This is a genomic window from Brevibacillus sp. FSL K6-2834, from assembly GCF_038592925.1.
GTDB lineage: Bacteria > Bacillota > Bacilli > Brevibacillales > Brevibacillaceae > Brevibacillus > Brevibacillus borstelensis.
Map to the genome: position 1 here is coordinate 1,738,283 of NZ_CP151945.1, position 57,671 is coordinate 1,795,953.

A 57,671-nucleotide genomic window follows, 5' to 3' on the forward strand; every position below is an offset into this window, starting at 1 on the left:
GTTATCCTGCTTTCTGTGGTGATGACAGGCGCCGCATTGACACTCAGCATCGCAACGATTCTCAATCGGGATGTCATCCAGAAATATACGGACCGCTTTCGCTCAGACAAAAAAAATCTGGCCCTCTCACGATTGTTGATCATCGTTGTAATTTTGATGGCTTACGCATTTGTCTGTCTGGATGAGCATGCACTCATTCTTCATTGGGCCTTCCTGGCGATGACGCTCAGAGGGGTCACGGTATTTTTCCCCGTGCTTTTCTTCCTGTTTCAGTTGACGCCGGTACATGAGCGCTATGGAGCAGTCGCGATTTGGGGCGCGCCGATTTTCGCACTGGTCTGGAGCTGGCTGCTGCTGCCTGTGACCGGTATCGATCCGCTCTATGTGAGTGGAGCGTGGAGCCTTGCCCTGTTGCTTGCCGGCTATTTATTGGCGCGAAAAACGACAACCCCGTCCATTCGGCCTCTGGGCTGAAGTGACGGGGCTGTTTTATTCGCTATCCAATCATGATTTTTCCTTTTGGATAGCGGTAGTATTCCTTTTGCTTTCGCTGGGCTAGTGCAAAGGCGATGGTAAGGGGGCCTAGCCTGCCTGCAAACATGGTCAGGATGATCAGGATCTTGCCGATCGGGGTCAGCAGCGGGGTAAGTCCCATCGAAAGCCCCGTTGTGGCAAATGCGGAGGTCACCTCGAACAGGATCATCAAAAATTCGGCACCCGCTTCGGTAATGGTGAGGATCATCGTTACGACGATGACGACAAGCATCCCGATGACGGTTACAGTCAGCGATTTATAGATGACATGGGGCAGCAATCTCTGGCGGAAAAAAATCACATCTTCCTTCCCTTTGATCTGGGCGATGACGGCTCCGATCAGGGTAGCGAAGGTCGTCGTCTTGATACCGCCTCCCGTAGACCCTGGAGAGGCCCCGATAAACATCAACAGGATGATGAGAAACAGGGAAGACTGCCGCATATCTCCGATGCTCAACGTGTTTGAGCCTGCCGTACGTGCCGTGACGGACTGATACAGGGAGCCGAGCACCTTCCCCAATGGCGAAAGCGGCTGAAGCGTCTTCGGATTGTTGTATTCCAGTATAAAAATCAGTCCGGTACCGATCAGGATCAGACAGGCAGTCGTGTACAAAACAACTTTTGTATGGAGCGACAATCGCTTTGTCTGACGGTATTCAAACACTTCGCTGACGACGATGAAGCCGATCCCGCCCAGAATGATCATGGCGCAGACGACCAACGTCACAACAGGGTCCGATACATAGCGTGTCAGGCTGGAGAAGTCGCCCATCAAGTCGAAGCCGGCGTTGTTAAAATTGGAGATGGCATGAAAAAAGCCGTAGTAAAAGGCTCTGCCGACCGGCATGTCAAAAGAAAAGCGCAGGGCCAGCAGCAATCCGCCGATAACCTCGGTGATAGCTGTAAAAATAATGATCAGCTTTGCCAGGCGCACAATCCCTTCAATCGAAACCTGGTTTAAGGATTCCTGCAGGAGAAGGCGCTCGCGCAAAGAAATTCGCTTGCGCATGATCAGAGCAAAAAAAGTGGCGATGGTCATGAAGCCGAGCCCGCCGACCTGGATCAAGCTCAAGATCACGAGCTGCCCGAACAAAGTAAATGTCGTGCCTGTATCCACGACGACCAATCCTGTTACGCATGTGGCGGACGTAGAGGTAAACAAGGCATCCAGCCAGGAAAGTCCCGCCCCGTCGATCGTCGCGACAGGCAGCGTGAGCAGAAAGGCACCAAGCAGAATGATAAGGGCAAAACCAAGGACAAGGGTTTTCGGGGGATCAAGGTGGAGCTTCTCTACAATTTTCCGTATCATTCGCGATCATCCTCGGTTCTCTCCGTTTGATTGGGCAAAAGGCTTTCGCTTAGTATGTCAGGAACCAATGTAAGTATAATAGACGAAGTGCAAGCGGTGAAGATGGATTTTTAACGAAGGAGCATGGCTCCCAGGCGCTGCAGCCAATACGTCAGCTCGCGCTTGTCCAGCGGAGCTAACGGAAAGCGAACGGCTGGCCGCCGGATGAGTCCCTCTGGTTCGTCGGGAAGGCGAAAGGACTTTCCTGCCGCAAGTTCAAGTCCCTCCTCGCGCAGGTGAGCAATTACCCGTTCTTCCTGTGCGGCAGCGTGCGGACTGGGCGTCCCCCACTCGATCCACGTATTGAGTCCGCCTTTTATCGGCAGCAGGCGGGCATGTGCCGGCAGTGCTTGCGGCTGTTCCTGAAGCAGGCATTGCCATCTGGCAAAAAAGAGAGAGCGTCTTTCCGCCAGATAAACTTCGGCAAACCACGGATCGTTCAGGAGGGAAACGGCCGCCTCCAAAATGAGCAAGGATGGCTCTGCACCTGTAAGGGAAACGAGCTGCCGCAAACGCTCACGCTCCTCCTCCGTAAGCTGGCTTGGAAGCACGAGCGCCCCTAGTTGAAGGTCGCGCCCAAGCGTTTTGGAAAAGGAATGAAGCGTATAGACGGGGACTGAGCGTCCTGTTTCCACTGCAAGCTGGTAAAGCGTGCGACTTGGTCTGCGAAACCACAAATCTCCGTGATGGTCGTTTTCCAAAAGCGTCACGCGATTTCTTTCCGCCCAGTCTAGCAAATACTCTTTTCGCTTGCGGGAATAGCTGATCCCGGTAGGAAAATGGTGATGCGGATTGATCAAAAGCCACCCGGGAGGAGCTGCTTTCGTGGCGGCCTCCAAAGCTTCTATATCGATGCCTTCCCTGTCCAGGGGGATCGCTTTTGCGGTGATGCCGCAGTGTTTCAGCATAGCGGAAAATACAGGGTAATGGTATTCTTCCACAAAGACGATATCTGTTTTCTGCATAAGCTGCTGAACAACGAAGGTAAATGCACTTGTACTGCGGTTAAACAATAGCAGACGCTCAGGTGCGGCAGGTATTCCCCGGCTGTTCAAATGTACGCAATAGGCGTCTGCAGCCTGTATTCTTCGGAGTTTCTTTTGCCCTGCCTGTTCAGTCAGCACGTTTACGCTATCCGCAAAGGAAGAGCGCAGTCGGCGCAGCAAGTCGTCGCCTGGCGGGGGTGTAGAATCAGCCAATGAGAAGAGCGGAATATCAGCGAGAGGGAGCCGGTCGCTGCGTCGCATTTCCCTGGCTTTTGCGGTGAGGAAATACCCCTTTCCGTGCAGGGCTTCTACCCATTCATGTTGGACCAGCAAATCGTACGCTTTTTTCACCGTTTCCAAAGAACAGCCGGTGATCGCCTTCATCTCGCGAAGCGAAATAAGCTGGTCTCCCTGGAGAAAGGCGCCGCGCAAGATGGCTGTTTGCAACTGTTCGAACAGTTGAACGTTAAGCGGTGTCTTGGAATGCTTGTGAAAGTGAAAGGAAAAGAAAGGGCGATTTGGCATGTGAGTACCCACCTCGATGAAAGCAATGTCAACCTTCTATCGCCTCATTATAAAACAATCCCGATCGAGCAGGGAGTGAAACATGTAATCGAACGGTATTGCACGTGACTGGATAGGCCTGCCATGAAAATGGTATCATGGCTTCAGATAAAAGACAGGGGCGGGACGGTTTTTCCTATGCCGTTTCCAGAGAGGATGAAATCATATGAGCACGAAGGAGCATAAGGCAAATGCCCCGAAGCAAGTGGGCTGCATGGTGATTACCGTTTCAGATACAAGGACCGAAGAGACGGACAAGAGCGGCCAACTGATGATGGAGCTGTTGCGGGAGGCTGGTCATCTTACTTTGCAATATCGCATCGTAAAGGACGAGCCTGCACAGGTGATCGCAGCCATCGAAGAGGGAGTGGCCGATCCGGCGGTTCAAGCGATTTTGCTAAATGGCGGGACAGGCATCTCTCCTCGGGACAATACATTTGAAGCCGTTTCGGGTCTTTTGGATAAGGAGATTCCAGGATTCGGCGAGTTGTTCCGCATGTTGAGCTACACGGAGGATATCGGCTCGGCTGCCATTCTCAGCAGAGCGGTCGCTGGCGTCAAACAGGGGAAGGCCATTTTTTCTACGCCAGGTTCTACAGGAGCAGTCCGCTTGGCGATGAATCGTTTGATCGTGCCGGAGCTTGGACATGTCATCCGGGAGCTGACCAAAAAAGGGTAGGACCAGTATCTGCATTTGCTGCCGGGCATGGCTTGTGATACTGTTACAGAAGGCAAAAAGTGCCTGTCCCCTGTGCGAAAGACAGGGGGAGATTTGTCCAAGAGGAGTACACGTACAGATGAAAATTTTATTGTCTACACTTAACGCCAAGTTCATACACTCTTCACTGGCCTTGCGTTATTTGCGCAGCTATACAAAGCCGACATTTCCCGATATTGAATTGGCCGAATACACGATAAACGATGTAACCCTGAATGTCGTCGGTGACATCTACAAGCGGCAGCCGGATATTGCCGCTTTTTCCTGTTACATCTGGAATATACGCGAGACGATCGACGTGATCGCCAACTTGAAGAAAATCCGTCCCGACCTGCCCGTCATCGTCGGAGGTCCGGAAGTGAGCTATGATGCCGACCACTGGCTCAAGCAGCATCCGGAATTCGACGTGATCGTGCTGGGAGAAGGCGAGCAGACGTTTCTTGAATTGATGCAAGCCTATGATGAATCGTTTCGTACAGGAGAGCCTCCTCGCTTAAAGGACGTCGCGGGCATCGCCTATCGCGACGGAGAGCACGTCAGGTTTAGCGCTCCGCGTGCACAAATTGAGAACTTGGATTCCATCCCTTCCCCATTTGAAGAGGATCTGGACGAGCTGAACAATCGGGTCGTTTATTTCGAAGCGTCGCGCGGCTGTCCGTTCAAGTGCCAGTACTGCCTGTCCTCCATTGAAGACGGGGTCCGCTATTTTGGCCTTGAGCGAGTGAAGGCTGATTTATTGAGGCTTATTTCCCACGGGGTCAAAACGATTAAATTCGTCGACCGGACGTTTAACATCAACAAGAAGTACGCATTGGAGATCTTTCAGTTCCTGATTGACAATCACAATGGAACCGTGTTTCAGTTCGAGATCACGGCCGACATTCTGCGTGCCGACGTTCTCGACTTCCTGATTGAAAATGCGCCTCCGGGAATTTTCCGGTTTGAAATCGGCGTCCAGTCGACCAATGACGAGACAAACCGCCTCGTACAGCGGATTCAACGCTTTGATCGCCTGGCCAATACCGTTACCAAAATCAAGAATTCCAAAAAAATTGACCAGCATCTTGATTTGATTGCAGGACTCCCCGAAGAGGACTACGATTCGTTTCGCAAGACGTTCAACGATGTGTTCGCGCTTCGGCCGGAAGAGCTTCAGCTCGGTTTTCTGAAGATGCTGCGCGGTACTGGCGTCAGAGCGCGGGCAGCCAATCACGGCTATATTTACATGGACCAGGCACCGTACGAAATTCTCGGGAACAATGTACTCTCTTTTGGCGATATGCAGCGGATCAAGCGGGCAGAGGATATTCTGGAGAAGTACTGGAATGCGCATCGTATGGACAACACGCTGGAATGGCTTGTGACCCGCACCTTTGCCACACCTTTTGATTTCTTTCAGGAGTTTGGAGATTTTTGGGAAGAAAAAGGGTGGAGCCGGATCGGTCATCAGTTGGAGGATTTGTTTCTCCGTTTGCGCCTGTTTCTGGAGAATCGCGGGACAGAGCAGATGCAGCACATTCTCAGCCTGATGAAATACGATTACCTGCGGAATCAAAAGCATCGCCCGCGAAAGCTCTGGTGGGATGACGTACTGGAAAAATCGGACCTGCAAGCGCTCTATCAGGTCGTCGCGGAAAAACGCGAGCAGCTGCGCGAAGATTTCGCCCGACATACCGCAACGGAGAAGGAGTATTTCAAGCACACCCTGCCTGCTCTTGTTTCCTTCGACATTGGGAAATGGGAGGAATCTGGTGAGCTTGTAGAAGGTTCGCATGTATTGGTTGTGTATTATCCCTATCAGGAAGGTCAGGATAATTCCTATACGGTGGTCAAGCAAGACGAGCTTTTGTCCATTCGGTAGATCATTTCTTGTTCAATAAATGATTTGTATTGATAAAAGCCTTGTTTAGATTGCAAAATAGTACAAGTAACTTTTGGGGCTGTGCATCCGTATAGGTAAAAGGGATATGAAATTGGAAATAGCGCCGACGGCCTAAACGAAACAGAGCCAAGCGGCGAGGATAGGGGATTTTTTGCGCCATGGAAATCAACCTGTTGATGTCGATAATCGAGCAATACGGCTATATTGCCATCTTCTTTTTGCTCTGGCTGGGGATCGTCGGATTGCCCATTCCAGACGAATTGGTGGTGGCCACGGGGGGATTTCTGGCTTCAATTAAACTGCTGGACCCGGTCTACGCCTTTTTGGCAGGCTATATCGGAGTAGCTTCGGGATTGACGATCGGATTTCTGCTCGGAAAATTCTTTGGCAAACCGATCCTGAAGTGGTTGTCCAAAACGGAAAAGATGAGGCATACGGTCCAGCGATCTACTGCTTTGCTGGAGAAGTACGGCACGCTGGCTCTTTGCTTCAGCTATTTGTTTCCTGTGGTTCGGCACGTGGTTCCGTATATCGTCGCAATGAGCGGAATGACCTTCCGACGCTATGCGATTTTGTCGTACCCGATCGGCTTATTATGGACGGCTGCGTTTTATGCGATTGGATACATTTTTGGACGCAATGTAGAAGGGATCATCACATTAATCCGCTCCTACGGTTTATATGGCCTTCTGGTGCTGGCGGTTCTGTTTGCTGCAGGTCTTCTCATTCGCCGGTTCATTGTTGCCAATCGCGCTTTTCGGGCAAAAGGAGAATAAAGATGAACAACCAGCATCATTTGGAAACGTATAAAAGGGTTCGCAATGCTCTGCTGGCGTGTACCTGGCTCATGATCGGGTACGGCTGGTGGAGCCAGCAGCTGCTCTGGCTGCTTGCGGGCATCATTCTTGTCAATGTGTACGCCTTCATGGTGACGGCAAACGACAAGCGCTGCGCCAAGCAGGGAAGGCTTCGCATACCCGAATCCGGGCTCCTGCTCGTCGCTGCATTGGGAGGGGCAGCAGGGACCTGGGCGGGTATGCTCTTTTTCCGCCACAAGACCAAGCACCTCTCTTTTACGATCCCTGTTCCGGTTTTTTTCATCATTCAGATGTATCTGCTTTTTCTAGCGATTCGCTATATCCTGAAATGGTCCGCCTTGTCGTAAAGGCGGTTTTTTTTGTTGTTCAACGGACGTTTTACCTGTTCCATCAGAATGAAAAGGAGAGTGTTCTATCCATTTTTGGGCACACTAACCACATCTGACGGTACAGGGGGGAGAGCGTTGAGCCAGTTTTGGAAAGCGTGGGAAAAGCGAAAAGCAAGTTTGCGGAATGCTGCCCTTACCCAACATGCCAACAAAAGCATGGAAAGCGTCCCTGATACGATCCTCTCCTCCAGTCTGGAAGAAAACCTCGCCCTGCTGGAGAAACAGCTCGGCAAAAGCGATGACTTGGTGGTACGGAGGTTTACTGTGAAAAACGGCACAGAGGCCGCTCTGCTATTCATAGATGGCATGGTGGACCGAGGTGTGGTCAGTGAGTATATCATACGGTTTATGGCTTCCACGAGTGTCACCTACGAAAAACCGGCTGTCAATGAGCTGGAATCTACAGACCGACTGCGGCAGGCGATTCGCAACATCCTATTTGGAAATGCCGTGCTTGTTCTGGATGGACAGAACAAGGTGTTTTTAAACAACACCAGGGGATGGGATCGACGTGGGGTGGAAGAGCCCAAAACGGAGTCTGTCGTACGTGGGCCGCGCGACGGCTTTGCAGAGACGCTTTGCGTTAATTCAGCGCTAATCCGGTCGCGGCTAAAAGACCCCAACCTGCGGCTCAAGCATTTTGTAGTAGGCCAACGGACACAGACGGATATTTACGTTACTTATATCGAGGGGATCGCTCATCAGCCCATCGTTCAGGAAATTTGCCGAAGGGTTGAAAACATCAACATCGACGCCATATTAGAGAGCGGTTATATCGAGCAGTTGATCCAGGACACCCGCTGGTCTCCTTTCCCGCAGATACAGAACACGGAAAGGCCGGACAAGGTGGTCGCCAACCTGCTGGAAGGAAAGGTGGCGATTCTGGTTGATGGCACTCCGTTTGCCCTAATCGCACCGGCTGTCTTCTCGCAGTTCTATCAGAGCCCGGAAGATTACTATGAACGCTTTTATATCGCAACCTTTATCAGGATGATTCGGGGAGTCAGCATGATTATCGCGCTGCTTATGCCGTCTCTTTACATCGCGTTCAGCTCGTTTCATCCGGAAATGATCCCTTCCCGGCTTGTTATAGCCATGGCTGCCGGACGCTCAACTGTGCCTTTTCCGTCTGTGATGGAGGCATTAATTATGGAGACGGCGATTGAGATTTTGCGGGAAGCAAGCGTACGTCTGCCTGGCCCCATTGGACCTACCATCGGAATCGTTGGAGCGCTTGTCGTCGGTGAAGCCGCCGTTTCGGCCGGCCTCGTCAGTCCGATCATGGTCATCATCGTCGCGCTGACCACGATCGGTTCCTTTGCAACCCCCAGCTATAGTGCCGCTATCGCCATTCGGATGCTGCGATTCCCGTTGATGCTATTGGCGGGGATGTTTGGCTTGTACGGGATTATGCTGTTTATCATCATTATCCTGATCCATCTTTCGTCCCTGAAGTCGTTTGGCGTGCCTTACTTGACACCGATCAGCCCGATTAATTTGGTCGCGATGAGGGACATGGTCATTCGCATGCCATTCAGGTGGCTGACAAGGCGCCCCACCATGTTCCATCCTCAGGACGAGATCCGCAAGGGGGGAGAGAAGTCATGAGCCAGCTTGGGAAAGATCCGCAGCACAATACGTTTTCCCTGTGGCAGATGACTTCGCTCATTACCAGCACGCTGATTGGCGTAGGTGTTCTGACATTGCCGAGAACAACCACTGAAAAGATGTTTGAAGCGGGCTGGATGGCTCCGATTTTGGGGTCGGTTCTGACGTTTTTTGCGATTTGGTTGATCGCGGTTTTAAGCAGACGTTTCCCTGGACTGACATTTATCCAGTACAGTCGGATTGTGTGGGGGGGACATGAGCAATCCCGTTTGGGGTTTTGGCTCAGCCTGCCATGGATTATGATGTTTCTCATTGCTCTCTTCGTGACCACGGCCATAACATCCCGTATTTTTGGTGAGGTGGTCGTTACAGCTGTATTGATGGATACGCCACTGGAGGTCATTATTGTCTCGATGTTCGTGTTGGCTGTGATTCTCTGCTTGCACGAGATCGATACCCTTGCCCGGGTCAATGAAATCCTGTTTCCGCTCATTTTGTTCCCGATTCTGTTTATTGCGCTTGCGTCCTTTCAAAAAGCGGAATGGAACAACATACTCCCACTGATCAGGGTGCCTTGGGAGACCATTATCACGGGGGCGTTTGAGACCAATTTTTCATTTCAAGGTTACGAGATCATGCTGATCTTTTTCGCTTTTGCACACGAAAATACGGGAAAAGTCAAAGCAGGGTTCTACGGTATCGGGATCTCTGTTTTTGTATACACATTGATCGTCCTCGCGGGGATCGTCGTTTTTGGCCATGAGGAATTGCAAAGGGTAACCTGGCCGACCTTGGAGCTCGTCAAGTCGACGCAAGTGCCCGGATTGATATTGGAACGGCTGGAATCGGCTTTTCTCGCTGTCTGGGTAGCGGCTGTTTTTACAACCGTAGCTAATGGATACTATGCAGTAATCTACGGCTTGCGCCAGCTTCTGAAGAAGGGAATGCTTTTCCAGCGGATTGCATCTATTGTTTTGATCTTTCCCCTTTTTTTCGTTGCGATTGGACCGCAGAACATCGTGGAGCTCTTTAAGATGACCTCTTTAATCGGATATACAACCGTCTGGATCAGCGTCGTCTCACCTTTGATCCACTGGCTGATCATGCTCTATCGCGACCGGGGAAGAAAAAGGGAAAAGGGAAGTGATGCGCATGGGTAAAGCCTGGGCTTCCCTATGCTGTTTATTACTCTTTATGACGCTTTTGACAGGCTGCTGGGATCGGCGCGAACTGGAGGAGAGAACATCCGTTATCGCGCTTGGCATCGACTTGGTCGAGGGCAGGCAGAACTTATATAAATTGACTGTACAAATTCCGATTCCGATCAAAATTGCCGGCAGCAGCGGGCAGGGAGGGGGAGGAAACAAGGACGCGGTAAAAATTATGAGTGTTACCGGGAAAACCGTAATTGATGCCGTCAACAATCTTCAGCAGCGTCTGAATCAGCGGATTTTCCTCGGGCATACGCGTGTGCTCGCTATCAGTGAAGACGTGGCCAGAAGAGGAATGGATGACATCATTGACAGCTTTCGGCGGGACCCTCAAATACGACGTCTGATGTGGCCTGTCGTCGTTCAAGGGAGAGCAGCCGATTTGCTGGAGATGAAACCCGGCTTGATCCAGATTCCCGTCGTGTTTTTAATGGATCTCATCGAAAATGGAACGAAAATGGGCACGATCCCTGACCAAACGATGGGCGAATACTTGATTCAGACGTCCAATGAGACCTTGCAGCCGATGCTAAACTATGTGCAGGCCTATAAGGATGACGTCAAATGGAAAGGGGTAGCTGTTTTTCGGGATCAAAAAATGGTCGGCTCGCTCAATGATATCCATACGTGGGCACTTTTGCAGCTGAGAGATGAGAAAAGGGGAGGAGATGTCATCGTACCGCTCCCGGGTAAGGGAGGAGGGTACATCTCCTTTCGTCCTCACTTCGTCAGAACGAAATTGGAAATGAAAGGATCGCATGCGACGGGACAGGATAACCATAGCGGACATGGCGTTGCGTACTTATGCGAGATACAGGGGGACATTATCGAAATGACCAAAAACGTTGAAGGGTCGCCGGAAGAGGTGATCGTGATGCTGCAGAAACTCATCAAAAAAGAAATGGAAAAACGGGCCAGGAAAATGCTTGATATCCTGCAGAAGCAGTACAACAGCGACATCCTCAAACTCGGTCTCGCCATGCGCGGCCATCATTATGCGGATTACTGGAGAAAGCATGACTGGTTCAAAGACTTCAAGCAATTCCCGATTGAGGTGAAATACACGATAAAGCTGCGGCGACTTGGCATGGAAATGCACTAAGTGAAAAGGGAGAGACCACGAAGTCCCTCCCTCTCTTCTCGATTAAATCGGACGGTCAGCCTGTTTCGGCAGATGCTCGGCAATCGTTTGCACCATTTCCTGACGGCTCGAGGCATCGCTGTTTTGCCACAGCACTTCGAACAACACGCCCAATCCCGGAAGCGTTTTTTCCTGACCGGTGGAAATGGCGTCACTGATGGTATCTTCGACGGCATTTGCGTCAGAGCCCTGCATTTTGTACATAATCGCCTGACGAAGGTTCAGAGAAGCGATGTTCATGACGGACGGACACCCCCTTTTTCGATATGGGTTGCCCCCCTAGTATTCGTCTTTCCAGGTAAGCTCATACCTGCTTTTGTAGCAGGGTAAATCCTTGTGTTATAATGCTTGGTATTCAACTATCCGAGGATGTCTTCTGCCAATGATGGGATGGGCTTTTTAACCCAACAGCAGGCAGGAATGAAGAAGGAGTGGAAGGAATGTCCAAGCAGTTCGCTATCATTGGCATGGGCAGGTTTGGATCCAGTGTAGCCCGCACCTTGTATGAAATGGAATACGAAGTGATGGGGATCGACGAGGATGAAGAGCGAATCAATGAAAATATTCAGTACGTGACCCATGCGGTTGCAGCCGATTCTACAGACGAGAGAGCGCTTCGCGAGATTGGCATCCGCAATTTTGATGTCGTCGTCGTCTCGATCGGAGCCGATATTCAGGCCAGCATCTTGACCGTGCTGATTCTAAAGGAAATGGGCGTCAAAAAGATCGTCGCCAAAGCGCAAAATGAAAGGCACGGACAGGTGCTCTACAAGGTAGGCGCGGATCGGGTCGTCTTCCCGGAGCGTGATATGGGGGTGCGAGTCGCACACAATCTGATCTCGGCCAATGTTCTTGATTTCATCGAGCTGGCTGAGGATTACAGCGTGGCGGAGGTCGTAGTGTCCTCGAAAATGGTGGGGAAAACCTTGCGCCAGCTGGACATCCGGGCACGCTATGAGGTAAACGTCATCGCAATTAAAAGCGGTGACAAGTTCAATATCGCCCCGAGTCCGGACGAGGTGATCCAGTTTGGCGACGTCCTCGTCGTGATCGGAAACAACAAGCATCTAAAAACATTTGAGGAGCAAGACTAAATGCGTCATGAAGTGATTTCGTCCGTACAAAATCCACTGGTCAAGCGATTGCACCAGCTCTTGAACCGGAAAGGGCGCGAGGAGCAGAACCGTTTTCTGGTGGAAGGCGCCCATCTCGTAGAAGAGGCGCTAAACAGCGGAGCACAGGTGGTTACCGTTCTCTACGATGAGAGTCGAGGGATTGATCCGGCTTGCCTGCGGGCGTTAGACGAGCGGGGGACAGACGTACAGGTGATCGCTGTGTCTTCTGCGGTTCTTGGCAAGTTGACAGAGACAAAATCTCCGCAGGGAATTGTCGCTGAGGTGAAAATAGATTCGGAAAACTGGGCAGAATGGATAGAAAGAGCATCGGAGCGGGATTACCTGCTGCTTGTTCTCGATGAAATCCAGGACCCGGGAAATCTCGGGACGATTCTGCGCACAGCCGAAGCCGCAGGGGTGGATGGCGTCGTTCTGGGCGAGGGTAGCGTCGATCTGTACAACGGAAAAGTCGTTCGTGCTACGATGGGAGCCCTGTTCCGCCTGCCCGTTTTTCTGCGTTCCCTGCCCGAGGCAATTCAGACTTTACAACAGCAGGGGGCCAACGTACTCGTCTCCTCGCTAAAAGAAAACAGCCTCGCCTATGACGAGGCTGATTATCGCGGAAAAGCGGTAATCGTGATCGGGAATGAAGGGCGGGGAGTTTCCGAGCAGGTGGCTCGTCTTGCTGACGGCTATGTACACATTCCTTTGTACGGACGGGCTGAATCGCTCAATGCGGCTGTTGCAGCCGGCATACTGGTGTACGAGGCCCAACGGAAGAGAATCGGTCAGGCCGTCAACTGATCTTCGCCGCTTGCTTTTGCTTTTTTGCTTTGTAATCTTCCCGAGCCTGTGCCCATTGGTCTTGGGCCATGCTGAGTATGCCCGTTTCAATCGTGCGATTTCTGTATTCCAGCGTACGCGAGAAATACTGGATCGCTTCGTCATACTGCTCAACGCGTCGCTTTAATTCGCCGATCAGGTACAGGACGCGAACTTCCGACATCTCTTTTTCGCCTTGTGTATAATCAGAATGGATGAAAGATTGCTCGTATTCATTTGCGGCGATGTGGAGGAAACGTTTTTCTTCCGCCTGGTTTTCCTGGAAACGGCAGAGCCAGGCCAGACGCAAATAAAGGCCAGCTTTGACGGAATGCACCTGATCGGTCAGCTCGGCTGCGTAAATCGCCAGTTTGTAAGCGGCCAATGCTGCTTCCAGACTGCGGATCCCCCCAAATTCCTTGGGCGTCCATTTTGCGGAAATCAGCTCGCCCACCAATTTTTTTTGCGAGGGAGTCAGGTGCTGCTTGAATTGGTCGCTAAAGGCAAGACCGCAGGACGGGCAGACATTGACCCTATAGAGGATCGGGTTCAGCGATTGCTCCTTGAAGTATGTACAAAAATCACTGTCGCGCTTCAACATGGAAAGAGAGCCGCTGCGGACTCGTTTTGATGTAAAGGTGGATTGGCAATGCAGGCAAGCTATTTTCTTGTCATAGAGAGCGGACACCTGGTCGATCATGTCTGAAGTCCCCTTCCCAAAGAGGGTATTTCGTAGGAGCCGGGCCGAATCATCATGCAACATTTGTATAATTGAAAGTTAGCTTAGGTTGCGCTATAATTTTCCTACAACTGCATTATAACGCAAAGCGATGACAGAGACTAGTACGCAGGACCTATAGTTTTTCAGGGAGGAGATGCCGTTGACTGAAAGCATCCCACACTATAGCTGCCGAATTCACTCTCGAGCTGGCCCCTGAACAGTATTTTAGGAACAAAGTAGGGGGTAACCGGGGCAACCCGTTATCATGAACGAGTGAAGCAAAGCCGTATGGAGGGCTGGAGGACCAGGATCGTGTCTCCGCAGCCGTATGGCTCTGTTTAACAAGGGTGGTACCGCGAGTAATGACTCGTCCCTTTTTGGGGCGGGTCTTTCTTTTTTTACCAAAATCAGTAAAGGAGCGATATGACGTGCAAACGCGGTTACAGGAAATGAAACAGTCTGCCCTGGCCCAGATCAGCCAGGTCGCGGATGGGGCGCAGCTACAAGAGCTGCGTGTAAAGTATCTTGGCAAAAAGGGGGAGCTGACAGAGCTCCTGAGAGGAATGGGAAGCCTGAGCCCGGAAGAGCGTCCTGTCGTAGGCCAATTGGTCAATGAGGTTCGCAGTGCATTGGAGGAAGCCTTTGCCGGCAAACAGGCAGCGCTGGAAGAGGCGCAGCTCGCAGCCAAGCTCGCCTCCCAGTCGGTGGACGTTACTCTGCCGGGACGCCCGATCCCGGCAGGTACAATGCATCCGCTCTCCCGCATCATCGAGGAGATCGAGGACATTTTCATCGGCCTTGGCTTTGACATTGCCGAGGGGCCGGAAGTAGAGCTGGATCACTTCAACTTCGAGATGCTCAATCTGCCCAAGGACCACCCGGCTCGCGACATGCAGGACTCGTTTTACGTGACGGAAGAGATTTTGATGCGGACTCATACATCGCCTGTACAGGCTCGCACGATGCTGAAAAAAGAGGGGAAAACACCCGTCAAGATTATTTGCCCGGGTAAAGTGTACCGCCGCGATGACGATGATGCGACCCACTCCCATCAATTCACGCAAATTGAAGGGCTCGTAGTCGACAAGGGAATCCGGATGAGCGATTTGAAAGGAACGCTGCTCACGTTTGCCCGTCAGATGTTCGGACCGAATCAGCAGGTCCGTCTGCGTCCCAGCTTCTTCCCGTTTACCGAGCCGAGCGCGGAAGTCGACCTGCAATGCTTCAAGTGCGGTGGAGAAGGCTGCCGCGTTTGCAAACAAACAGGCTGGATCGAAATTCTCGGCTCCGGCATGGTGCACCCGCGTGTTCTGGAGATGGCCGGCTATGATCCGCAGGAAGTCAGCGGATTCGCCTTTGGGATGGGTGTTGAGCGGATCGCCATGCTGAAATACGGCGTCGAAGACATTCGCCATTTCTATACAAATGACGTACGTTTCTTGAAACAATTTAACCGGTCCTAGAAAGGAGAGTCGAAAGAGTCATGAAGGTATCTTATCAGTGGTTATCGGAATACGTCGATCTGCATGACATCACACCTTACGAGCTGGCGGAGAAATTGACCCGCAGCGGAATCGAAGTGGATGCGGTCGAACCGTGCAATGCGGGAGTTTCCCAAGTTGTAGTCGGCTATGTAAAGGAAAAGAGCAAGCATCCGGATGCTGACCGGTTGAATGTATGCATCGTGGATGCAGGGCAGGGAGAGGATCTGCAGATCGTGTGCGGAGCTCCCAACGTCGCTCAGGGACAAAAGGTTCCCGTCGCTCTGATTGGAGCCAAGCTGCCTGGAGACCTGCATATCAAGCGCTCCAAGCTGCGCGGCGTAGAATCGCAGGGAATGATTTGCTCGGCGAAAGAATTGGGCCTCAATGACAAGCTGCTTGCCAAAGACCAGCAGGAAGGCATCATGGTTCTGCCTGAGGATGCAGAAGTAGGCATGGACGCCGTTTCCTATTTGGGCATGGACGATTACGTGCTGGAGCTGGGCTTGACGCCAAACCGCTCCGACTGTCTGAGCATGCTCGGTGTCGCCTATGAGGTGGCCGCCATTCTCGGCCGCGAAGTGATTCTTCCGGAGATTGCAGTCGTCGAAAATGGCGAAGACAATCCGGTTACAGTGGAGATTGAAGCAGAGGACGAGTGCTATCGTTACGTAGGACGCCATTTTACGAATGCCGTGATCAAAAGCTCTCCGCAATGGATGAAAAACCGTTTGATGGCAGCAGGTATCCGTCCGATCAACAACGTCGTGGACGTCACCAACTACGTTATGCTGGAGTACGGACAGCCGTTGCACGCATTTGACGCGGCGATGGTAAAAGACCGCTCCATCGTGGTCCGTCTCGCGGAAGAGGGTGAAAAACTGGTAACGCTGGACGATCAGGAGCGCGAGCTGGATAGTCAAACGCTGTTGATTGCCGATCGCGAAAAAGGACTGGCTATCGCAGGTGTCATGGGTGGAGCCAACTCTGAAATTACACCGGAAACCAAGGAAATTATCCTGGAGGCTGCCTGGTTCACGCCGCAGACAGTCCGCCGTACATCTCGCAAGCTGGGAATGCGGACAGAGGGCTGTGTCCGCTGGGAAAAGGGCGTCGACCAAGCGCGCGTGCAGGAGGCTGGAGAACGTGCAGCGTACCTCATCCAGCAGCTTTCCGGCGCTACGGTTTCCAAGGGCCAGGCTACAGCGACGGTCCGCGAGCCGAAGGCGGCCGTCGTATCGGTCACCTTGAGCAAAATCAATCAGCATCTGGGAACCGCTCTGTCCGCAGCGGATGTTACGCCAATCTTTGACCGCCTCCAGTTCCCTTATGAACAAAACGGCGAAGAATGGGCCGTTACCGTTCCGACGAGACGGGGGGATATCACGCTGCCGGAGGATCTGGTGGAGGAAGTAGCCCGCCTTTACGGGTATGACAACATTCCGACCACCCTTCCAGAAGGGATGACCACACAGGGTCAGTTGACATATGAGCAAAAAATTCGCCGGACGATCCGCCGTCATTTGATCGGAGCAGGCTTGAACGAAGCGATTTCATATGCGCTTCTCCACCCGGAAAAGGCAGAAGAGGTCGCCGGACTGCATGAGATCGCTGCCAAGCCGATCCCGCTTGCGATGCCGATGAGCGAAGAGCACAGTGTGCTTCGCATCAGCCTGATTCCAAGCCTGTTGCAGACCGTCTCCTACAACAAGAACAGACAGAATCACAATGTCTCCATTTTTGAGCTGGGACGCGTGTTCCTGAGCACGGAGGAAAAGCTGACACAGCTTCCGGAAGAGCGCCTTTACCTGGCCGGGGCACTCACTGGCCAATGGCTGCCGACGAACTGGATGGGACAGACGCAAGCGGTTGATTTTTACCTGCTGAAAGGTTTGGTGGAATCGCTGTTCGCAAGTCTTGGTATCACCGGCGTGGAATACCGCGCCCAAGCGAATCTGGCCGGGATGCATCCGGGCCGCACGGCAGAGGCATGGGTAGCTGACCGCCGTCTCGGATACTTCGGGCAGGTCCATCCTGCTACGGAAAAAGCGCATGATCTGGCTGAAACGTACGTCTTCCAGTTTGATGTGGAAGAGCTGACGAAGGCGGCTGCACCTGTGGGCCATTACAACCAGCTTCCGAAATACCCTGCTATTACGAGGGATCTGGCGCTGGTTGTCAACCGCGATCTGCCCGCGCATGCGCTGGAGTCCGTCATCCGCAAAGCCGCCGGAGACTTGCTGGAATCGCTGACGCTGTTTGATGTGTATACAGGTGAACGTATCGCAACCGACAAAAAGAGCATGGCCTTCTCCCTCGTATTCCGTCACTCTGACCGGACACTGCAGGACGAAGAGGTCCAGCAGGTGACGCAAGCCGTCGTCGAAGCGTTGCGGACAGAGACGGGTGCTGAGCTGCGGATGTAAGGAGAACTTGACGAAACCTGACATTTTCAGTAACCTAATCTGAGATACAATGGTACGGAAGTCTCAGAGCTGTTTTGGAGGAGGAAGCCTTCGTGCAAGGTGATGGTAAGAATCGGTTGACAGTAGATATATATGGTCAGCAGTATCGGCTCAGTGGAAAGGCAAGTGTGAACCATATGCGCATGGTAGCCGGATTCGTAGACGATAAAATGAATGAAATCGGAAAAGGCAACCATCGCCTGGACACGGCCAAAATTGCCGTACTTACCGCAGTAAACATCGCAGACGAATACTTCCGGTTGCGTACTGAGTACGAAGCGCTGTTGAAGATGCTTCAGGAGGATGCGAACGATCCATCATAGATGTTTGGAAAGAGGGGCTTTTTGCCTCTCTTTTCCCTATTGTCGCAAGCTTGACAATCACGAACGGAGAGGAGCGCGACTGATGAGCAAAGAAGCGTTGGTGGAGGCTGCAAGTCAGCTGACTCTGGAACAAAAGAACGAAAAGCTGGGAGAGATTCTTCGCGAGATGGGCAGTGTCCTGATCGCTTTTTCGGGCGGAGTGGACAGCACCTTTTTGCTGGCCCGCGCCGTTGAAGAATTGGGGGAGTCCGCGATTGCCGTCACAGCAGCATCGGAAACGTTCCCGACACGCGAATTTGAGGCCGCCAAGCAGCTGGCAAAGCAGCTCAAAGCCAGATTTGTCACGACTGAAATCCGCGAAATGGAAAACCCCAATTTTGTGGCAAATCCGGTCAACCGCTGCTTTTACTGCAAGGACGGATTGTATGAGCATTTAGGGGAATTGGCTGAAAAAAATGAATGGAATGCCGTTATTTGTGACGGCGCCAACATGGACGACTTGGGCGATTACCGCCCGGGGAGAGTAGCAGCCGTTCAACGGGGCGTGCGCAGTCCGCTGCAGGAAGCCGGACTTTACAAGGAAGAGCTTCGGCAGTTGTCAAAGCAAATGGGGCTGTCCACTTGGAACAAGCCGTCTTTTGCTTGCCTGTCTTCACGTGTTCCGTACGGTTCGCAGATTACACTGGAAAAAATCGATCAAATCGATCGGGCGGAGGGCTTCTTGATGAGCCTCGGTTTTCATCAGGTCAGGGTGCGCCACCACGAGACCATTGCACGAATCGAGATCAGTCCGGACGATTTTCCGCGCTTGCTGGAGCATCGGGAAAGCATTGACCGCGAGCTGCGGGCGATCGGGTTTCAGTACGTAACCCTCGATTTGTTCGGATACAAGACTGGCAGCATGAATGCCGTACTGCAAGCGGAAGTGAAACAGACCCATGGATGACTTGAGAAAAATTCTTCAAGAGCTGAAAGCAGGCACGATTGATGTCGAACATGCGCTAGAGCTTGTTCAAGGAAGCAGCCGTCTGGATTATGCGACCCTTGATCTTGATCGAAAGAAACGAACCGGTTTTCCCGAGGTCGTATACGCGGCAGGCAAAAGCGCAGAGCAACTCGTTGGAATATTTGCCCGATTGAGAGAGCACCAGGAATTGGTTCTGGCTACACGCGTCAGTGATGAGCAGGCGGAAGCGGTGCAAAAGCATTGGCCGGACGTTCGGTACGAAAGAGAGGGCAGGCTGCTGATCAGTACAAAAAGTCCGCTGAAGCCCGTCCGCGAAGGCTATGTAGCGATCGTGGCTGCCGGTACCTCCGATTGGCCAGTTGCGCAGGAAGCGGCTTGGACGGTGCGCTGCTTCGGCAGTGAAGCCAGAGTCATCGCAGACGTCGGTGTAGCGGGGATTCACCGTTTGTTTCAGCGGCTGGATGAGATTCGCGCTGCGGCTGTGATTGTCTGCATCGCAGGCATGGAGGGAGCATTGGCAAGCGTTCTGGCGGGACTCGTAGACAAACCGGTCATTGCCGTTCCCACCAGCGTCGGCTACGGAGCGAATTTTGGAGGTATGGCAGCCCTGCTGTCCATGCTGAATTCCTGTGCAAACGGCGTAGCTGTCGTCAATATTGACAATGGCTTTGGAGCCGGCTACCTGGCAGGAATGATCCACAGACAAACGGCGTCTTCATAAAACCGAAAGCAGAGCCAACCCGATGGTTGGCTCTTGCACTATACGAACTCAGGTTTCTTGCCTGTTTCCGGCGTCGCCATTGCGCAAATCCATATGTGTCTTGATCGGAATAAACAGGTCGATGATTCCGATCACGAGGGAAGCGAGCAGAGCCCCGAGGATGGTCACATAGAAGCCGGTAACGACAAATTGGGTCAGGTAAATCACGACTGCGCTTACAAGGAAACCAACAATCCCGCGATTGTATGGAGAGATGCGATCACCAAAGAATGCCTCAACTACCCATCCCAGCAGTGCGATAACTACTGCCGCAATGAGAGCGGTCCAGAAGTTGTTAACCGAAAAACCGGGTACGAGAAACCCGACGAACATCAGTACGACAGCAGCAACCACAAAACGGATAACGTGGCGTAAAATCGTCATACGTGTGATCCTCCTTTGCAGATGTTGATTCCTTCTCATTTTGGCTGATTTTAAAGGGAACTATGCCGTGGAAATCGCGTTAAATTATTCTTGCCGCAAGCTCCGTGATATAATACGAATGATTGGTTTTTTCCAAGCGATAAAGGAGGCACCACTTGTGGAACAACGGGTTTTAAAAACCTTGGAATACGAAAAGATCGTCGCGCTTTTAATGGAAAAGGCGACGTCCATATACGGGAGAGAAAAAGCGGAAGCGCTGCTGCCGTTCTTGCGGATCGAAGAAGTCCGGTCCGCGCAGCAGGCGACTAGCGAGGCAGTGACGGCGCTTCGGCTGAAGGGAAGTGTTCCGCTCGGAGGCATCCGCGACATTCGCGCACCGATTCAGCGGGCGCGTTTGAATGCCATGCTCGCTCCCATGGAATTGTTGGACATAGCAGGAACGATCGGCGCTGGACGCCGTTTGCGCCATTTCCTGCTCGACCTTTGTGAAAATGAGCCGCTCCCGATGCTGCAGTTCCAGGCAGAACGGATTGAAGGGCTGCGCGAGATGGAGACGGAAATCAGGCGCTGTATCGATGACGACGGTGCGGTGGTTGACAGTGCGAGTCCGGAGCTTCGCCAGGTTCGGCAGGAAATCCGCCAATTGGAAGCACGCGTCAGAGAAAAGCTGGACCAGATGACGAGATCAAGCTCCTACCAAAAGATGCTGATGGAAAATATCGTGACAATCCGCGGCGACCGTTTTGTCATTCCGGTCAAACAGGAATATCGCCATGTATTTGGCGGCATTGTGCACGATCAATCGGCATCGGGCGCTACCTTGTTCATCGAGCCGGAAGCAGTCGTGACGATGAACAACAAGCTTCGCGAGCTTCGTCTTCGCGAGGAGCGGGAGGTAGAGCGCATCCTCTATACGCTGACAGAGCTTGTTGCGCAGTCCGTAGAGGAACTGAAGGAAAATATTGATGCATTGGCCGAGCTCGACTTTATGTTTGCCAAGGCTCAGCTCGCTGGAGCGATGAAGGCTGTATGCCCGAAACTCAATGACCGTGGGTACCTGCGCCTGAAAAAGGCCCGCCATCCGTTGATTCCCCATAATGCCGTCGTACCGGTTGATGTGGAGCTGGGCGGAGCTTACAGCGCAATTGTAGTGACTGGTCCCAATACAGGCGGGAAAACGGTATCGCTAAAGACAGTCGGACTTTTGTCGATCATGGCGATGGCAGGATTGCATATTCCTGCGGAGGAAGAGAGCGAGGTTACCGTATTCTCGTCTGTTTTCGCCGACATAGGAGACGAACAGTCAATCGAGCAGAGCCTCTCGACTTTCTCCAGTCACATGAAGAATATTATTCACATTCTCGCTTCGATGGATGAGCGGAGTCTTGTGTTATTTGACGAGCTGGGTGCAGGAACGGACCCGACCGAGGGTGCAGCTTTGGCGATGTCGATTATCGATCACGTCATCCAACGCGGAGCCCGGCTGATCGCCACTACGCACTACAGCGAGCTGAAGGCGTACGCCTATGACAGACCGGGCGTGATCAATGCGAGCGTTGAGTTTGATGTGGAGACGCTCAGGCCGACCTACAGACTTCTCATCGGTGTCCCGGGACGGTCGAACGCGTTTGCGATTGCCAAGCGGCTCGGCTTGCCAGAGGAAATCATCGAAATTGCCAAAGGCTCGATCAGCGAAGAGGACAATCAGGTCGAGAGCATGATCGCCTCCCTGGAGCGAAACCGCAAAACGGCTGAAGCGGAAAGGGAGACTGCCGAAGAGCTGCGGCGCGAAGCCGAACGTCTGCGCCAGCAGCTTGAAGAAGAGCGGGCTCGCTTCGCCGAAGAGAAGAACAAACGGCTGGAGGAAGCGGAGGAAGAAGCCCGCATCGCCGTTCAACTGGCAAAAGAGGAAGCCGAAGCCGTTATCCGCGAGCTGCGGAGCATGATGAAGGAAGGCGTCGAAATTAAAGAGCACCGTTTGATCGAGGCGAAAAAACGGCTGGGCAGCGCCGTCATGGAGCTTGAGAAGGAAAAGGTGAAAAAACCGGCAAAAGCGGTACGGGCCACGCAGGTCAAAGTCGGCGACGAAGTCATGGTAACAAGCTTTGGGCAAAAGGGAACTGTGTTGGAAAAGGTCGGGGGAGACGAGTTCCTCGTCCAGATCGGCATTATGAAAATGAAGGTCAAGCGGGACGACATGAACGTCCTCAATTCCATCAAAGCCCCTCAGCAAGCCGTGGAGTACACCGCTGTAAAGCGAAGCAAAGGCACTGCCAAGCTGGACCTCGACCTGCGTGGATACAATGTCGAGGACGGGATTCGGGAAATCGACCAGTTTCTGGACGAAGCGCTCTTGGCCGGCTTCCACTCTGTATCGATTATCCATGGACACGGCACAGGGATGCTGCGAAAAGGGGTGCACGAGTATTTGCGCCAGCACCGCAATGTGAAATCGTTTCGCTTAGGCGGTCAGGGTGAGGGCGGCGTCGGAGCAACGATCGTCGAGCTGAGATAACCCGGTGACGGGTTGAACGTCGGCTCTAGCCTGTCCTGATTTTCTTTTGTGCAGGGAGGTTCTGGATGGAACAGTTGTTACACAATCAGTATTTGGGGACGTTTGCCTACTATACCGTTACCGGGCTTGCGATGATCGTTTTTCTTTCCTTGTTTGAGCTTGTGACCCGGTATCAGGTGTGGCAGGAATTAAAACGGGGGAACCTCGCTGTCGCCATGGCTACTGGTGGAAAGATGTTCGGGATTGCCAATATTTTCAGCTATTCGATCCAGCACCATGACTCCATCGGGCAAGCGTTGATTTGGGGAACTTTCGGTTTTTTTCTCTTGCTGGGCAGCTATTTTATTTTTGAATTTATGACTCCAAGCTTCAATGTAGATGAAGAGATCGGCAATGACAACCGGGCGATCGGTTTTATTGCGATGGTGCTTTCTGTCGGTTTTTCCTTTGTTATCGGTGCCAGTTTGACGAGATAACGGGAGGCGAGAAGAATGGATCAGTCAGGGTGTGTGACAGTTACCGTCGTTCAGGGAGAAGAGCGCAGCCATCTGTCAGTGAGGACGGGGGAAAATTTGCTGTTGGCCATGGTGCGGGAGCGTTTTCCGGTAGATTTTGCCTGTACTACGGGAAAGTGCGCCACTTGCCGATTGCGAATGGAAATTCCCCCTGGTTCAGCAAGCGAACCCTCTCCTACAGAGCGGTATCGTTTGGGAGCGGACTTTGCAGCCGGACTGAGGCTGAGCTGTCAAGTGTATGTCACAGGCCCGCTGACCGTCTATTTGCCCACGAATGGCTAGGGACGTTTCCCGTTGAACCATTTGCCGATGGAGAGTATAATTAGACTTTGGCAGAATGTAACGAGTTAGGGGAAGAGGAGGCATGGCCTTGGAAACGCTGTACAAGGTCCTCATCGCATTATGTGTAGTGTTTATTGCGGCAGGGGTTTATTATCTGTCGTAGGCAATGCACTCAACCTATAACCAGAGAATATGAAAGAGGAGATACTCAATGACTCAGCCAGTACGCGTTGCTGTTGTCGGATTAGGGTTTGTCGGACTGCCGCTTGCGCTCACTTACGCCCTGAAAGGGGCACATGTCGTCGGTGTGGACGTCGTACCGCATGTAGTAGATGAGATTAACAAAGGGCATTCCCATCACCTGGAATCCTACCAAGGCAAAACTTTGGCGGAGATTCTGCGGGAGCAAATCGCCGCTGGCCGCTTTCGTGCGACCACTTCCTATGAAGAAGCTGCAGCCGAGGTTACGAATTATATCGTGACGGTCGGACTGCCGGTCTTCAATGGTGATCCTGACCTGGGACCGCTCAAAAACTGTGCGGAAACGCTCGGGAAAGTGTTGAAGAAGGGCGATTCGGTGATGATCCGAAGCACGGTCGTTCCGGGGACGACAGAAGAAGTGATCAAACCGATCCTGGAAGAAGCAAGCGGACTTCAAGCCGGAACGGATTTTTACCTGACATACTGCTCCGAACGCATTGCCGAAGGACGAGCTTTCGAGGAGTTCATTCATATGCCTCTGGTCCTCGGCGGGATCAACCCGGAGAGTGCAGAGAAGGGGAAACAGCTGCTTTCCGTGATCAGTGAAACGGAAATCACTATTTCTGATATTCGTGTGATTGAAACGGCGAAAGTCATTGAAAATATTCAGCGTGACGTGAACATCGCGATGGTTCAGGAATTTGCCCGTTTTGCCGAGTCTTTCGGGATCGACACGTTTGAGCTGATTCGCATCGCGAACACGCACAAGCGCGTGAACCTGCTGACACCGGGACCTGGAGTGGGCGGCTTCTGCCTTCCAAACGCCCTGTACTACCTGCAGCCGAAAGCGAGAGAGCTGGGTGTTCCGCTCCCGCTCTTGCAGTTGGCCCGCACGACAAACGACAGTGTGCCTGGCGTTTTGGTGGACATGCTGGATAAAGCGCTGCAGAATGCCGGCAAAACATTGGCAGGGAGCCGTGTGACTGTGTTTGGACTGGCGATGAAGGACTTTTCCAACGATGACCGGGTAAGTCCGGTCCATGATCTGATTGCTGCATTGAAGGCCAAAGGAGTCGACGTTCGCTCCTACGACCCGGCCGTACCAAACCGCTACGACCACAAGAAAGAGACGGTCGAAGAAGCTGTTCGCGGAGCAGACGCCATCATGCTGACGGCTATCCAGAAGGAATTTGCCGAGCTGGATTGGGACAAAGTGATCAGTCTGATGAGTTCGTCTCCTGTTTTGTTTGATACCAAAAACCGCATCCCGCGCTCGCTTGACGAGCAGGTGACTGTAGTCCGAATCTAACCGAAGAAAGGTTCGGGTTTGCATGAAAAAGGCTCCGCCGGTTTCCAGCCGGCAGGAGCCTTTTTCATATCGAAGGTACTTGATAAGCCAAATTGGTTAGAAAAATTCTGCGCCAGATGCGAGATTGATCATAGCCCGCATCGTTTTGTAAAGGTCGTGCTGATCTTGCGGCGTGTAGGAAACGATCCCTTTTTCCGCATCGTAGCGTGCGCCTGGCACAATCGCCGCCATTTCGGCTTGTCCGGCATGCGAAAATTCAATCGAGAGCTCAAGCGGTTGAGCGAATTCCACGGGCTTTACTTGTGCTACTCGGGAAAGAGCCCGCTTGGTCTGGCGTTTTAATTCCGCTGTGGCCTCGTCACGGGAGAGGCAGAGAGCAGAGGTGCGGGAAACTGCTGTTTTTACGATAGCCGTACTGATTTCCGGGATGAGCTGTTTGGCTTCCTTTGCAATCAAGTCATCGCCGGAAACAAGACAGACCGGAACGCCATACATACCGGCATAGACGGCGTTGAAGCCAAACTCTCCTACGACCTGTCCGTTGATGTACATGTTGCGAACAACCCCGGACATCGTGTGGCTGAGTACGCCCGGGACGCCCTGACGTGTGTGGTAGCCGATGAAAAAAGCGGCGTCAAAGCTCTGGTCCAGGCCCTGCATCATGGAGTAATCGCGTGGTGAGCCGGCCAAAAGCTTCGCTTCGGGGTGCAGCGACTCCCAGAGGATGTTATTCATCGTATTGTGGCTGTCGGCTACAACGATCTCTGTAGCTCCCCACTCCAGCGCTGCTTCGATCACTGCATTGGCGTCTTCGGTCATGAATTGACGGCCTCGTGCATAGTTCATGCCTGAATCTGGATTGATATAAGATGTGTCGACAATACCGGAGATTCCTTCCATGTCTACGGAAAGAAACAGTTTCATAGCCATTCGCCGTCCTTTCTAGCAATTCTGAATCATTCTTTCTTATCAAAACAGATTGTTTCCATACAGGCAACAGAAAAATGGAAAAACGTTGCAAACAGTTGGACCAAAAGCGAATGGTAAAAGCAAGAAGGGAATGCTCGACACAAAAAACAGCAAGGGAATGCAGAACGGAAGTAAGAAGCGAATGCAAGGAACGAATGCACATGGCCAAAAAGCGAATGCACAGGCCCAAAACCGAAGTCAACGAAAAAAGCACGGGGCCCGCTAAAGCCAACGCCGTGCTTTTATCTGTAAATCGCATGGTTTTTTTGCCATAATCCCAGTGTTGCTTTGCTCGGCTGCCAGCAGCGTTTATGAAAGCAGACGACGGTACAGAGCCAGTGTTTGTTCAGCCATGTGCTGGATTGTAAAGGTCTGCTCCACTAAAGTCAGGGCATTGTGGACGAGCCGCTCCCGCAAATCCGGCGATTGCAAAATGGTTTTCATCGCTTCGGTCAATCCTGCCACGTCACCGGGCGATACGGCAAGACCGGTTTGTTTGTGTGTAACAAATTCTTTGACTCCGCCGACGTGGCTGGCTACGACAGGCACTTCAGAGGCCATCGCTTCGATGATCGTATACCCCAGTCCCTCGTACAAGGAAGAATGGACAAAGGCGTCACATGCATGCAGACACGCCGGGATATCCTGGCGGAACCCGCCGAAGCGGACCCTTTCTTCCAGACCGTGCTCACGGACTTTCGCCTCCAGGACGGCACGTTCCGGACCGTCTCCGACAAGGACCAGATAAGGGATCGGACCTTCCTGCATCTCCCTCGCCAATTGAGCAAATGCATCCACCAGAAGCGGGAGTCCTTTCACAGGCACAAATCTCGCGACCGTCCCGAACAAAAAGGCATCGGCTGGAATTCCCCATTCTGCTCGAAGGGAGGCCCGGTCTGACGCACGCAGATGTGTCTGTCTGTATGGAGAAAGGTCTGTTCCGTTGTAAATGACGCTGATTTGCTCTCGTGGAACGCCGTCCTTGTGCAAAATCTCCGCAATCGCCTCGCTGATCGCGATGTAGTGACGGTTCCATCGACGTGTACCTCGTTCCATCAAGGATACGAGCGCATAGGCCAGCGGATGGGCGTAGTCATAGCGAAGCGAGCTGTGTACGGTCGTCAGCAGTGTCGCTCCGCTTCCCCGGGAGGCCAGTCTGGAAAAGAAGTTGGCTTTTACACCATGTGTATGTATGAGATGTGGCCCAAAGGAACGAAATACCTCTCGCAACGCCTGTAGAAGCCGTACGTCAAAACGCCCGAATCGGTCCAGGGCAATGACAGGCACACCTGCTTTGCGCAACTCGCTGGCAAACAGGGAGTCGTAAAAGCAGACGACGGCCGTCTCCACTTCATCCGCAGGAAGAGAAGACAATAAATTGAGGATATGCTGTTCCGCTCCGCCAAACTCTCCTCCGCCGATAACATGGAGGACTCGCAGTTTATTCATGACAACTCCACCCGAACCTTCGTAAAAAAAAGCTTCTCACCGAAGCTCTCTCGTATCAAAAACAGGAAAAATCCCGATCGTCCAATAAAAACAAAACCATTCTCACTATAGCAGATGACTGGTTTATTCGCAATAACACGGGACTTGTGGTATCTTGATGAAGGAGAAAAACGACGATACAAGGAAGGTTTGCTGATGAAAACTCACAGCGTGCTGCTCATATGCTATTATTTTCCGCCCATTGGCGGCGGAGGGGTGCCGCGGCCGTTAAAAATGGCGAAATACCTCGGAGAGTTCGGCTGGAATGTACATGTGCTGACAGTCGATCCCGTTTACCATGCGACATTGGACCCGTCCCTGCTGGCTCAACTTCCGGATGATGTGAAGATTCATCGGGCGAAGGAGTTGCAGATCTTGCCGCGAAGAGGCGGGGGAGCTTCTGCGGGACAGAAAGGTGCAGCAAAGGCGGCTGCGAGCACGGAACCGGCGGTGGTTCGAACCAGTCTGAAGAGCAAACTAAAGCAAGGCATTGTACAAATGTTGAAACAAGTAAAACCGTACCTGTTGATCCCTGACGACCAGATTTTGTGGCTCCCGCAGGCACTCAAGCTGGGCCGTGAGATTATGCGCCGGGAAAAAATAGACGCGATATTTTCGACGTCGGGCCCGGTGACCAATCATTTGATTGCCCAGAGGCTGGCCGAGGAGTTTGGATGCAACTGGGTCGCCGATTTCCGCGATCCGTGGACACAAAATATGCATACCTCGGGAATCGCCTGGAGAGAGCGCCTGGAAGAGCGGATGGAAGAGAAGGTTATGGCAAGGGCGGATGCGATTACAACTGTGACAGCGACATTTGCCCAAAACTTCAAGGCAAAGCATGGACACCGTATACGGCGGATGGAGCTCATCTATAACGGGTTTGACCAGGCCGATTTTGAGGGATTGGTTCCACAGCATACCGTACCAGGGAAGTTTCATGCCGTTTATGCGGGCATTTTGTACCAGAAGCGAAATCCGCGCCTTTTGCTGAAAGCGATCCACGAGCTGATTGAGGAAGGGCAGGTTGACCGAAAAGACCTTTTGCTCAGTTTTGCCGGCGTATTCGACTATCCGGGTTATTCGGAAAATCGGGATTGCGTGGAAGCGTTGGGCCTCGGCGATATTGTCCGGGTATTGGGGAATCTGCCGCATAAAGAGGCGCTTGGTCTCATGAAAGGGGCGGACGCCCTTTTGCTCATCGGCGATGTCTCGCCCGATGCCGGAGCGTACATCCCGGGCAAGCTGTATGAATACATGGGAATCGGCAAGCCGATCCTGGCTCTGAACAAAGCCGGAGAAGCTACCGGAATCATCGAAACGTTCCACTTGGGACAAGTTGCCGACCCGGAGGACAAGGATGCGATGAAACAGGCATACCTCAAGCTGTATCAGGCATGGAAGGAACAAGGTGAGATCGATGCGGCTGACCGTGGCGTGGAGTTTGCCGAACGGGTCAAGCCTTACGAGAGACGCGAGCAAGCACGTCAACTGGCGCAGTTAATGAGTGAGCTGCTGGCCAAGTGACAAACAAGGATAGGATAAGACAAAATAAAATGACAGCCCCGTCCGACAACCTGGCGGGGCTGTACATCTTAAGAATTGACCGTTGCAGGGAAATCGTGGTATGTATGTTGTGCATCCTTTGCTTTGTGCAGGGAGCGGTTACGGGAGAGTGAGTGAAAACGAGCATATGATGGCAATTCAAGCATTAAGGGCTTATAACTTTTTCTATTTTTCGCTGTTGTCCATATTTATATCGTTTCTGCCGGTATATCTCGCATTTCGCGGCGTAAGTCCTGCGCAAATCGGAATATTGATCGGCATGGGATCGTTCATCGGAATATTGTCGCAACCATTTTGGGGCATGGTCAGCGACAGGCGCAAGACGATAAAAAGGGTGATCCTCGTAACGCTGGGCTTGTCTCTCGTCGTGGGATTCACCCTGCTCCAGTCTTCACAGCTGTGGCTGCTGTTTGTTTTGGTGGGAGCGATGTATTTCTTTATGCTTCCGACCGATCCGCTGACGGAGAGCTTGAATTACCGCGTAGCTGAGCAGCACGGCATCCACTTTGGATCGGTCAGGACCTTCGGCGCGATCGGGTATGCCTCTGCCTCGCTGATCATCGGTTTTACCGTGGACAGAATCGGGATGGAGAACCTTTTTTGGGTATACGCCGCGTATGGAGGGCTTGCCTATCTCCTGTGTCTCGTTGTTCCCGATGCACCTGTCAGCGGCAAGCGGCTTTCAGTGGCCGATCTTCGCCGGTTTCTCACCTATCCGGCGACTCTGCGCTTCTTTCTCCTGGTCCTGCTTGCGGCCATTCCTCATCGTACGAATGACAGCTTTCTCGGCGTATATGTACAGAGCTTGGGCGGAAATACGGGCATGGTAGGCTTGGCCTGGTTTGTGGCAGCGATCAGCGAGGTGGCCTTCTTCGCGCTGAGTCCGCGCCTGCTGCGAAACGGAAACGAGATCAAGATGATCACTCTGGCATCGGCCATCTACGCCATCCGGTATTTTCTTTGTGCAGCTTTCTCAGACCCGATGCTGGTGGTGTTTCTCCAGCTTATGCAAGGGATCACATTTGTCATTTTTTACACCGCCAGCATTCAGTACTTGTACCGGATTATCCCGGAGGAATGGAAGGCGACAGGACAGACGGTGCTTGCCGTTATTTTCTTCGGCATTTCCGGCATCATCGGGTCGTTTGGAGGCGGCTGGGTCTTTCAGCATTGGGGCGGAGCGGCGCTGTATCAGGTGATGGCGGTTTGCTCGGTGTTGGGTTGCTTGTATAGCGTGATGCTTTGGAAGAGACAACCGAGCGAGGGCACCCAATAGCTCTGGGGCTGTGGGCAAAAATGATGATCCGAAAGAGCGAGTGCAGTCATTCTCTTCGGTGCTGAAATAAATAGAGAGGCCGTGGCCCGAGCAGATATCTGCCTGGCCGCGGCCTCTTCCTTTAAGATGAAACGCTGATTTTCTTCCCGTGCGTTAATAGAGCAAGTACTTCTCGACTTCTTCTGGATCCTTAATTTCGATTCCAGAGTCATTGTATTTGAACATCTGGAAGAAGATTTGCTGGTCCATCGTGCCGCCTTCGGGCATCGGCAGGATGATCCAGGTTTCGTACTGATGGAGCAGGCGGTCATCCTTGCCGATCCAGAACGTCGTTTTAATGGTTGATTCCTTCAAAATATAATCCAGGTCGGGCCGATCTCCCAACTGCTTTTTCAAAGACTCAAAGAGCGGACTGTTGCTCTTTTCCAGCCACTCAGCTCCGGTTATCTTCAGCTGGAAGGGTACGCAGACGGTTCCGTACACCTTGTCGTCATTGAGCTGCACGGCTTGATCCAGGAACGGGAGCCAGTCGTCAAAGCCTTTGAGTACATCAAACTCGAGAGGCGTCTCCCGCGCCGTCATCCAGGCGTCTTTGACGCGAACATAGTTCTTGTCTCCGATGCGGTAGTACTGGTAGTCCTGACGGGCGATCCGGGCGTCCACGTTGTAACCGTCAGGGTTGCGGACAGCGCCGTTAAACATGCTGGTTGTCGTGCGGGCCATGATGTAGTTGATCACGTGTCCCTTGTACCAATATTTCTGTGCATTCGGATCGGTTTTTCCTTTTTCCAGCGCTGTCTGAAGCCATTCAGTCGCAGATTCCGTCTGTGCGGGAGTACTGTCCGTAGCCCCGTAATTGGTCAGCGCGAACGACTTTGGACCCGACTCATAGGTGCAGCCTGTCAACAGCGAAGCGGAAACGAGAGCAGACAGAGCAAGCAGCGCGGTGGTCCGTTTACGCATGGCGAACCCTCCTTACGATCCCGTATCCAATCAATCCGATGAACAAGAGACTGACGAGCGGAACGACTGGTACATTGTGGCGTTTGAATACGAGAATGCGGTGCTGGTCATAGATGGAAGCAACGATCTCGTTCGATTGGTCACCGTCGATGTCGCCGATTTGAATGTTGAGCAGAGGCATGTAAATGCGCCAGTTATGCTCCAATCCTTCCGGTGTATAGGTATAACCGGACAGATAGCGGGTCTTGTTCATGCTGACCCAGCTTTTCGCTTGAGCGATGAGCTCCGGTTGGTCTTCATTGCCCACTTTGGCATAGTTGGTAAAGCTGAAGCTTTCGTCGCCTTCCTGACTCGACCACAAAACGTCCCATTTTCCATCAGGCATCGCTTTCAGGATGTAAGACGGCTTGTTGCCGATCAGCAATTCATCCGCACCGTCATTGTCCACATCGGCCGGAATGAATCGGGCAGTCGCCAGTGCAGTCTCCTTGCGAGTCAATGTGTATGCTTCGACAGTCGTACCATCCGGCTCTACAGCCAATACACTCATGTGTTCGCCCATGATCATGAGACCCTCGCGTCCGTCCGGCAGCTTCATCGTGTCGAGAATTCTCGTTGCTTTCGTCGTAGCGGCAAAAGGCTTGCCTTCGTACGTACCGCTCAGCAAACCCTCACGGATGCTGAGATCCTTGAACTTCGTTCCCAAAGAGAGTCTGCCATCCATATTGCCGTTATTTTCGGCCAGCTTGTCCCCGATGTTTTGCAGGTCCAGCAAGAGGGCACGATACGGGGCGGTGCCGATCTGCAGCATGCCTTCCGCAAAGGATTGACGCTGAACATTTGGCACCAGCTGGTCATCTTTCATCGTATAGTACGGGAATCCCGGAAAATCTGATGGCAGTTTTTCTTTAACAGCTGTCAATGTTTCGGCCGGAATCTGATCATTTGGCATCCGAACCAGCTTGCCGTCCTGCCACTTCATCACGTACAGAGAGAGCGGCTCAGCCTGCAGGTGAAGCAGTTTGTCAGCCAGCGCCTTTTTCTCTTCCTCTGTCTCCGGTTTCGGCGCTTCTTCATCCGGGAGAGGAAGCTCATCGGCATTGCCGTACGTAATAATTTCCTGCTTGCCGTCGCCGTCTACGTCATGAAGGGCGATCGGGAAATAATCGACCCAGCTTCCGTTGTACAGGCGATCAGACTCGTATTTCACCGTAAAGTGACTGAGTGCGTACAGGTTATCGCGATAAAACGTCGTGTTTGCAATGACGGCGATCAGCACGAGTGCGCCGACGGCTTTCCAGCTCAGGCGTCCGTACCACTTCGCCAAAGCGGCAACCACGATGATCGCAACGGCGCCGCCAACGATGACTGCGACCATCGATTTGACATCAAGCTGGGTCAATGACCGATCCAGGAGCAGAAAGCCCAGCGAAAAGACGACAATCTGCCTGCGCTCGTCCGGATGCGGCAAATAGTAGCAGAGGGCGAGCAGCGGCAACAATATAACCAATGCGATCCAGGACAAGTCGAGGAACGCCGGCTTCACCAAAATATGATAGATCAGGAACAGGGCGATGGCGTACAAGGCCCAGTTCACTGCAGACAAAGCTCCATTTCGTTTCATGGGCGTAAGCTCACCACCTTTTCTCGTTCGTTTGATCGGCGTACAGCGCTACCAGGAAGCCGCCAAACAGCCAGAAGTAGAGTGACATGAACGGCACTTCGAAAATATTCTCCACGGTATTGTGGAGTACGACTGCGACAAGGCCTCCGAACAGTCCCAGGACCATGAAAAACTCAGGCTTGTTGACCAGGGAGCGGACCACGCGAGCCGCGTAGCGGAGGATCATGACGATCAGGCCGATCAGCATGCCGACCCCGATCAGGCCAAGCTCCGCAATGCTCTTGAACAAATAGCTGTCCGTGTAAATCGTTCCGAAGTGACGTGACCCGACGGCACCGCCATGGTGACCCAGACCGACGCCAAACAATGGTTCCAGCCTCATTTTGTCGTAGGCATCAACCCAACGCTTGAGTCGTCCGGCCTGTGCACTAGCTTCCATGTACTCCGGAGTAAACAGCGTGAAAATCCGGTTTTTGATCGTTCCGACGAGCGGTACGGATTCAGGCACCACGAAATAGAGAGCGAGAACTCCGACGATTCCGGCAAGGACCAGATAGCCAGCCCAGCGCTTCTTCCAAATGTAAAAGCAGGCAAACAGCGCGGCGGCCAGAGCGATCCACGCACCCCGCGATCCGGTCAGGACCAGCGCCAAAAGCGAAGACAGGGCGACGACGATCCAGAGCAGCCGTTCTTTTCCATTATCTACATACAGGGCAAGTCCGACAGAAATAGGTGCGATCAAGGCCATGTAACTGCCGAGAACGTTCGGGCTGGTGACGAATGAAAAGGCCCGGGTTGTGGTCGACTCGCCCTCCTGGACCCAGCCCATCGGCGTTTCCACACCCAATATCACCTGGGCGATCCCGTACAAACCTGTGATAAAACCGATCAGCGACAAAACCTTCAGCATATTGGCCATCTGCTGTCTGTCCGCCAGCAGATAAAAACCAATGAAAAAGGCGATCATGTACTGATAGACGGCGCGAAAGCCCTCGACACTCGCATCCCAGTTGGTCATATCGGTTACCATCAGGGCGATGCCAAAGACGATGAACGCGATAAACGGGTGCTTGATGGATGGCAGCTTGCGTGCGCCTTTGAAATAGGCGGCAAACGCAAACAGCAGGAGGACAATCAGTAGCCCCTCATCCCATAGCGATGATACGACAGGTATCGGCAAGAACTTGCGCAAGACGTAATCGATAAGGGGATAGGCCATAAGCAAAGACAACCACGTAATAGGGCGGCTCCCCCACTTCAACACAGTCTCTCTCATTTGTTTTTAAATCCTCCTACATTGGATTAACTCATCCATTATAATGAATTGACGTTCGTTGTCGCAAGGCGGCGGGGAAAGAGATTGGTAGGATTGAGAGAAATGCGATATGATAGCAGGTGTATTTGCCTGTTGCAGATGTATTTGGTCGCAGAGATGGGAGAATCGATTTTATGAGTTTGCTAAAAACAGCCTCGATGATTATCGTGCTGACATTGGTCGGCAGGCTTCTGGGCTTCTTTCGCAGCATTTACGTAAACAGCCTGTATGGAACGGATAAACTTACCGACGCCTTCAACACGGCGGCAACGATTCCGCTTGCCTTGTTTCTGGTCATACCTGGCGCGATTAACGCCGTACTCATCCCGACGATGCGGGGGATGCTGGAAAAAGAGGAGCGAACCGGTGAGCTTTACCACAAAATGCTGACGATTGTACTCGTCGTATTCACGCTGATCGCGGTGCTCGGCATTTTGTTTGCGGAGCCGATCGCGATGCTGCTGGGAACAAAAGGCGACACCCTGGCGCTCACGGCGGAAATGCTTCGCTGGATGTGGCCGTCGGCGATCTTTATCGGGCTGACGGGATTGTGGTCCAGCGTAAGCAACGCACACCAGCATTTTTTTACGCCGACGGTTTCCGCCGTAGCGAACGGAGCCGTGGTGATCGTGGGGATGTACTTGCTGGTGCCGCATTACGGCCCGGTAGGCCTTGCAATCGCGACGACACTCGGTTATCTCGCTGCCATGCTGCCGATGCTCGTCACGCTTAAGCAATTTGATTACAGTCACCGGCTCGCCTTTCACTGGAGAGAAGACCGCGCTTTGCGGGACATGGGCGAGCGCGTCATTCCGATCCTGATCGGGGCCGTCGTGGCCCAGGCGACTACGTTCCTGGAAAGAGGCTTTGCCAACGGCCTGGAAGGGGGCAAGCTCAGTGCGCTTGCCAACGCCAATCAGCTCGTCCAAATGCCGATGGCGATTTTCGTCGGCGCTTTTACACTGCCGCTGTTTCCGCTGCTTGCAAGCTTTGTGAAGCGGGGGGAGATGGACCAGATGAAAAGCACCCTGCAGAAGGGGCTGGCCTACCTGCTCATCCTGCTTTTGCCCGTCAGCGTCGGCTTTATTGTCTACGCCGAGCCGATTATCAGGCTGGCCTTTGAGAGAGGCGCTTTTGACGAGCGTTCCGTCATGCTGACGGCCTGGGCGCTCCCTTTCTACGGATTGGCTCTGTACGGACTGGCTGCCCGGGACCTGATCACGAGGGCGTTCTACGCTTTGGAAAATACGCGGACACCAGTGCTCATCGGCGTGGTCGGGATCGGCGTGTACGCCGTCGCCAACTACTTGCTGATTCCTGTGCTGGATCACGGAGGAATTGCCCTGGGAACGGCCATTTCCGCATTCAGCCAAGCGATTTTGCTGTTCATTTTGTTGTGGCGCAGGATCGGCGTTCTGGTACAGAAAAGCTTCCTGCTGACTGTCTTGAAAACGCTGGCTGGCTGCGTGGTCATGGCAGCAGTCTTGATCGGTGTGGACCCCTGGCTGTCAGCTATGCCGCTCTGGCTCTACATGCTGACAGGAATTGGCGGCGCTGTAGTCGTGTACTTTGCCGTCCTGACCATCCTGAGGGAGCCGCTCGTCTCGGAGTTGCTGCAGAAGGTCTTGAAAAGGCGGTCTACTCCGGCCGGGGGGACACAGTAAGCGGGCATTCCCGGATGGCGTATCTGGTTTTGCCAGACGGCGTTGGAGGGATGTGCTTCACGTATTCTAATCGGATACTGGCGTCACCCAAGGCAGAGCGTATGCCTTGGAGAACTTTTTCTTCGTCATCAGCCCGAAACCGCTCAGGGTGCTTGACCAGACGGAGCGTCAATCGGTCAGGCTCGTGCTGGACGAGCTGAAACGTCCGGAAGCTCTCCATATTGCGGATGATGTGATTGATAAAATGGCCGTGGACAAAGGAGCCCCGCATGGAAACGAACATATCGTCGACCCGGCCGTCGATTTCCTGAAGCACAGGATAATTGATGCCGCATGTGCAATTCTGTGACGAGAGTGCGAGCATATCGCCCAGTTGATAGCGCAGGCGCGGCATTACGCGATTGTGCAGGTCGGTCACCAGCAGTACGCCGATTTCCCCGACGGGCAAAGGCTCTCCGGCAACAGGGTCGACGACTTCCAGATAGCAGTTTTCGCTGAACGCATGCATGCTGCCAGCCGGACACTGGTAGGCGATGATCCCGCCGTCTCTCGCGCCGTATTCATTGACGACGGGAGCTTCAAATGCTTCTGTGATCACTGCGCGCTGGTGATCATGCAGCGTTTCTGCGGTAGAGACGACCGCCTTGAGGGGAAACCCCAGCCTGAGCCCGGCTTGCAGCATGAGTTCGGCGAACAAGGCAAGAGCGGAAGCGTAACCGTAAAGGTAGACGGGACGAAAGCGGCGGATTGTCCTCACATGCTCTTCGATTCGGGATTGGTCCAAATCGTAGGCGGGGATCATCAGCCTGTTTTTCAGCCAGCGCTCCTTTAGCTGGTAGCGGCGGGCGTCCTGGCGGTTCAGCTCGATCGGCGAGCCCCAGATCATCACGGAAGGGTCGCCGATCCGGATGCCGTACCATGACAATCCGAGCCAACGGGCAGCCTCGTAGCGTTCCACCGTAGGCCGGTCGAGGAAAAAACGGGTCGGCTCCCCGGTCGAGCCTCCTGTCCGGTTGGGAATCAGCTCACCCGGGTTGGCCCCTATCGTCAAATAACGGTCGGCCTGCTCCCGAAAACGGCTCTTCTCAAGCTGGGGTAGCCGCTGCAGGAATCGGGCTGGCTCCTCGCTATTCCCTGCCGCATGCCATTCCTCGGCAAACTCGGTATAGGCAGGGACGTGATGAACAGCGTGTTCCAGAAGCCGGCTCAGCTTGGCCGACTGGCGAGACTTTAGGTTTTCAACGGAGAGGGCTTGCGCCTCGCGCAGGTCATGCATATAGACACGTGTTCGATTTTGCTTGAAACGCTCCATTAGCGGCCATTGAACGTTTCGAATCAAAGAACCGGTCAGGGGCATAGGAAATCCTCCTTTTTCGGCAGATAATTCAAAGTTGTGCCTTGGTTTCTATTCCCTCAGTATTCCTGCCGAATTGGGACCCTATACCTGTTTGCCACTAGAGCCGATTGATAGTACGATAGAGAGTGGATTTCAACCTTTACCACGTTTGTACAAGGAGCTTCCCATGGTGAAAAATAGTTTTCTCGCCGGCGCCTTTATTTTGGCGATGGCGGGGATTTTGTCAAAAGTAATCGGCATGTTTTACCGCATCCCCTTGCAGGAGATCGTGGGAGACAACGGCCTCGGGCTTTATCAGGAGGTTTATCCGCTCTATTTGACCTTCCTGATCTTAGCCACCGCCGGCGTCCCTGTCGCTTTGTCCCGTGTGATCGCCGAAGCGCTGGCCGAGGGAAAGCAGGGGACGGTCAGCCAAATTCTCGCCCGCAGCATGGTGCTGATGGGCGGTATCGGTCTCGTCCTGTTTGCCATTTTGTACGTGAGCTCTCCGCTGATCGCCAGGATGATGGGGAATCCGCATCTGATCGAACCGATACGGGCGATTTCCCTCTCCCTGCTGTTCGTTCCGCTTATTGCGGTTCTTCGCGGGTTCTTTTACGGTCATCAAAAGATGATGTATGTAGGCCTGTCGCAGATCGTGGAGCAGTCGTTGCGGGTGGCGTTTATTTTGATCGCGTCCTTGTATCTGGTCTCCCTGGGGGAAGACACGGATACGGTGATTACCGGCGTCAATTTCGGCACGATGATCAGTACAATGCTCAGTCTTGTTTTTCTGGCGTTGCTTTTGTGGCTGCACAAGCGCAAGCAGCCGGGAACAATCGGCGGCGATTGGAAGCGGCTGGACTGGTGGTATGACCGGAAGTTCTTCCTGTCCATGTGGCGGATCGCCTGGCCGATCTGCATCAGCGCCCTGGTCATTCCGATCTTCAGCCTGGTAGACTCCTTTTTGGCGATCAATATTTTTCGCTACGTCTGGCAGGTAGACGGATTGACGGCTGATACCTGGTTCGGCATTTACAGCCGGGGCGGTCCGCTCCTGCAGCTCGCCAGCCTGTTCGGCTCGTCCATTGCCCTTTCGATTGTTCCTGCCATCGCAGAGGCGAAGCGTCAGGGAGACGAGGAACGCGTGCAAACCTTGACCAAGCTGTCGATGCGCTTCGCCTGGCTGATCGGTTTGCCCGCTGGTCTTGGCCTGACTGCGGTTGCCGAAGGCGCCAATCTCGCTCTGTACGGAGATGTGGAAGGGACGAAGGCGATGGCGATTCTCGGGGTCAGTGCGATCCCGCTCTCGCTCCTATTGGCGACCAATGGCATCCTGCAGGGCTTGGGCAAAGAAAAGCTGCCCGCGCTGAACCTCGTCTGGGGTGTGCTGATCAAAATCGCCGCGACGCTGTTGTTTACATCAATCATGGGAATGGAAGGCCTGTCCGTTTCCTGGCTGGTGGCTACGTCGATTGTGTGCCTGCTGAATATGCGGATCATCGCCCGCTACGTTCGGGTGGAGATCAACTGGAAGATCGATGCGCTGTACCCGCTCTTGGTGTCCAATCTGATGCTGCTTTTGGCTTGGGGGACGACAGAGGCTGTCGGGTATTTGCTTCACTGGAAAGCGCGTCTTCTGGGGGCAGCAGAGACCGTGGCTGGTGTCGGCGTCGGGCTGATCGTCTACCTCGGACTTTTGCTCATTATTCCGCTCATTCACGAGAAGGAACTGGAATGGCTGCCGGGCGGCAACAAGCTCCGCATGCTGATGAACGCTCTGCGCAAGAAACAGTCCTCTTCTTCAGATGCGCGGTAGTCAAAAAGAAGGCTCTTATCCTCACGGGATAAGAGCCTTTGTTGGTACAATGAGTTTCGTTTTCACGAACACATGAGGGGCCAGCACTGTTTTCCTGTCTTTTAACCATTTCAGGCCGCAGACTCAGCGATCCTTTTTGACGACCGGAATCCAGATTTCGCTTTTAAACGTGGGAGAGGCAATGTCCTTATTTTCATTCCACAGCATTTCCGGGCCTTCCGCGAGTTCATAGCTTGCGGACGGAAACCATTCGGAATAAATGCGGCCCCAGATGCTTTGGAGGGTGTCTGGAAACGGTCCGACAGACTCGAATACAGCCCATGTGGATGCCGGTACCTCAAGCTGAGCCAGGTCATCGGGGCCGTCCAGCGTCGTTGCCGCGCCGATGTAATGATCGAGCTCCCCGTGTTCCCGCCGTCCTTCGGAAAAATTCGTCGATGCGCTAATCAGGCCCTTTGGCTCGACAGTTGAAAGCTGCTTTAATAGCTGGATCTTGCTTTCATCCAGAGCTTCCCACATGGAGGCAATTTCCGGATTCACCCCGTTGTAAATCAGGGGAACCCTTTTCTTGTACCCGACGATACGAAATGCCTCTTTTTCCACGATGCGATAATTCATACTGCTTCCTCCTTTGATTGAAATATGAAAGGTCATCGGAGGATACGCTTTGAGCGAATGGCCGCTGTTTCTCGCTTCTGACGGCGTTACGCCATGCAAGCTTTGAAAGGCTCTGGTAAACGAGTCAGGCGAGCTGTACCCGTATTTGATCGCCACATCGATGATCCTGACGTTTTTGTCTGTGAGCTCAAAAGCTGCCAAGGTAAGGCGACGGCGTCGAATATATTCCGACAGTGTAACGCCCGCGATAAAAGCAAACATCCTCGTAAAATGGTACTGGGAGCAGCAGGCCAGCCGGGCGACTTCAGCGAAATCAATATCCTCCGTCAGATTTTCCTCAATATAACGAAGGGCAGCATTCATTTTATCAAGCCAATCCATCTTTCATGACCTCCCATGGCTTAGAGGATAGCAAAAGCCGCCGGAACCCATCCGACAATTCGTGCACAAGTTTGCAGGGGGCGAGACTAATAGGGTCAAGATGACAAACGCAAAGCCCCGTCTTATAAAAAAAGCACGCGAGAATATATCTCGCGTGTACGGGGGGAAATCCCTGCTTTTTCCACAATGTTGCCCAGCGCGGGACCTATCCCTGCTTTCTGTACACACAGACGACCATCTTGACGAAAAACTCCCGGAAAAGCGGCAGTTTCGCCAGACCCGCGGTCACTTCCCGCAGCGGTACTTCGCGCTGGTAGACAGCAGGGTGGGAGACGCCTTGCTGGATTCGCCGGAAGCGCTTGATCGTCATCTGATTGATGTAGGCGATCGTATCGCTGCCATCCGGCTTTTTGCCAAAGCGGAAAGAGATCCGGTCTTGTCCGTCCGGCAAATCGCGGACCAGCTTCTTGTATGCGTCGATCAGCGCTTGCTCGGAGAAAAAGGCATGGACCCAGGGAATGCCGATCGCATCGGACAAATGGGCACCGTAGGGATGATAGTAAGGAGGAAAATTGATGTACAGATGGCCGCCGGGCTTGAGTACGCGGAAGCACTCTTCCAGCGTGAGCTCGGGCCGGTCTACGTGCTCCATCGCATCGTTCATGATAATCGTGTCAAAGGTATTGTCTGCAAAAGGCAGCTCGGCGGAGTCGGCTGTCATGAAGCGTACGCGGTCATCCAGCCCTTTTTCGCGGGCAAAGGCATTGCCTTCTTCCGCGTAGTGGGGCACGATGTCGATACCGATCATTTCTTTTGGTCCAAAGGTACCGTAATAGCAGGTCTTTCCGCCACCGCCGCAGCCGATGTCCAGTACGGTTTTATCGCGGAACATCTGGTCCTGGGTATGGTAGTCGAGAAAAAATTGGATCGTCTGCTCCCCTTTTTGAAACTGCCATTCGGTGTAGCTCATCTGCCCGTCATTGGCGAGATTGAACGGATGGACGGGAAGAGGAAATAATTTATTTAGTGAAAGCAACAGCTGAGAGGATAGGGACACGGAAAGTCCTCCTTTCGTGCATTCGGAAAAGAGCCCCGCAAAGACTGAACGTCCCGGCAGGGCCCGAATATTTATGAACGTCGCAAAGCTTTGAGCACCAGCTCGCTGCTTTTGGAAGCTTCCTGGGCGAGTATCCGGGAATGCTCTTTGATGATTTCCCTTTCCCGGTCGAGCTGCGAAATGCGCTCCTCCAGCAGGGGCAGCAGGAAGGATTCATCCAGCTGGGTAATGTGTCCGGCGCTCGGCATGCCTGCGCGTTCCACAAATCGGTCGATTTTCGGGTCGTAGGAAATACCGGTAAACGGCGTTTGCAGCATGCAGGCCAGAATCAACGAGTGCAGGCGCATGCCGACGACATAGTCACACTGTTTCAGCACGGACATGATATCGTGAAAGGTGACAGACGCGTCCAGAAGCTGTGCGCCAGCGCTACGCATCATCCCGATAATTTCGCGCGAAGGGGCGAGATCACTGGGAAAATGCATGGGCAAAAACAGCACGTTCCATCCTTTTTCAACGAACATGTCGGAAGCGCGGGCGATGACCTGTTTAAAGGCTTGCTCCTGCTTCCAGTCACGAACCGAGATCGCGACCAGCGGCTTTGTCAGGTCGGGAAATAAACCGCGAAGCAGCTCTTGCCCCCGCTCGTCGGATACATCGCTTGGCGAGATTGTCATAGCTGGATCGGCCGTTACATATATCGGAGCTTTTGTCACCCCGCAGGCTTTGAAGTCGTCGCCCGACTCGTAGTCGCGAACCGTAATTACGTCGACGCGATTCACGACCCGTTTGATCAGGGTGCGGCTGATTCTCTTGAGGATCGGGCCAAACCCCTGGGCGTAAAAAACGACCGGCTTGCCCAGCATCTTGGCGATCGTCACGATGCCCAGATAGTAGAGAACGCTGCGGGGACTCGTGACGTCCTGCATCAGGGTTCCGCCACCCATCACCAGCATGTCGCTTTTCATCAACTCGCGCATGATGACAGGCAGGCTCCAGCGGTTGTACGCCGGGATACCAAACAGGGAGGTTGTCCGATCCGGCTGATTGGACAACACGGCCAGCGATATATTCGGTTGTTCCCGCCTGAGCGCGCTGATGATGCCGTACAGGACTACATCGTCTCCGGCATTGTTGAAACCGTAATACCCGGAGATGAGTATACGCGACATGGTGTGAACCTTCTTTCTATATCAAACGTACAGGAAAAACACATTCTCAAGTATAATCGAGTAAACAAGGGGAAGTAAAGCGGCCTTAGAACATATACAGAAAACCCATCGCAAACAGGCCGATCCCCAGGATAATCAAGCCTATCATCAAGACAAGCATCGTTTTGTTTTTCCGACGGCGGTAGAAAAATTCATCAAACATCTGAATACCTCCAGAGTGGATATGAGTCCATTATTGTATCATATCATTAAACTACCGTTTCTGGCTATTTGAAGAAGACAAGCGAAGCTGAAAAACGAGGAAGGAGCAAGCTTGAAAAAATGGAATCGACATGGCATAAGTACACCCTATTGGTAGACAGAGAAATGGAAGATTTGTTTGTGGGGGAGGTTTTGGAAAGTCCGTATACGCTTGGATGGGTTGAGCCGCAAATCGAGGTCTTGACCACGGAAAACGGGTATGATTACGCGGAAAACACCAATGGCCCGGTCATCGTCTATTTATTTGAACCGATTCAAGAGAGCGCGGCCGGACAAGTGGAGAAGCTCCAAGCCTATATCAGCCGTTGGGGAGAGGCCGTGCGACTTCAGCAGGTCGAACAGGTAGCCGAAGAAAACGATTCGTGGAAGGATGAATTCCGCGAGGTGCGCGTGGGAGACTGGTGGATTGCGCCGTCCTGGAATACGGCTGAAGAGGTGCTAAAAGCGGATCGCGTCCTTTGGATCGATCCGGGGGCAGCTTTTGGAACAGGCTATCACGGGACGACACAGGATATTTTGAGATTGCTGCAAAAATGGTCCCCGTCCGGCAAACGGGTACTGGACATCGGAGCAGGCTCGGGCATCCTTTCCCTTTTCTGTGTGAAAAACGGAGCCGAAATGCCGGTCTGGGCGGTGGATATCAACCAGCAGAGCGATTATCAGATTCGCGTCAACGCAGCAAACAATCAGCTTGGAGAACACGCCGTGAAAATCGTGATCGGTGATATCGCAGACCCTGGAGTAGAGGCGGAGCTGCCGGAAGAGGTAGATCTCATTTTGCTCAATATCGGCGGGGACGAGGACGTTTCCATCCTTCCTGTAGTGGACAGGCATCTCGCGCCTCGAGGGCATGTGATCCTCTCCGGGATCGTAGTATGGAACAGGGAAAAGGTCATTGCCGCCTATGAGCAGGCGGGCTATCGATGCATGGAAGAGTCGACCAGCGACGAGTGGGTGACTGTGATGATGGAGAAAATCGGTTAACAAACCGCCTGCGGCAAATATTCGTTCACGCTTGTAACAGGTCTGTGTCAAAATGGAGAAAGAAGGCCAGATCAACCGCAGTTGGCGGAGGAGGAGATGTCGGATGGATCAAGTAGTCATTGTGGCTGCCGGGCGTACACCTATCGGTACGTTTGGCGGTGCGCTGAAAGATGTAAGCGCTCGCAAGTTGGCGGAGACAGCCGTCAGAGGTGTCATCGACAAGGCAAGCATCGACCCGGCACTGATCAATGAAGTCATTTTCGGCAATTGTATCCAGCGCTCGGATGAGGCCAACATCGCCCGCGTGGCAGCCCTGGATGCCGGATTGGGAAAAGAAGTGACCGGATTTACGGTACAGCGCCAATGTGCGTCCGGGATGCAGGCAATCGCCAGTGGAGTGTCTCAAATCATGCTTGGCGAGGCGGAGGTCGTCATCGCAGGCGGAGTGGAGAGCATGAGCAACGCCCCGTATGTGCTGAAAAACGCCCGTTGGGGCAAGCGGCTGACACACGGAGAGATGACCGACTCCATGTGGGAGCTCCTGACCGACCCGCATCATGGCGTTTTAATGGGTGAAACAGTCGAGCGCCTGGTAGACCTTTACGGCATCACCCGGGAAGAGCAGGACGAAATCGCTCTGAGGAGCCAGCAGAACGCCATCCGCGCCATCGACGGGGGACTTTTTCAGGAGGAGATCATCCCTGTCCCGGTAAAAAAACGCGGGGAAACCGTACTCGTGGATACCGATGAGCATCCGAGACGAGAGGTGACGAGAGAAGGTCTGGCCAAGCTAAAGCCGAGCTTCCGTGAGAATGGTACGGTGACAGCGGGGAATGCATCAGGATTGAATGACGGTGCGTCCGCCGTGATCCTGATGAGTGAGCGCAGGGCAAGCGAAGCCGGACTTGCACCGCTCGGCCGCATCGTTTCCTATGCATGGGCCGGGGTGGAGCCGGATCTGATGGGTTATGGCCCTGTGCCAGCCGTCAAAAAAGCATTGGCGAAGGCAGGACTGACTCTGGCTGACATCGAGCTGATCGAGGTGAACGAAGCGTTTGCAGCACAGTATCTGGCAGTGGAAAAGCTGTTGGAGCTGCCGCGTACGATCACCAACGTAAACGGTAGCGGCATTTCCCTCGGTCATCCGGTCGGCTCCACAGGCTGCCGAATCGTTGTCACCCTCCTCCACGAGATGAAGCGCCGAGGGTCCAGGTACGGATTGGCTACCCTTTGCGTCGGTGGCGGCATGGGCATGGCGATGATTGTGGAAAGGCCATAAAAACAAGCGATTGCAGGTTTAAAAAACGAATCCCCTGTTAAAAATGGAAAGCAAGACCCCATCCAAGCGCCGCGAAGATGGGGTTTTTTCGTACACGACAGCCTGCTGGAGCCATGAACGGCCCAGTTTGCCATTTGCGTCGTTTGCAGCGGCTTTTGCCGCAACGCAATTTCCATCTGCCAATACGCGTCTGTCGACCGTTCGGGATACGTCAAAGGGGGTTCGCACATGATCACTTTCTTTTCCTTCATCCGCAAGCGCGGGAAGAAGCTTCTCCGCTACACGGTGTTCAGCCTGGCAGTTTTTCTGATCGCTTCCGTCGGATACAGCGCTTATCAGTTCAAGCAAATGACCAGAGGGTGGTATGCGCCGCTGGACACAAAACCGGGAGTAACCGTCGAACGGCCTGCTTCCGCTGTTGCCCCGCTTGAATTGCTAGCCGGGACGAAGCCGCTGAAGCCATTTGTCCTGCTCGTGATGGGGATCGACAGCCGGGACGGTGAACGGGCAAGGTCGGACACGATGATGCTGGCTGCGATTCACCCTGAAAAGCAGCGGGTCTATTTATTGTCGATCCCGCGAGACAGCTACACGGAGCTGCCGGGAAAAGGCTACGACAAGCTGAACCATGCCATGGCGTACGGAGGCCCCAAGCTGGTCGTGCAATCTTTGGAAAAGTTTCTCGACGTCAAGATCGACCGCTACGTGACCATTGACTTTGACGGCTTTCGAAAAGTGGTGGATGAGCTGGGCGGCGTGCCGATCCAGGTGAAAAAGCGAATGAAGTATACCGACCCAAGCGATGATACCCATATCGACCTTATGCCCGGCCTGCAAACGTTAAACGGCGATCAGGCGCTGGATTACGCCCGCTACCGCAAAAACGACCTGGGCAAAGAGGACAGCGACTACGAACGCATCGCCAGGCAGCAGGAGATCGTTCAGGCATTGGCGGAAAAGGGTACGTCCGCAGAAGCGTTTGCCAAGGCATTTACCCTGATGGAAATACTCGGCGAGCATGTGAAAACCGATTTGACGGAGAAAGAGATTGCTTCCCTGCTGCTCTCATACAGCGACCCGACGCCAAACGCAATCCAATCGGATACGCTGACCGGCTCCGATGAGCGGATCTGGCACAACGGCGTGCTGGGCTGGTACCACCTCGTTCCCAAGCAGGAACGGCAGCGGGTCAAACAAGCAATCCTCTCCGGGCTCGCTCCCTGACCACTGCCTAGAAGGGCGCCTGTAAAATGGAGAGAGGAGATGTATCTGATCAGTACAGAGGATACATCTCTTGTTATTTTTTCCGAGAATATGGTTGCGTTCTGTAAATTTTGTTGGAAAATTACTTATCTTTGGAATAGAATGGAGGTGGAAGAGGTTATGAATGTGGATCGTACGGGAGAGGTAAGGTCAATATGGGACTGGAGGGAATGCCCATGTCTATTGCCAAGCCTTGGATTGCTAGTTACCCGCCCGAAACCGCACCGTCACTGGAATACCCCCGTGTTCCGCTGACGTATTTTCTGGAGCAGGCGGCAGCAGATTTTCCCGAGAGAAATGCCCTTTTTTTTATGGGGAAACGGATTGCCTACCGTGAGCTGTTGACGATGTCCTACCAGTTCGCCAACGCTTTGATCAAGCGAGGCGTCAAAAAAGGAGACAGGGTGGCCATCATGCTTCCCAATTGTCCGCAGGCCGTGATTTCCTATTACGGAGCCTTATTCGCGGGGGCCACTGTCGTCATGACCAACCCGCTGTACACCGAGCGGGAGCTGATTCACCAGCTGCATGATTCAGGTGCCGAGACGATCATTGCATTGGACCTGTTGTACAAGCGCGTCGCCGGCGTAAGACCTTCCACGCCTTTAAAACGTCTGATTATTACGAGTATTGGCGACTTTTTGCCGACAGTGAAAAGATGGATATACCCATTCGTACAGAAAAAACAAGGCCACAATCCGCAAATCACCTATGGAAGCGATGTTGAGGCTTTTCTTTCTGTGTTGAAAGAAAGCGCTGTCACGCCTGTCTCTCCTGATATCGACCCGGAGCATGATCTGGCTTTGCTGCAGTACACCGGGGGAACGACAGGAGTAGCCAAAGGCGTCATGCTGACCCACAAAAATTTGATCGCCAACACGATTCAGTGCCAAGCTGTTCTGTATAAAACCAAGCGGGGAACGGAACGCATTCTGGGAGCGCTTCCCCTGTTTCACGTGTACGGGATGACAACCGTGATGAATCAAGGAATTTCAATCGCGGCAGAACTGATTCTCGTGCCGAAATTCAACGTCAAGGAGATCCTGAGCCTGATCGACAAGAAGAAGCCGACCCTTTTCCCCGGCGCCCCGACGATGTATATCGGCTTGATCAATCACCCGGATTTGCCCAAATACGATTTGAAGTCGATCGAGGCATGCGTCAGCGGCTCCGCGGCTTTGCCGGTGGAGGTGCAGACCCGGTTCGAAGAGCTGACCGGAGGAAAGCTGGTGGAAGGCTACGGATTGACAGAGGCGTCCCCTGTCACGCATTCCAATCCGATCTGGGGAAAAAGGAGGAACGGCAGCATCGGTTTGCCGTGGCCGGACACGGACTGTCGAATTATCGACCCTGCTACGGGAGAGGAGCTGCCGCAGGGAGAGATTGGCGAGCTGGCCGTCAAAGGACCGCAAGTCATGACAGGCTATTGGAACAGACCGGAGGAAACAGCGGCTGTCCTGCGCGACGGCTGGCTGTTGACGGGCGATATGGCCTATATGGACGAGGGTGGGTATTTTTATATCGTCGATCGAAAAAAAGACATGATCATCGCGGGAGGATTCAACATTTATCCTCGCGAGGTGGAGGAAGTTTTGTTTGAGCACCCGGCGATACAGGAAGCGGCCGTCATCGGAGTGCCTGATCCTTACCGCGGGGAAACGGTGAAGGCTTTTGTCGTATTCAAAGAAGGACAGCAGGTTGCCGAAAGCGAGCTGGAACAGTACTGTCGCCAGCGCTTGGCTGCCTACAAAATACCCAGGCAATACGAGGTGCGTTCCGAACTGCCAAAAACGATCGTCGGCAAGGTTCTCCGCCGTCAACTCCAGGAGGAGGACAAAGCTCGGCGAGAGCAGCATGAACAGGAAAAAACAAGCTGACAGATTGGCGGTCTTCCGTGGAGGAAGGCCATTTCTTTTGGATTGACAGAATAGGGGAACTGTCATACACTAAATATGAATGAATAGTCATTCAGTTGCAATGACTTGTCTATCAATGTGGAGGGAATCATGGCGAAAAAAACGGGGGAAAAGTATCAAGCCATCATTGATGCGGCTGTTCGCGTCATCGCTCGGCAGGGCTATCACAACGCCCAGGTATCCAGAATTGCAAAAGAGGCGAAGGTAGCGGACGGAACGATCTACCTCTACTTTGAGAACAAGGATGACATCCTCATCTCGCTCTTCAACGAGAAGATGGGAGCATTTATCGAGGAAGGCCGAGGACGCCTGGCACAGGCAGAATCCATCGAACAAAAATTGTACATCCTTGTTCACACTCATCTGAGCCAATTATCGCGCGACCAGGAGCTGGCAAAAGTGACGCAGATCGAATTGCGTCAATCCAATCAGGAAATCAGCGAGGGCATCGGTGCGGTCATGAAGCAGTATTTCGACCTGATCGAAGAGTTGATCAGAGAAGGAATCGAAAAGGGTGTATTCCGTTCCGACCTCGATGTCCGGTTGGCTCGAAAAATGATTTTTGGCACGCTGGATGAAGTGACGACGTCCTGGGTCATGAAACAATGCAAGTACGACCTGCTTTCTCATGTCGATCCCATTCATAACCTCTTCCAATTTGGCTTGAAGGGCAAATGAGAAAGAAAACGCTTTTGTTGAGACAGTCCGTTTGTTACAATGGGAATAGCAAGACTGAGCGTTCGCTCAGATAGCAGCGCCCTTCATTTTTGGGAAAAGGAAGAGGGGGAGAGAGGATGTATTCTCATTGGAATGTCCATAAGGAAGACCGGATCGCGGTCGTTTCCGTGAACCGCCCGCCGGCCAACGCTCTCAGCCACGAGACGTTGAAGGAATTGGCAGCGCTCCTGGATGAACTGGAAAATGACGCGCTCGTAAAGGCGATTGTCGTTACCGGGGAAGGCCGCTTCTTTATCGCCGGCGCTGACATTAAAGAGTTTACCGAGCTTTCGCCGGCAGATGCGGAAGAAATGGCGAAGCGCGGCCAGAAGCTGTTTGACCGTCTGGAGAGCTTTCCCAAGCCGATTATAGCGGCCATCAACGGAGCCTGCCTCGGCGGCGGCCTCGAACTGGCCATGGCTTGCCACATCAGACTGGCTGCTCCGGAAGCGAAGCTGGGTCTGCCGGAGCTGAACCTCGGACTCATCCCGGGCTACGGCGGCACGCAAAGACTGCCCCGGCTGGTGGGACGAGGAAAAGCGACACAGATGATCCTCACCTCGGAGATGATCGGCGGCGAAGAAGCGCTGCGGATCGGACTGGTGGAGGCTGTGTACCCGCTCGATGAACTGCTCGCAAAAGCAAAGGAACTGGCTGCGGTCATCGCCCAAAAGAGCTCCGTCACGATGAAGCTCGCTTTGAACGCGATTCATACAGGAATGACAGACGGTCCCGTTGCCGGTATCGAACAGGAGGCAAAGCTGTTTGGCCAAGCATTCGGGACAGAGGACATAAAAGAAGGAGTTGCCGCTTTTCTGGAAAAGCGAAAGCCGCAATTCGCCGATCGCTAGAACCTACATGGAAGGCACGGTAAAGGGATTCGTTGCCCAGCGTTTCCGGGGGGGGCACCAGGATGCAGCTCGCCGCAGCAGCATACGTGAGGCAGCAGCGTCACTATGAGGGAGGTATTCTTGTGAATATTCTGGTTGTCATGAAGCAAACGTTTGATACCGAGGAAAAAATCGTGATTCAAGACGGCAAAATCCAGGATGACGGCGTTGAGTTTATCATCAATCCATACGATGAATACGCCATTGAAGAAGCGATCAAGCTGAAGGAAGAGCACGGGGGCGAAGTGACCGTCGTCTCGGTAGGTCCGGATCGCGTGGAAAAAGAACTCCGTACCGCATTGGCAATGGGAGCGGACAAAGCCATTCTGGTGGATGACGAGTCGCTGTTCGGCGACGAGTATACGACGGCGAAGGTATTGGCCGCGGTAGCTCGCAAAACCGGCTACGACCTGATCCTGGGCGGACAAATGGCGGTCGACTCGGGAGCCGGACAAGGCGGTCCTCGCCTTGCGGAGGAGCTGGGCATCAACCATGTGTCCACAGCGGTCAAGCTGGAGATCAACGGCAGCTCCGTTCGCGTGGAGCGCGACGTCGAAGGGGATACGGAAGTGGTGGAGACGAGCCTCCCAGTTCTGATCACGGCACAGCAAGGGCTGAACGAGCCTCGCTATCCTTCTCTCCCAGGCATCATGAAGGCCAAGAAAAAGCCTTTGGAGCGCCTGACTGCTGACGATCTTGGCCTTTCTGCCGCAGATGTTGCGCCGAAGACACAGGTTGTCGATCAGACACTGCCGCCGAAGAAGGAAGCAGGCCGCATCCTTGCCGGCGAAATCCCGGCACAAGTGTCCGAATTGGTGCAATTGCTGCGAAATGAAGCAAAAGTAATCTAAGCGAGAGGGAGAGATTCTGATGAAAAAAGTACTGGTAGTAGCAGAAGTACGTGACGGACAATTGCGCAATGTCTCTCTGGAAGCACTCGCCGCAGCAGGGATACTTGCAGAGGGAGGAGAAGTGGTCGCTGCACTGTTCGGGCCGAATACGGCTTCACATGCCGAAGCTCTCGGACACCATGGAGCGGGCACGGTCTATGTGGTTGATCACGCCGATCTGGCACAATACACATCAGATGCTTACAGCCAGGCGCTGAAGCAGTTGATCGAGTTTGTCGGTCCTGACGCAGTCGTCCTCGGACATACGGCGATCGGCCGTGACGTGGCTCCTCGCGTTTCTGCACGCCTTGGATGGGGACTGGTTTCGGATGTTACCGCGCTCGAAGCGGGTCCAGTTTTCGTCAGGCCGATTTACGCAGGGAAGGCGTTTCAAAAGCGCCGTTTTGAAGACGGAAAAATCATGGTTACAATCCGTCCGAACAACATCGCCGCAGGTACTGCCGACACAGGCAAAACCGCGACGGTCGTGCCATTTGAAGTCGAGATCAAAGACCTTCGTTCCATCGTGCGCGAAGTCGTTCGCAAAACGAGCGGAAAGGTCGACCTTTCAGAAGCGAAGATCATCGTCTCCGGCGGCCGCGGCGTAAAGAGCGCGGATGGCTTCCAGCCGCTCAATGAGCTGGCTGACGTGCTGGGAGCGGCGGTAGGAGCGTCCCGCGGGGCCTGCGATGCCGACTATTGCGATTACTCCATGCAGATCGGCCAGACCGGAAAAGTGGTGACGCCGGACCTGTACATCGCCTGCGGCATTTCCGGTGCGATTCAGCATTTGGCGGGAATGTCCAATTCCAAAGTCATTGTCGCGATCAACAAAGATCCGGAAGCGCCAATTTTCCAAGTAGCTGATTACGGTATCGTGGGAGACCTGTTTGAGGTCGTTCCGCTGCTGACCGCAGAATTTAAAAAGGTTTTGGTGTAACCCTGGCGTACGAACATCTGCAGCCTTGCTTCCTCTGAAGCGAGGCTGTTTTTTGCGGAGGCAGCCCAAGAAGGCGATAGGGAACGGGCGCTTCGGACAAACTATACTTTGACATGTCAGAAAGTGTCGCCGCACGTAGTCTTTTTTTACGGGGGATGGTATACTGAGTGGCGTGTGGAACCTTTTTCCGTACCGAATTTAAGGAGGTAATATTCCATGGCTATCGTTAATGCAACCGATCAGACCTTTTCCCAGGAAGTAGAGCAAGGCGGAACTGTCCTGGTTGACTTCTGGGCTCCTTGGTGCGGCCCTTGCAAAATGATCGCACCTGTATTGGAGCAAATCGACAGCGAAGTAGGCAGCAAGCTCAAAATCGTGAAAGTAAATGTCGATGACAATCCGGAGTCTGCAGGCCGTTTTGGCGTCATGTCCATCCCTACCCTGATCGTATTCAAAGACGGTCAACCGGTAGATAAAGTGATCGGTTTCCAACCGAAGGAAGCCCTCATGGGAACTGTCGGCAAACACCTGTAAAGACTTGCAATACGGTCTTTGAGAAGCAGCATTCGCCTATGGCGGGTGCTGCTTTTTTCGGTTCATTCAAGGATAGATATGGTGCTTTTTCAAATAGATGGGGAGAGATTCCGTCGAGTTTTCACTGAAAACATGGTAACATGGAAGGACAACGTATGTTCCCTCAATCTGCTTTTTTCAGATGTGTGCGGGGGAATTCGGTGCGCATTTCAAATTTGAGCCAGTCACCTCGATGTACCGAGATTGCCATACATGGTTTTCCTGCAAAATCTTTTATGAAAGAAACGTGTGACAAATGAGCGGGAGGAGGAACTCAGGTGAAAATAACAAAGTTTCCACGTGAACAGAGAGAGCATGTGATCAACCAGGTTCAGTTGTATTTTCAGGATGAGCGGGGAGAAGAGCTGGGGCGTCTGGCCGCAGAGCAGATGCTTGATTTTTTTGTGAAAACCCTGGGTCCTGTCGTTTACAATCAGGCGGTTGAGGATTGCCGCAAGCTGATGCTGGAGCGGATGAGCGCTCTGGAGGATGATTTTTATACACTGGAACAACCGCTTGCCCAGCACCGCAGAAGCGGTCTATGAGAGTAGAGAGTACATGAAAGGGAGGGAGCAGCCGTGAACAGCTCCTTGAAAGACAAGCTGGCAGTCCTGCCGGATAAGCCGGGCTGCTACCTGATGAAGAACGAAGAGGGCGAAATTATTTACGTGGGCAAGGCCAAAGTGCTGAAAAACCGCGTTCGCTCCTATTTTACCGGAAGCCATGACGGCAAGACGCAGCTGTTGGTCAGCGAGATTGCCGATTTTGAATACATCGTCGTCTCTTCAGCGATCGAAGCGCTCATCCTGGAGTGCAATCTGATCAAAAAGCACAATCCGCGCTACAATGTCAAACTGATGGACGACAAGACGTACCCCTACATCAAGATCACCAACGAAGCGCAGCCGCGGCTGGAGATTACCCGCAAAGTGCTGAAGGACAAGGCACGTTACTTCGGTCCGTACGCGAACGCGGGCGCGGCTTCCGAGGTGAAAAAGCTGCTGGATCGACTCTACCCGCTGCGCAAGTGCAAAACGATGCCGAAGCAGGTCTGTCTCTACTACCATTTGGGACAATGTCTGGCGCCTTGTGTGTACGAGGTAGAGGCGGCGGAGAATCAGCGGCTGGTCGAGGAGATTGCCCGTTTTCTCGACGGCGGCCACGAGGAAATGAAAAAGCAGTTGACGGAGAAAATGCAGCAGGCGGCGGAGAATATGGAGTTTGAACGGGCCAAGGAGTACCGTGACCAGATCCGCAGCATCGAGGCGGTCATGGAGAAGCAAAAGGTGACCTTCACCGATACGGTCGACCGCGACATCATCGGATTTTCTGTAGAGAAAGGCTGGATGTGCGTCCAGGTTTTCTATATGAGGCAAGGCAAAATGATTGAGCGGGATACGACCTCTTTTCCTTACTACGGCGGCGAAAAAGAGGATTTCATGTCCTACGTCAGCCAGTTTTACTTTGACAAGCAGAATGCCCTCCCCCGGGAAATCCTGCTGCCGGAGGAAAGCGATCCGGAGCTGCTCGCCGAGTGGCTGGGCGTGAAGGTGCATGCGCCGAAGCGCGGCAAAAAGCGGGAGCTGGTGCAGATGGCCAGCGAGAATGCCCGCATTGCCCTGCAGGAGAAATTTGCGCTCATGTCCAAGGACGATGCCCGGACGATTCAGGCTGTGCACAATCTGGGCCATATTCTCGGGATCGGAACCCCGCACCGGATCGAAGCGTTTGACAACTCCAACATTCAGGGGACAGAGCCGGTCTCTGCGATGGTCGTGTTTACAGATGGACGCCCGGACAAAAAAGAGTACCGGAAATTCAAGATCAAAAGCGTCGAGGGGCCGGATGATTACGGCTCGATGCGCGAGGTAGTCCGGCGCCGGTACACGCGCCTGCTGAAGGAAAACCAGACGCTGCCCGACCTGATCGTAATTGACGGAGGCAAAGGACAGATCAGCGCTGCGATAGATGTGCTGGAAAATGAATTGGGGCTCTACATCCCGGTATGCGGTCTGGCCAAGGATGAAAAGCACAAGACTGCCCAGCTCCTCTACGGGAATCCGCCCGAGCCGGTCGAGCTGAAGCGGGACAGCTATGAGTTTTACCTGCTCCAGCGCGTGCAGGATGAGGTCCACCGATTTGCGATTACGTTTCACCGGCAGGCCCGGACAAAGACGATGCTCTCTTCCCAGTTGGACGACATTCCCGGCATCGGCGAAAAACGGCGCAAGCTTCTGTTCCAGCATTTTGGTTCGCTGAAAAAGATGAAAGAGGCGACTGTCGAGGATTTCAGGCAGCTCGGGATTGGCGACAAGCTGGCCCGGGAGATTATCGCCCATCTCAGGAAGATGTGAGCTGAGAAATTGTTCAAAATAATATTTGAACCGGTGCCTTTTGCGTGATATAATCCCTTTCAAACAGAATATGTAACCTCACTTCCCTTTATTGGAGTGAGGTAGAGGCGCGAAAACCATGAGTACCACCCTGAGATCGGGATCGTTGACGGGTAGCGGAAAGGGGGATTCGCCGAAGTACGGAGGGAAGACCCGCTTCCTTGCGTGCTGGGCCTGTGTTGAACAAATACAGGACTGTCATCTGAGCAATACCCCATTGCCGGATGGAGAGCTATCTCACGAGTCTGCTGCGTGTAGATGACAGGGGCTGTACTGTCATGCTTTGTGCCAGCGGCTTGCGTGGTCCAGGGAAGGAGGAACCGATATTGTCTATTACGTAGGCAACGGCAGGTATTTTCCTTGTCGTTGCCTTTTTTGATAAGGAAAAGACTCATGCAACGTTTCGTTTCGACAGAGAATATCCATAGAGACATTGGTCTATTCAAGGAAAAGGGAGAGAAGCCGCATGGGGTTGATCGTGCAGAAATACGGAGGGACCTCCGTTGGTAGCATTGAACGCATTTTTCGAGTAGCAGACCGGATTATTGAATATAAAAAAGCGGGCCATGATATGGTCATTGTCGTATCCGCGATGGGCAAGTCGACAGATGTGCTGGTGGATATGGCCAAACAAATTTCCGCCTACCCTTCGGAGCGCGAGATGGATATGCTCTTGGCGACAGGTGAACAGGTCTCCATCGCACTTTTGTCCATGGCTCTGCATCAGCGCGGCTATGACGCCATTTCTCTCACCGGCTGGCAGGCTGGTGTCACAACAGAAGCGATCCACAGCAAAGCGCGGATCACGGAAATCAAAACCGAGCGGATTCAAAAGGAACTGGCCCGGGGACGTGTCGTCATTGTGGCAGGGTTTCAAGGGGTCAGTGCCGAAGGAGAAATAACCACATTGGGACGAGGCGGTTCCGATACTTCTGCCGTAGCGCTTGCAGCCGGCCTGAATGCCGACAGATGCGAGATCTTTACGGATGTGGCCGGCGTGTATACGGCCGATCCGCGGGTCGTTCCGTCCGCGCAAAAGCTGGACAGTATCTCATATGACGAAATGCTGGAGCTGGCCAATCTGGGGGCCGGTGTTCTTCACCCGCGCTCTGTGGAAGCGGCCAAAACATACAAAGTGCGGCTCGTCGTCCGATCCAGTTTTACGGCTGAAGAAGGTACGTACGTAGAGGAGGTTGCCAATATGGAAACAGGAAGAGTAGTAAGCGGCGTGGCACATGATGAAGATGTGGCAAAACTGACGGTCGTGGGCATGCCTGCGCGAGTGGGAACCCTGTCCCGCCTCTTCAATACGCTGGCTGACAACCAGGTAAACGTAGACATCATTATCCAAAGCTCCTATGATGCGGACGTGACGAACATCTCGTTCACGGTGGCTGCCAGCGACCTGCCAAAAGCGCTGGAAACCCTCTCCTCCAATCAGGCAGAGCTTGGCTTTGAAAAAGTCGATCATGAAGAGGGCCTGACCAAGGTATCGATCGTCGGTGCCGGCATGGTGAACAATCCGGGGGTTGCCGCCGAGATGTTCCGCGTCTTGGCCGAGCAGGACATCACGATCAAAATGGTATCCACCTCCGACATCAAGGTTTCTTGCGTGATTCCCGCAGAACTTACGGAACTGGCAGTTCGCAGCTTGCATACGGCCTACGGCTTGGACGTAAGCGAAGAAGCCGTGGTGCACAGTTTGTAAGCACAACCACATACAAGAGTCGCCTCCCCCCTTTTCGTTGAAGAGGGGGGTTAAATATGACCGTCTGGCTGTTCATTGCAGCGAGGCGCATTTGATTCCTTTTTCCTGTTTCTTCTATATAAATATAGGGAAGCTGATCCGGGACTTTTGTTCAGGTGATGGCACCAGAAGAATCACGCATTCAAACAGCCAAAGAGATCAAGACGCTCCCCTTCTCGGCCAGCTCCATTCGCACCTCCGGCTCCCTGCCCTGCCACCTGTTGACGGCTCCGGCAATGATTCCGCATTCCAGGGCCAGAGAGCGCAAAATTCGTTCAGGCGGCATGTATGAAAAAATCGTGTGCGTCAATCGATATCGATAATGACGCTCTCCCTCCTCCAGGACATCCAGCTTGCCGAGGCCCAGCCTGATAAAAGGCATGACGAGGCCCGCTGCGGACTGGATCGGAATCTGACGGCCAATGTCTTTTCCCAGCCAGTGGAGAATGGCTTGCTCGCTTTCTCCCAAAAGAGTGCTTGTCAGTTTTTCGCGAAGCAGATGATAGCCCAGGTAGGGCATGTGAATGCGTTCGATGTCGGTAATGACACGGGAGGGGAGCAGTGCCCCGAGTTGTTCCTGTTCTTTCACCGGGATGCCTCCTTTTCTAGCACAGGCGGCCGGTGCTTGTCCCTTTTTGCAAAGGTTTTGCACCGAGGCCTGCGAGAGAATGCGGTCTGGTTTGTTACTTGATATAGTAGTATGAGAAAGAGAAGCGGGATATGACAGATTCATAGAAAATAGCAAATTTTTTTAGTCCATTCTAAAAATAGAATTAGTCTATTCATTGTCTTGACGCTCTATAAAGACAGGAGTACAATTGGTTTTGGTCAACGTTTTGCCCAACTTTTTTCCGTATTCCGACACAATTTGCCACGCCCAGGGAGAAAGTCGCCCTTCGATTATGTGTAACCATGGTGGCAATGGGTTAGGATAGTGGAGAAAAGCTCTATGAAAAGGACGCGACATATAATTGAAAGGGGGACCACTGTATGGCGAAAGGCCATAGCTTTTTGAGTCACAGGCTTCACTCATTACTCGGTTTGTTCCCAGTCGGGCTGTTTCTCTTGTTCCACTTGACAGCGAACTATCAGGCAACCCGAGGACCGGAAGCGTTCAATGAGGTCGTAGGATTGATTGAACATGTTCCGTTTTTGATTGTCTTGGAATTTGTCTTTATCTACATTCCCATCCTGTTCCACGCTGTGTATGGGATCTACATTGCTTTCCAAGCAAAGCACAACGTCGGCAGCTTCAGTCAATTCCGGAACCAGATGTTCCTGTGGCAGCGCCTGACAGGTATTATCACGCTCATCTTTATCGCATGGCACGTATTTGAGACACGTATTCCAAAAGCGATGGGTGCCGAAGTCAACTATGACATGATGGCCAATATCCTGAGCAGTCCTGTAATGATCATTTTCTACGCAATCGGGATTCTCAGCACCGTGTTCCACTTTTCCAACGGTATCTGGTCTTTCCTCGTTCACTGGGGAATCACTGTCGGCCCGCG

The 57,671-nt window shown here is 53.1% G+C and carries 51 protein-coding genes and 1 riboswitch (2 of these 52 running past the window's edge); of the genes, 36 read left to right on the forward strand and 15 right to left on the reverse strand.

All coding sequences use genetic code 11. The features are described 5' to 3' along the window. Positions 1 to 474, forward strand: partial view of a hypothetical protein gene (locus tag NST96_RS08615; protein ID WP_340701208.1) — the 3' end only. 927 nt of this gene lie to the left of the window's left edge; 474 of the gene's 1,401 nt are visible here — the last part of the coding sequence; its start codon lies off the left edge, out of view; the stop codon is at positions 472 to 474. 22 nt (positions 475 to 496) lie between these two features. On the opposite strand, the gene NST96_RS08620 is transcribed toward NST96_RS08615, so the two are convergent. Continuing rightward, positions 497 to 1,843, reverse strand: a complete 1,347-nt coding sequence (locus NST96_RS08620) for a TrkH family potassium uptake protein (protein WP_003387806.1) — start codon at positions 1,841 to 1,843, stop codon at positions 497 to 499. Between the two features lie 110 nt (positions 1,844 to 1,953). Continuing rightward, entirely contained in the window at positions 1,954 to 3,393 is a 1,440-nt protein-coding gene (locus NST96_RS08625; protein ID WP_340701209.1) for a PLP-dependent aminotransferase family protein, read from the reverse strand. 205 nt (positions 3,394 to 3,598) lie between these two features. On the opposite strand from NST96_RS08625, the gene NST96_RS08630 reads away from it, so the two are divergent. From NST96_RS08630 to NST96_RS08660, 7 genes are all read left to right on the forward strand, one after another. Further along, the gene (locus NST96_RS08630; protein ID WP_340701210.1) at positions 3,599 to 4,111 is read left to right on the forward strand and encodes a molybdenum cofactor biosynthesis protein B; all 513 of its coding nucleotides are present in this window, start codon (positions 3,599 to 3,601) and stop codon (positions 4,109 to 4,111) included. Between the two features lie 118 nt (positions 4,112 to 4,229). Further along, complete coding sequence (locus NST96_RS08635) at positions 4,230 to 6,011, forward strand: B12-binding domain-containing radical SAM protein (protein WP_122958119.1); 1,782 nt, start codon at positions 4,230 to 4,232, stop codon at positions 6,009 to 6,011. Between the two features lie 179 nt (positions 6,012 to 6,190). Next, a complete protein-coding gene (locus NST96_RS08640; protein ID WP_003387800.1) occupies positions 6,191 to 6,808 on the forward strand; it encodes a DedA family protein in 618 nt (205 codons plus the stop codon). Between the two features lie 2 nt (positions 6,809 to 6,810). Next, positions 6,811 to 7,197, forward strand: a complete 387-nt coding sequence (locus NST96_RS08645; RefSeq protein WP_024984397.1) for a DUF1294 domain-containing protein — start codon at positions 6,811 to 6,813, stop codon at positions 7,195 to 7,197. Positions 7,198 to 7,314: 117 nt separating this feature from the next. After that, on the forward strand, positions 7,315 to 8,847 hold the full coding sequence (locus NST96_RS08650; RefSeq protein ID WP_251237563.1) for a spore germination protein: 1,533 nt from the start codon (positions 7,315 to 7,317) through the stop codon (positions 8,845 to 8,847). Continuing rightward, on the forward strand, positions 8,844 to 10,007 hold the full coding sequence (locus NST96_RS08655) for an endospore germination permease (protein ID WP_003387797.1): 1,164 nt from the start codon (positions 8,844 to 8,846) through the stop codon (positions 10,005 to 10,007). The genes NST96_RS08650 and NST96_RS08655 overlap by 4 nt, the downstream gene beginning before the upstream one ends. Continuing rightward, on the forward strand, positions 10,000 to 11,160 hold the full coding sequence (locus NST96_RS08660) for a Ger(x)C family spore germination protein (protein WP_340701212.1): 1,161 nt from the start codon (positions 10,000 to 10,002) through the stop codon (positions 11,158 to 11,160). Before NST96_RS08655 ends, NST96_RS08660 begins: the two co-directional genes overlap by 8 nt. A 42-nt stretch (positions 11,161 to 11,202) precedes the next feature. On the opposite strand, the gene sspI is transcribed toward NST96_RS08660, so the two are convergent. Further along, positions 11,203 to 11,439: a small acid-soluble spore protein SspI gene (gene sspI / locus NST96_RS08665; RefSeq protein ID WP_003387795.1), complete on the reverse strand. Its 237-nt coding sequence runs from the start codon at positions 11,437 to 11,439 to the stop codon at positions 11,203 to 11,205. A gap of 200 nt (positions 11,440 to 11,639) precedes the next feature. Between sspI and NST96_RS08670 the strand changes: the two genes are divergently transcribed. Together NST96_RS08670 and rlmB are read left to right on the forward strand one after the other, a co-directional pair. Continuing rightward, positions 11,640 to 12,293: a TrkA family potassium uptake protein gene (locus NST96_RS08670; protein WP_003387794.1), complete on the forward strand. Its 654-nt coding sequence runs from the start codon at positions 11,640 to 11,642 to the stop codon at positions 12,291 to 12,293. After that, the gene (rlmB, locus tag NST96_RS08675) at positions 12,294 to 13,118 is read left to right on the forward strand and encodes a 23S rRNA (guanosine(2251)-2'-O)-methyltransferase RlmB (RefSeq protein ID WP_003387792.1); all 825 of its coding nucleotides are present in this window, start codon (positions 12,294 to 12,296) and stop codon (positions 13,116 to 13,118) included. Here the strand turns inward: rlmB and NST96_RS08680 are convergent. Beyond that, a complete protein-coding gene (locus tag NST96_RS08680; RefSeq protein WP_342406054.1) occupies positions 13,111 to 13,836 on the reverse strand; it encodes a DUF2225 domain-containing protein in 726 nt (241 codons plus the stop codon). The genes rlmB and NST96_RS08680 overlap by 8 nt on opposite strands. 449 nt (positions 13,837 to 14,285) lie before the next feature. Between NST96_RS08680 and pheS the strand changes: the two genes are divergently transcribed. From pheS to larB, 5 genes are all read left to right on the forward strand, one after another. Next, on the forward strand, positions 14,286 to 15,320 hold the full coding sequence (gene pheS, locus NST96_RS08685; RefSeq protein WP_003387789.1) for a phenylalanine--tRNA ligase subunit alpha: 1,035 nt from the start codon (positions 14,286 to 14,288) through the stop codon (positions 15,318 to 15,320). 20 nt (positions 15,321 to 15,340) lie between these two features. Beyond that, the gene (gene pheT, locus NST96_RS08690; RefSeq protein ID WP_342406056.1) at positions 15,341 to 17,764 is read left to right on the forward strand and encodes a phenylalanine--tRNA ligase subunit beta; all 2,424 of its coding nucleotides are present in this window, start codon (positions 15,341 to 15,343) and stop codon (positions 17,762 to 17,764) included. 92 nt (positions 17,765 to 17,856) lie between these two features. Beyond that, complete coding sequence (gene zapA, locus NST96_RS08695) at positions 17,857 to 18,126, forward strand: cell division protein ZapA (RefSeq protein WP_003387787.1); 270 nt, start codon at positions 17,857 to 17,859, stop codon at positions 18,124 to 18,126. A gap of 82 nt (positions 18,127 to 18,208) precedes the next feature. After that, positions 18,209 to 19,072, forward strand: coding sequence for an ATP-dependent sacrificial sulfur transferase LarE (larE, locus tag NST96_RS08700; protein ID WP_024984392.1), 864 nt, complete (start codon positions 18,209 to 18,211; stop codon positions 19,070 to 19,072). Beyond that, positions 19,065 to 19,814, forward strand: a complete 750-nt coding sequence (gene larB, locus NST96_RS08705; protein WP_003387785.1) for a nickel pincer cofactor biosynthesis protein LarB — start codon at positions 19,065 to 19,067, stop codon at positions 19,812 to 19,814. The genes larE and larB overlap by 8 nt, the downstream gene beginning before the upstream one ends. 48 nt (positions 19,815 to 19,862) lie before the next feature. Here larB and NST96_RS08710 read toward each other — a convergent pair whose 3' ends face one another. After that, entirely contained in the window at positions 19,863 to 20,237 is a 375-nt protein-coding gene (locus tag NST96_RS08710) for a phage holin family protein (RefSeq protein ID WP_003387784.1), read from the reverse strand. A gap of 157 nt (positions 20,238 to 20,394) precedes the next feature. On the opposite strand from NST96_RS08710, the gene NST96_RS08715 reads away from it, so the two are divergent. The 4 genes from NST96_RS08715 (at position 20,395) to NST96_RS08730 (ending at position 25,059) form a co-directional block, all read left to right on the forward strand. Beyond that, positions 20,395 to 22,752 carry an endonuclease MutS2 gene (locus tag NST96_RS08715; RefSeq protein WP_003387783.1) on the forward strand — a complete coding sequence of 786 codons (2,358 nt, stop codon included), beginning with the start codon at positions 20,395 to 20,397 and terminating at the stop codon, positions 22,750 to 22,752. Positions 22,753 to 22,817: 65 nt separating this feature from the next. After that, complete coding sequence (locus NST96_RS08720) at positions 22,818 to 23,228, forward strand: DUF350 domain-containing protein (protein WP_003387782.1); 411 nt, start codon at positions 22,818 to 22,820, stop codon at positions 23,226 to 23,228. Positions 23,229 to 23,243: 15 nt separating this feature from the next. After that, positions 23,244 to 23,549: a 2Fe-2S iron-sulfur cluster-binding protein gene (locus tag NST96_RS08725; protein ID WP_031932313.1), complete on the forward strand. Its 306-nt coding sequence runs from the start codon at positions 23,244 to 23,246 to the stop codon at positions 23,547 to 23,549. Positions 23,550 to 23,760: 211 nt separating this feature from the next. Further along, positions 23,761 to 25,059: a nucleotide sugar dehydrogenase gene (locus NST96_RS08730; RefSeq protein ID WP_003387779.1), complete on the forward strand. Its 1,299-nt coding sequence runs from the start codon at positions 23,761 to 23,763 to the stop codon at positions 25,057 to 25,059. Between the two features lie 96 nt (positions 25,060 to 25,155). On the opposite strand, the gene NST96_RS08735 is transcribed toward NST96_RS08730, so the two are convergent. Together NST96_RS08735 and NST96_RS08740 are read right to left on the reverse strand one after the other, a co-directional pair. Further along, positions 25,156 to 25,983 (reverse strand): M55 family metallopeptidase, encoded by an 828-nt coding sequence (locus NST96_RS08735; RefSeq protein WP_024984389.1) that lies wholly within the window; start codon positions 25,981 to 25,983, stop codon positions 25,156 to 25,158. 354 nt (positions 25,984 to 26,337) lie between these two features. Then, complete coding sequence (locus NST96_RS08740; protein WP_003387776.1) at positions 26,338 to 27,477, reverse strand: glycosyltransferase; 1,140 nt, start codon at positions 27,475 to 27,477, stop codon at positions 26,338 to 26,340. Between the two features lie 195 nt (positions 27,478 to 27,672). Between NST96_RS08740 and NST96_RS08745 the strand changes: the two genes are divergently transcribed. Further along, on the forward strand, positions 27,673 to 29,043 hold the full coding sequence (locus tag NST96_RS08745; RefSeq protein ID WP_342406061.1) for a glycosyltransferase family 4 protein: 1,371 nt from the start codon (positions 27,673 to 27,675) through the stop codon (positions 29,041 to 29,043). A gap of 148 nt (positions 29,044 to 29,191) precedes the next feature. Beyond that, complete coding sequence (locus NST96_RS08750) at positions 29,192 to 30,358, forward strand: MFS transporter (RefSeq protein WP_238986203.1); 1,167 nt, start codon at positions 29,192 to 29,194, stop codon at positions 30,356 to 30,358. A 153-nt stretch (positions 30,359 to 30,511) separates the two neighbouring features. On the opposite strand, the gene NST96_RS08755 is transcribed toward NST96_RS08750, so the two are convergent. The 3 genes from NST96_RS08755 to NST96_RS08765 are packed head-to-tail and all read right to left on the reverse strand — an operon-like array spanning position 30,512 to position 34,221. Then, a complete protein-coding gene (locus tag NST96_RS08755; RefSeq protein ID WP_003387773.1) occupies positions 30,512 to 31,321 on the reverse strand; it encodes a hypothetical protein in 810 nt (269 codons plus the stop codon). Then, positions 31,314 to 32,945 (reverse strand): hypothetical protein, encoded by a 1,632-nt coding sequence (locus NST96_RS08760; protein ID WP_003387772.1) that lies wholly within the window; start codon positions 32,943 to 32,945, stop codon positions 31,314 to 31,316. Before NST96_RS08760 ends, NST96_RS08755 begins: the two co-directional genes overlap by 8 nt. 10 nt (positions 32,946 to 32,955) lie before the next feature. Further along, positions 32,956 to 34,221 (reverse strand): O-antigen ligase family protein, encoded by a 1,266-nt coding sequence (locus tag NST96_RS08765; RefSeq protein WP_003387771.1) that lies wholly within the window; start codon positions 34,219 to 34,221, stop codon positions 32,956 to 32,958. Positions 34,222 to 34,394: 173 nt separating this feature from the next. Here NST96_RS08765 and murJ point away from each other — a divergent pair, with 173 nt between their 5' ends. Then, complete coding sequence (gene murJ, locus NST96_RS08770) at positions 34,395 to 35,924, forward strand: murein biosynthesis integral membrane protein MurJ (protein WP_003387770.1); 1,530 nt, start codon at positions 34,395 to 34,397, stop codon at positions 35,922 to 35,924. Here murJ and NST96_RS08775 read toward each other — a convergent pair. Further along, on the reverse strand, positions 35,899 to 37,281 hold the full coding sequence (locus NST96_RS08775; RefSeq protein ID WP_122958124.1) for a phenylacetate--CoA ligase family protein: 1,383 nt from the start codon (positions 37,279 to 37,281) through the stop codon (positions 35,899 to 35,901). The two genes, murJ and NST96_RS08775, sit on opposite strands and share 26 nt — an antisense overlap. 166 nt (positions 37,282 to 37,447) lie before the next feature. Between NST96_RS08775 and NST96_RS08780 the strand changes: the two genes are divergently transcribed. After that, entirely contained in the window at positions 37,448 to 39,079 is a 1,632-nt protein-coding gene (locus NST96_RS08780) for a polysaccharide biosynthesis protein (RefSeq protein WP_024984384.1), read from the forward strand. Between the two features lie 123 nt (positions 39,080 to 39,202). Here the strand turns inward: NST96_RS08780 and NST96_RS08785 are convergent, their stop codons facing one another. The 3 genes from NST96_RS08785 to csaB form a co-directional block, all read right to left on the reverse strand. Continuing rightward, the gene (locus NST96_RS08785) at positions 39,203 to 40,078 is read right to left on the reverse strand and encodes an AraC family transcriptional regulator (protein ID WP_003387766.1); all 876 of its coding nucleotides are present in this window, start codon (positions 40,076 to 40,078) and stop codon (positions 39,203 to 39,205) included. Between the two features lie 205 nt (positions 40,079 to 40,283). Then, complete coding sequence (locus NST96_RS08790) at positions 40,284 to 41,135, reverse strand: class I SAM-dependent methyltransferase (protein ID WP_024984383.1); 852 nt, start codon at positions 41,133 to 41,135, stop codon at positions 40,284 to 40,286. A gap of 71 nt (positions 41,136 to 41,206) precedes the next feature. Then, positions 41,207 to 42,307 carry a polysaccharide pyruvyl transferase CsaB gene (gene csaB, locus NST96_RS08795; protein WP_122958126.1) on the reverse strand — a complete coding sequence of 367 codons (1,101 nt, stop codon included), beginning with the start codon at positions 42,305 to 42,307 and terminating at the stop codon, positions 41,207 to 41,209. A gap of 321 nt (positions 42,308 to 42,628) precedes the next feature. Between csaB and NST96_RS08800 the strand changes: the two genes are divergently transcribed. From NST96_RS08800 to NST96_RS08855, 12 genes are all read left to right on the forward strand, one after another. Further along, complete coding sequence (locus tag NST96_RS08800) at positions 42,629 to 43,552, forward strand: 50S ribosomal protein L11 methyltransferase (RefSeq protein WP_003387763.1); 924 nt, start codon at positions 42,629 to 42,631, stop codon at positions 43,550 to 43,552. A 103-nt stretch (positions 43,553 to 43,655) separates the two neighbouring features. Then, positions 43,656 to 44,831: an acetyl-CoA C-acetyltransferase gene (locus NST96_RS08805; RefSeq protein WP_024984379.1), complete on the forward strand. Its 1,176-nt coding sequence runs from the start codon at positions 43,656 to 43,658 to the stop codon at positions 44,829 to 44,831. A gap of 231 nt (positions 44,832 to 45,062) precedes the next feature. Beyond that, positions 45,063 to 46,055, forward strand: coding sequence for an LCP family protein (locus tag NST96_RS08810; protein WP_122958173.1), 993 nt, complete (start codon positions 45,063 to 45,065; stop codon positions 46,053 to 46,055). A gap of 215 nt (positions 46,056 to 46,270) precedes the next feature. Further along, entirely contained in the window at positions 46,271 to 47,971 is a 1,701-nt protein-coding gene (locus NST96_RS08815; protein ID WP_024984376.1) for an AMP-binding protein, read from the forward strand. Between the two features lie 129 nt (positions 47,972 to 48,100). Beyond that, on the forward strand, positions 48,101 to 48,688 hold the full coding sequence (locus NST96_RS08820) for a TetR/AcrR family transcriptional regulator (RefSeq protein WP_024984375.1): 588 nt from the start codon (positions 48,101 to 48,103) through the stop codon (positions 48,686 to 48,688). Between the two features lie 116 nt (positions 48,689 to 48,804). Next, a complete protein-coding gene (locus NST96_RS08825; protein WP_039069955.1) occupies positions 48,805 to 49,578 on the forward strand; it encodes an enoyl-CoA hydratase in 774 nt (257 codons plus the stop codon). Between the two features lie 122 nt (positions 49,579 to 49,700). Then, positions 49,701 to 50,468 (forward strand): electron transfer flavoprotein subunit beta/FixA family protein, encoded by a 768-nt coding sequence (locus tag NST96_RS08830; protein WP_003387754.1) that lies wholly within the window; start codon positions 49,701 to 49,703, stop codon positions 50,466 to 50,468. A 19-nt stretch (positions 50,469 to 50,487) separates the two neighbouring features. Continuing rightward, positions 50,488 to 51,447, forward strand: coding sequence for an electron transfer flavoprotein subunit alpha/FixB family protein (locus NST96_RS08835; RefSeq protein WP_031932323.1), 960 nt, complete (start codon positions 50,488 to 50,490; stop codon positions 51,445 to 51,447). Positions 51,448 to 51,663: 216 nt separating this feature from the next. Next, positions 51,664 to 51,981 carry a thioredoxin gene (gene trxA, locus NST96_RS08840; protein ID WP_003387752.1) on the forward strand — a complete coding sequence of 106 codons (318 nt, stop codon included), beginning with the start codon at positions 51,664 to 51,666 and terminating at the stop codon, positions 51,979 to 51,981. Positions 51,982 to 52,298: 317 nt separating this feature from the next. After that, positions 52,299 to 52,565, forward strand: a complete 267-nt coding sequence (locus tag NST96_RS08845) for a DUF2164 domain-containing protein (RefSeq protein ID WP_342406076.1) — start codon at positions 52,299 to 52,301, stop codon at positions 52,563 to 52,565. Positions 52,566 to 52,598: 33 nt separating this feature from the next. After that, on the forward strand, positions 52,599 to 54,374 hold the full coding sequence (gene uvrC / locus NST96_RS08850; protein WP_342406078.1) for an excinuclease ABC subunit UvrC: 1,776 nt from the start codon (positions 52,599 to 52,601) through the stop codon (positions 54,372 to 54,374). Positions 54,375 to 54,468: 94 nt separating this feature from the next. After that, positions 54,469 to 54,656: riboswitch (Lysine riboswitch) on the forward strand. 223 nt (positions 54,657 to 54,879) lie between these two features. Then, on the forward strand, positions 54,880 to 56,121 hold the full coding sequence (locus NST96_RS08855; protein WP_003387749.1) for an aspartate kinase: 1,242 nt from the start codon (positions 54,880 to 54,882) through the stop codon (positions 56,119 to 56,121). A gap of 181 nt (positions 56,122 to 56,302) precedes the next feature. Here the strand turns inward: NST96_RS08855 and NST96_RS08860 are convergent, their stop codons facing one another. Beyond that, a complete protein-coding gene (locus tag NST96_RS08860) occupies positions 56,303 to 56,749 on the reverse strand; it encodes a DUF2507 domain-containing protein (RefSeq protein ID WP_003387748.1) in 447 nt (148 codons plus the stop codon). Positions 56,750 to 57,150: 401 nt separating this feature from the next. Between NST96_RS08860 and NST96_RS08865 the strand changes: the two genes are divergently transcribed. Continuing rightward, positions 57,151 to 57,671, forward strand: the 5' portion of a protein-coding gene (locus NST96_RS08865) for a succinate dehydrogenase cytochrome b558 subunit (RefSeq protein ID WP_003387747.1). Its footprint extends 91 nt past the window's final position; only the first 521 of its 612 coding nucleotides appear in the window; it begins with the start codon at positions 57,151 to 57,153; its stop codon lies beyond the right edge, outside the window.

Bases quoted from the DNA above. Each gene is read 5' to 3' on its own strand.
- murJ (WP_003387770.1), top strand. From the start codon at position 34,395: ATGAGTTTGCTAAAAACAGCCTCGATGATTATCGTGCTGACATTGGTC.
- rlmB (WP_003387792.1), top strand. From the start codon at position 12,294: ATGCGTCATGAAGTGATTTCGTCCGTACAAAATCCACTGGTCAAGCGA.
- NST96_RS08720 (WP_003387782.1), top strand. From the start codon at position 22,818: ATGGAACAGTTGTTACACAATCAGTATTTGGGGACGTTTGCCTACTAT.
- NST96_RS08800 (WP_003387763.1), top strand. From the start codon at position 42,629: ATGGAATCGACATGGCATAAGTACACCCTATTGGTAGACAGAGAAATG.
- NST96_RS08630 (WP_340701210.1), top strand. From the start codon at position 3,599: ATGAGCACGAAGGAGCATAAGGCAAATGCCCCGAAGCAAGTGGGCTGC.
- NST96_RS08855 (WP_003387749.1), top strand. From the start codon at position 54,880: ATGGGGTTGATCGTGCAGAAATACGGAGGGACCTCCGTTGGTAGCATT.
- NST96_RS08755 (WP_003387773.1), bottom strand. From the start codon at position 31,321: ATGCGTAAACGGACCACCGCGCTGCTTGCTCTGTCTGCTCTCGTTTCC.
- NST96_RS08815 (WP_024984376.1), top strand. From the start codon at position 46,271: ATGTCTATTGCCAAGCCTTGGATTGCTAGTTACCCGCCCGAAACCGCA.
- NST96_RS08735 (WP_024984389.1), bottom strand. From the start codon at position 25,983: ATGAAACTGTTTCTTTCCGTAGACATGGAAGGAATCTCCGGTATTGTC.
- NST96_RS08745 (WP_342406061.1), top strand. From the start codon at position 27,673: ATGAAAACTCACAGCGTGCTGCTCATATGCTATTATTTTCCGCCCATT.
- NST96_RS08785 (WP_003387766.1), bottom strand. From the start codon at position 40,078: ATGGATTGGCTTGATAAAATGAATGCTGCCCTTCGTTATATTGAGGAA.
- NST96_RS08710 (WP_003387784.1), bottom strand. From the start codon at position 20,237: ATGACGATTTTACGCCACGTTATCCGTTTTGTGGTTGCTGCTGTCGTA.
- NST96_RS08655 (WP_003387797.1), top strand. From the start codon at position 8,844: ATGAGCCAGCTTGGGAAAGATCCGCAGCACAATACGTTTTCCCTGTGG.
- NST96_RS08825 (WP_039069955.1), top strand. From the start codon at position 48,805: ATGTATTCTCATTGGAATGTCCATAAGGAAGACCGGATCGCGGTCGTT.
- NST96_RS08730 (WP_003387779.1), top strand. From the start codon at position 23,761: ATGACTCAGCCAGTACGCGTTGCTGTTGTCGGATTAGGGTTTGTCGGA.
- NST96_RS08660 (WP_340701212.1), top strand. From the start codon at position 10,000: ATGGGTAAAGCCTGGGCTTCCCTATGCTGTTTATTACTCTTTATGACG.
- NST96_RS08835 (WP_031932323.1), top strand. From the start codon at position 50,488: ATGAAAAAAGTACTGGTAGTAGCAGAAGTACGTGACGGACAATTGCGC.
- larB (WP_003387785.1), top strand. From the start codon at position 19,065: ATGGATGACTTGAGAAAAATTCTTCAAGAGCTGAAAGCAGGCACGATT.
- NST96_RS08765 (WP_003387771.1), bottom strand. From the start codon at position 34,221: ATGAGAGAGACTGTGTTGAAGTGGGGGAGCCGCCCTATTACGTGGTTG.
- csaB (WP_122958126.1), bottom strand. From the start codon at position 42,307: ATGTCGCGTATACTCATCTCCGGGTATTACGGTTTCAACAATGCCGGA.
- NST96_RS08740 (WP_003387776.1), bottom strand. From the start codon at position 27,477: ATGAATAAACTGCGAGTCCTCCATGTTATCGGCGGAGGAGAGTTTGGC.
- sspI (WP_003387795.1), bottom strand. From the start codon at position 11,439: ATGAACATCGCTTCTCTGAACCTTCGTCAGGCGATTATGTACAAAATG.
- NST96_RS08620 (WP_003387806.1), bottom strand. From the start codon at position 1,843: ATGATACGGAAAATTGTAGAGAAGCTCCACCTTGATCCCCCGAAAACC.
- NST96_RS08640 (WP_003387800.1), top strand. From the start codon at position 6,191: ATGGAAATCAACCTGTTGATGTCGATAATCGAGCAATACGGCTATATT.
- NST96_RS08680 (WP_342406054.1), bottom strand. From the start codon at position 13,836: ATGATCGACCAGGTGTCCGCTCTCTATGACAAGAAAATAGCTTGCCTG.
- NST96_RS08625 (WP_340701209.1), bottom strand. From the start codon at position 3,393: ATGCCAAATCGCCCTTTCTTTTCCTTTCACTTTCACAAGCATTCCAAG.
- NST96_RS08670 (WP_003387794.1), top strand. From the start codon at position 11,640: ATGTCCAAGCAGTTCGCTATCATTGGCATGGGCAGGTTTGGATCCAGT.
- NST96_RS08805 (WP_024984379.1), top strand. From the start codon at position 43,656: ATGGATCAAGTAGTCATTGTGGCTGCCGGGCGTACACCTATCGGTACG.
- NST96_RS08780 (WP_024984384.1), top strand. From the start codon at position 37,448: ATGGTGAAAAATAGTTTTCTCGCCGGCGCCTTTATTTTGGCGATGGCG.
- NST96_RS08635 (WP_122958119.1), top strand. From the start codon at position 4,230: ATGAAAATTTTATTGTCTACACTTAACGCCAAGTTCATACACTCTTCA.
- NST96_RS08775 (WP_122958124.1), bottom strand. From the start codon at position 37,281: ATGCCCCTGACCGGTTCTTTGATTCGAAACGTTCAATGGCCGCTAATG.
- NST96_RS08820 (WP_024984375.1), top strand. From the start codon at position 48,101: ATGGCGAAAAAAACGGGGGAAAAGTATCAAGCCATCATTGATGCGGCT.
- pheT (WP_342406056.1), top strand. From the start codon at position 15,341: ATGAAGGTATCTTATCAGTGGTTATCGGAATACGTCGATCTGCATGAC.
- NST96_RS08645 (WP_024984397.1), top strand. From the start codon at position 6,811: ATGAACAACCAGCATCATTTGGAAACGTATAAAAGGGTTCGCAATGCT.
- trxA (WP_003387752.1), top strand. From the start codon at position 51,664: ATGGCTATCGTTAATGCAACCGATCAGACCTTTTCCCAGGAAGTAGAG.
- larE (WP_024984392.1), top strand. From the start codon at position 18,209: ATGAGCAAAGAAGCGTTGGTGGAGGCTGCAAGTCAGCTGACTCTGGAA.
- NST96_RS08760 (WP_003387772.1), bottom strand. From the start codon at position 32,945: ATGAAACGAAATGGAGCTTTGTCTGCAGTGAACTGGGCCTTGTACGCC.
- NST96_RS08725 (WP_031932313.1), top strand. From the start codon at position 23,244: ATGGATCAGTCAGGGTGTGTGACAGTTACCGTCGTTCAGGGAGAAGAG.